General features: G+C 63.5%; 60 protein-coding genes and 1 tRNA gene (2 of these 61 running past the window's edge). 27 read left to right on the top strand and 34 right to left on the bottom strand.

What is annotated here, in order from left to right; translation table 11 throughout:
- The 3 genes in view from KO539_RS14390 to dapF are tightly spaced (at most 11 nt apart) and all read left to right on the top strand, a layout consistent with a single transcriptional unit that may run on beyond the window.
- Positions 1–521 carry the 3' portion of a lysophospholipid acyltransferase family protein gene (locus KO539_RS14390; RefSeq protein ID WP_099401240.1) on the top strand. Its footprint begins 349 nt before the window's first position, so 521 of the gene's 870 nt are visible here — the last part of the coding sequence; its start codon lies beyond the left edge, outside the window; it ends in the stop codon at positions 519–521.
- Positions 518–1393 (top strand): lipid A biosynthesis acyltransferase, encoded by an 876-nt coding sequence (locus KO539_RS14385; RefSeq protein WP_219310327.1) that lies wholly within the window; start codon positions 518–520, stop codon positions 1391–1393. The genes KO539_RS14390 and KO539_RS14385 overlap by 4 nt, the downstream gene beginning before the upstream one ends.
- Positions 1394–1404: 11 nt before the next feature.
- Positions 1405–2268 carry a diaminopimelate epimerase gene (gene dapF / locus KO539_RS14380; protein ID WP_219310326.1) on the top strand — a complete coding sequence of 288 codons (864 nt, stop codon included), beginning with the start codon at positions 1405–1407 and terminating at the stop codon, positions 2266–2268.
- Between the two features lie 11 nt (positions 2269–2279).
- Here the strand turns inward: dapF and KO539_RS14375 are convergent, their stop codons facing one another.
- On the bottom strand, positions 2280–3782 hold the full coding sequence (locus KO539_RS14375; protein ID WP_219310325.1) for an SEL1-like repeat protein: 1503 nt from the start codon (positions 3780–3782) through the stop codon (positions 2280–2282).
- A 415-nt stretch (positions 3783–4197) separates the two neighbouring features.
- Between KO539_RS14375 and KO539_RS14370 the strand changes: the two genes are divergently transcribed.
- From KO539_RS14370 to KO539_RS14335, 8 genes are all read left to right on the top strand, one after another.
- Positions 4198–5217: a porin gene (locus tag KO539_RS14370; protein WP_219310324.1), complete on the top strand. Its 1020-nt coding sequence runs from the start codon at positions 4198–4200 to the stop codon at positions 5215–5217.
- A 179-nt stretch (positions 5218–5396) separates the two neighbouring features.
- On the top strand, positions 5397–6074 hold the full coding sequence (locus KO539_RS14365; RefSeq protein ID WP_219310323.1) for a DUF484 family protein: 678 nt from the start codon (positions 5397–5399) through the stop codon (positions 6072–6074).
- Between the two features lie 7 nt (positions 6075–6081).
- Positions 6082–7029: a tyrosine recombinase XerC gene (locus tag KO539_RS14360; protein WP_219310322.1), complete on the top strand. Its 948-nt coding sequence runs from the start codon at positions 6082–6084 to the stop codon at positions 7027–7029.
- Between the two features lie 135 nt (positions 7030–7164).
- Positions 7165–8271, top strand: a complete 1107-nt coding sequence (locus tag KO539_RS14355) for a GTP-binding protein (protein ID WP_219310313.1) — start codon at positions 7165–7167, stop codon at positions 8269–8271.
- Positions 8272–8752: 481 nt separating this feature from the next.
- A complete protein-coding gene (gene dksA / locus KO539_RS14350) occupies positions 8753–9205 on the top strand; it encodes an RNA polymerase-binding protein DksA (RefSeq protein WP_034753066.1) in 453 nt (150 codons plus the stop codon).
- A 223-nt stretch (positions 9206–9428) separates the two neighbouring features.
- Positions 9429–9965: an ATP-dependent protease subunit HslV gene (gene hslV / locus KO539_RS14345; protein WP_010394217.1), complete on the top strand. Its 537-nt coding sequence runs from the start codon at positions 9429–9431 to the stop codon at positions 9963–9965.
- A gap of 43 nt (positions 9966–10008) precedes the next feature.
- The gene (gene hslU, locus KO539_RS14340) at positions 10009–11364 is read left to right on the top strand and encodes an ATP-dependent protease ATPase subunit HslU (protein ID WP_035828527.1); all 1356 of its coding nucleotides are present in this window, start codon (positions 10009–10011) and stop codon (positions 11362–11364) included.
- A gap of 18 nt (positions 11365–11382) precedes the next feature.
- A complete protein-coding gene (locus KO539_RS14335) occupies positions 11383–11577 on the top strand; it encodes a hypothetical protein (RefSeq protein ID WP_034753063.1) in 195 nt (64 codons plus the stop codon).
- Between the two features lie 68 nt (positions 11578–11645).
- Here the strand turns inward: KO539_RS14335 and KO539_RS14330 are convergent, their stop codons facing one another.
- A complete protein-coding gene (locus tag KO539_RS14330; RefSeq protein WP_219310311.1) occupies positions 11646–12260 on the bottom strand; it encodes an outer membrane protein in 615 nt (204 codons plus the stop codon).
- A 167-nt stretch (positions 12261–12427) separates the two neighbouring features.
- On the opposite strand from KO539_RS14330, the gene KO539_RS14325 reads away from it, so the two are divergent.
- The gene (locus KO539_RS14325; protein WP_035823864.1) at positions 12428–13207 is read left to right on the top strand and encodes a helix-turn-helix transcriptional regulator; all 780 of its coding nucleotides are present in this window, start codon (positions 12428–12430) and stop codon (positions 13205–13207) included.
- On the opposite strand, the gene KO539_RS14320 is transcribed toward KO539_RS14325, so the two are convergent.
- The 17 genes from KO539_RS14320 to gpmA form a co-directional block, all read right to left on the bottom strand.
- Positions 13180–15432 (bottom strand): patatin-like phospholipase family protein, encoded by a 2253-nt coding sequence (locus KO539_RS14320; protein WP_219310310.1) that lies wholly within the window; start codon positions 15430–15432, stop codon positions 13180–13182. The genes KO539_RS14325 and KO539_RS14320 overlap by 28 nt on opposite strands.
- A gap of 58 nt (positions 15433–15490) precedes the next feature.
- Positions 15491–16054 carry a type II secretion system protein N gene (locus tag KO539_RS14315; RefSeq protein WP_219310308.1) on the bottom strand — a complete coding sequence of 188 codons (564 nt, stop codon included), beginning with the start codon at positions 16052–16054 and terminating at the stop codon, positions 15491–15493.
- 15 nt (positions 16055–16069) lie between these two features.
- The gene (gene gspF / locus KO539_RS14310; protein WP_176387629.1) at positions 16070–17290 is read right to left on the bottom strand and encodes a type II secretion system inner membrane protein GspF; all 1221 of its coding nucleotides are present in this window, start codon (positions 17288–17290) and stop codon (positions 16070–16072) included.
- 10 nt (positions 17291–17300) lie between these two features.
- Positions 17301–18722, bottom strand: coding sequence for a type II secretion system ATPase GspE (gspE, locus tag KO539_RS14305; RefSeq protein ID WP_219310307.1), 1422 nt, complete (start codon positions 18720–18722; stop codon positions 17301–17303).
- Positions 18723–18732: 10 nt separating this feature from the next.
- Positions 18733–20976: a type II secretion system secretin GspD gene (gene gspD, locus KO539_RS14300; protein WP_219310305.1), complete on the bottom strand. Its 2244-nt coding sequence runs from the start codon at positions 20974–20976 to the stop codon at positions 18733–18735.
- Positions 20973–21749 carry a type II secretion system protein N gene (locus tag KO539_RS14295; protein ID WP_219310303.1) on the bottom strand — a complete coding sequence of 259 codons (777 nt, stop codon included), beginning with the start codon at positions 21747–21749 and terminating at the stop codon, positions 20973–20975. The genes gspD and KO539_RS14295 overlap by 4 nt, the downstream gene beginning before the upstream one ends.
- Positions 21746–22279, bottom strand: a complete 534-nt coding sequence (gene gspM, locus KO539_RS14290; RefSeq protein WP_219310301.1) for a type II secretion system protein GspM — start codon at positions 22277–22279, stop codon at positions 21746–21748. Before gspM ends, KO539_RS14295 begins: the two co-directional genes overlap by 4 nt.
- Complete coding sequence (gene gspL / locus KO539_RS14285) at positions 22276–23505, bottom strand: type II secretion system protein GspL (RefSeq protein ID WP_225243040.1); 1230 nt, start codon at positions 23503–23505, stop codon at positions 22276–22278. The genes gspM and gspL overlap by 4 nt, the downstream gene beginning before the upstream one ends.
- Positions 23506–23524: 19 nt before the next feature.
- Positions 23525–24499, bottom strand: coding sequence for a type II secretion system minor pseudopilin GspK (gene gspK, locus KO539_RS14280; protein WP_219310299.1), 975 nt, complete (start codon positions 24497–24499; stop codon positions 23525–23527).
- On the bottom strand, positions 24496–25119 hold the full coding sequence (locus tag KO539_RS14275) for a prepilin-type N-terminal cleavage/methylation domain-containing protein (RefSeq protein WP_219310297.1): 624 nt from the start codon (positions 25117–25119) through the stop codon (positions 24496–24498). Before KO539_RS14275 ends, gspK begins: the two co-directional genes overlap by 4 nt.
- A complete protein-coding gene (gene gspI / locus KO539_RS14270) occupies positions 25119–25502 on the bottom strand; it encodes a type II secretion system minor pseudopilin GspI (RefSeq protein WP_035823837.1) in 384 nt (127 codons plus the stop codon). Before gspI ends, KO539_RS14275 begins: the two co-directional genes overlap by 1 nt.
- Complete coding sequence (locus KO539_RS14265; protein ID WP_219310295.1) at positions 25499–25993, bottom strand: GspH/FimT family pseudopilin; 495 nt, start codon at positions 25991–25993, stop codon at positions 25499–25501. Before KO539_RS14265 ends, gspI begins: the two co-directional genes overlap by 4 nt.
- 12 nt (positions 25994–26005) lie before the next feature.
- Positions 26006–26458, bottom strand: coding sequence for a type II secretion system major pseudopilin GspG (gspG, locus tag KO539_RS14260; RefSeq protein WP_035823835.1), 453 nt, complete (start codon positions 26456–26458; stop codon positions 26006–26008).
- 93 nt (positions 26459–26551) lie between these two features.
- The gene (locus KO539_RS14255) at positions 26552–27313 is read right to left on the bottom strand and encodes a molybdopterin-synthase adenylyltransferase MoeB (protein WP_219310293.1); all 762 of its coding nucleotides are present in this window, start codon (positions 27311–27313) and stop codon (positions 26552–26554) included.
- Positions 27314–27321: 8 nt separating this feature from the next.
- A complete protein-coding gene (locus KO539_RS14250; RefSeq protein ID WP_219310291.1) occupies positions 27322–28815 on the bottom strand; it encodes a S41 family peptidase in 1494 nt (497 codons plus the stop codon).
- Between the two features lie 47 nt (positions 28816–28862).
- Positions 28863–30326 carry a murein hydrolase activator EnvC gene (locus KO539_RS14245; protein WP_099401227.1) on the bottom strand — a complete coding sequence of 488 codons (1464 nt, stop codon included), beginning with the start codon at positions 30324–30326 and terminating at the stop codon, positions 28863–28865.
- Between the two features lie 76 nt (positions 30327–30402).
- On the bottom strand, positions 30403–31149 hold the full coding sequence (gene gpmA / locus KO539_RS14240) for a 2,3-diphosphoglycerate-dependent phosphoglycerate mutase (RefSeq protein ID WP_035823826.1): 747 nt from the start codon (positions 31147–31149) through the stop codon (positions 30403–30405).
- Positions 31150–31255: 106 nt separating this feature from the next.
- On the opposite strand from gpmA, the gene KO539_RS14235 reads away from it, so the two are divergent.
- The 5 genes from KO539_RS14235 (at position 31256) to KO539_RS14215 (ending at position 34320) form a co-directional block, all read left to right on the top strand.
- On the top strand, positions 31256–31672 hold the full coding sequence (locus tag KO539_RS14235) for a rhodanese-like domain-containing protein (protein ID WP_219310289.1): 417 nt from the start codon (positions 31256–31258) through the stop codon (positions 31670–31672).
- A 28-nt stretch (positions 31673–31700) separates the two neighbouring features.
- Positions 31701–31967, top strand: a complete 267-nt coding sequence (gene grxC / locus KO539_RS14230) for a glutaredoxin 3 (RefSeq protein ID WP_219310287.1) — start codon at positions 31701–31703, stop codon at positions 31965–31967.
- Between the two features lie 160 nt (positions 31968–32127).
- The gene (gene secB / locus KO539_RS14225; RefSeq protein ID WP_034783580.1) at positions 32128–32601 is read left to right on the top strand and encodes a protein-export chaperone SecB; all 474 of its coding nucleotides are present in this window, start codon (positions 32128–32130) and stop codon (positions 32599–32601) included.
- Positions 32602–32781: 180 nt separating this feature from the next.
- Complete coding sequence (locus KO539_RS14220; RefSeq protein ID WP_219310285.1) at positions 32782–33243, top strand: SH3 domain-containing protein; 462 nt, start codon at positions 32782–32784, stop codon at positions 33241–33243.
- Positions 33244–33279: 36 nt separating this feature from the next.
- On the top strand, positions 33280–34320 hold the full coding sequence (locus KO539_RS14215; RefSeq protein ID WP_219310283.1) for an NAD(P)H-dependent glycerol-3-phosphate dehydrogenase: 1041 nt from the start codon (positions 33280–33282) through the stop codon (positions 34318–34320).
- A gap of 23 nt (positions 34321–34343) precedes the next feature.
- Here the strand turns inward: KO539_RS14215 and KO539_RS14210 are convergent, their stop codons facing one another.
- From KO539_RS14210 to mscL, 4 genes are read right to left on the bottom strand one after another with little or no spacing between them, the layout of a single operon-like run.
- Positions 34344–34688: a hypothetical protein gene (locus KO539_RS14210; RefSeq protein ID WP_235432792.1), complete on the bottom strand. Its 345-nt coding sequence runs from the start codon at positions 34686–34688 to the stop codon at positions 34344–34346.
- A gap of 15 nt (positions 34689–34703) precedes the next feature.
- Complete coding sequence (locus KO539_RS14205) at positions 34704–35396, bottom strand: DUF2461 domain-containing protein (protein ID WP_219310281.1); 693 nt, start codon at positions 35394–35396, stop codon at positions 34704–34706.
- Between the two features lie 21 nt (positions 35397–35417).
- The gene (locus KO539_RS14200; protein ID WP_219310279.1) at positions 35418–36578 is read right to left on the bottom strand and encodes a Do family serine endopeptidase; all 1161 of its coding nucleotides are present in this window, start codon (positions 36576–36578) and stop codon (positions 35418–35420) included.
- A 41-nt stretch (positions 36579–36619) separates the two neighbouring features.
- The gene (gene mscL, locus KO539_RS14195; RefSeq protein WP_099401222.1) at positions 36620–37069 is read right to left on the bottom strand and encodes a large conductance mechanosensitive channel protein MscL; all 450 of its coding nucleotides are present in this window, start codon (positions 37067–37069) and stop codon (positions 36620–36622) included.
- Between the two features lie 412 nt (positions 37070–37481).
- Between mscL and petA the strand changes: the two genes are divergently transcribed.
- From petA to KO539_RS14150, 9 genes are all read left to right on the top strand, one after another.
- Positions 37482–38090 (top strand): ubiquinol-cytochrome c reductase iron-sulfur subunit, encoded by a 609-nt coding sequence (gene petA, locus KO539_RS14190; RefSeq protein ID WP_176390655.1) that lies wholly within the window; start codon positions 37482–37484, stop codon positions 38088–38090.
- Between the two features lie 2 nt (positions 38091–38092).
- The gene (locus KO539_RS14185; protein ID WP_219310277.1) at positions 38093–39505 is read left to right on the top strand and encodes a cytochrome bc complex cytochrome b subunit; all 1413 of its coding nucleotides are present in this window, start codon (positions 38093–38095) and stop codon (positions 39503–39505) included.
- A gap of 36 nt (positions 39506–39541) precedes the next feature.
- Positions 39542–40306, top strand: coding sequence for a cytochrome c1 (locus KO539_RS14180; RefSeq protein WP_035823818.1), 765 nt, complete (start codon positions 39542–39544; stop codon positions 40304–40306).
- 120 nt (positions 40307–40426) lie between these two features.
- Positions 40427–41038: a glutathione S-transferase N-terminal domain-containing protein gene (locus KO539_RS14175; RefSeq protein ID WP_010394154.1), complete on the top strand. Its 612-nt coding sequence runs from the start codon at positions 40427–40429 to the stop codon at positions 41036–41038.
- A gap of 119 nt (positions 41039–41157) precedes the next feature.
- Entirely contained in the window at positions 41158–41670 is a 513-nt protein-coding gene (locus KO539_RS14170; RefSeq protein WP_219310275.1) for a ClpXP protease specificity-enhancing factor, read from the top strand.
- Between the two features lie 26 nt (positions 41671–41696).
- Positions 41697–41772: transfer RNA gene (locus KO539_RS14165), tRNA-Thr, on the top strand.
- Between the two features lie 239 nt (positions 41773–42011).
- Positions 42012–42275 carry an XRE family transcriptional regulator gene (locus KO539_RS14160; protein ID WP_099401220.1) on the top strand — a complete coding sequence of 88 codons (264 nt, stop codon included), beginning with the start codon at positions 42012–42014 and terminating at the stop codon, positions 42273–42275.
- A 2-nt stretch (positions 42276–42277) separates the two neighbouring features.
- Positions 42278–43624 (top strand): type II toxin-antitoxin system HipA family toxin, encoded by a 1347-nt coding sequence (locus tag KO539_RS14155; RefSeq protein ID WP_219310273.1) that lies wholly within the window; start codon positions 42278–42280, stop codon positions 43622–43624.
- Positions 43625–43757: 133 nt separating this feature from the next.
- Positions 43758–43964, top strand: coding sequence for a dodecin (locus tag KO539_RS14150; protein ID WP_070258640.1), 207 nt, complete (start codon positions 43758–43760; stop codon positions 43962–43964).
- Positions 43965–43979: 15 nt separating this feature from the next.
- Here the strand turns inward: KO539_RS14150 and KO539_RS14145 are convergent, their stop codons facing one another.
- Positions 43980–44291, bottom strand: coding sequence for a hypothetical protein (locus tag KO539_RS14145; RefSeq protein WP_099401218.1), 312 nt, complete (start codon positions 44289–44291; stop codon positions 43980–43982).
- Positions 44292–44655: 364 nt separating this feature from the next.
- On the opposite strand from KO539_RS14145, the gene KO539_RS14140 reads away from it, so the two are divergent.
- Positions 44656–45642: an EDSAP-1 family PEP-CTERM protein gene (locus KO539_RS14140; RefSeq protein WP_176390659.1), complete on the top strand. Its 987-nt coding sequence runs from the start codon at positions 44656–44658 to the stop codon at positions 45640–45642.
- A 66-nt stretch (positions 45643–45708) separates the two neighbouring features.
- Here KO539_RS14140 and KO539_RS14135 read toward each other — a convergent pair whose 3' ends face one another.
- The 10 genes in view from KO539_RS14135 to KO539_RS14090 are tightly spaced (at most 52 nt apart) and all read right to left on the bottom strand, a layout consistent with a single transcriptional unit that may run on beyond the window.
- Positions 45709–46791, bottom strand: coding sequence for a LytR C-terminal domain-containing protein (locus KO539_RS14135; protein ID WP_219310271.1), 1083 nt, complete (start codon positions 46789–46791; stop codon positions 45709–45711).
- Between the two features lie 11 nt (positions 46792–46802).
- Positions 46803–47741, bottom strand: a complete 939-nt coding sequence (locus tag KO539_RS14130) for a type II secretion system F family protein (RefSeq protein WP_219310262.1) — start codon at positions 47739–47741, stop codon at positions 46803–46805.
- Between the two features lie 15 nt (positions 47742–47756).
- Complete coding sequence (locus KO539_RS14125; RefSeq protein ID WP_219310261.1) at positions 47757–48734, bottom strand: type II secretion system F family protein; 978 nt, start codon at positions 48732–48734, stop codon at positions 47757–47759.
- Positions 48735–48742: 8 nt separating this feature from the next.
- Positions 48743–50089, bottom strand: coding sequence for a CpaF family protein (locus tag KO539_RS14120; protein WP_219310259.1), 1347 nt, complete (start codon positions 50087–50089; stop codon positions 48743–48745).
- A 50-nt stretch (positions 50090–50139) separates the two neighbouring features.
- The gene (locus tag KO539_RS14115) at positions 50140–51309 is read right to left on the bottom strand and encodes an AAA family ATPase (RefSeq protein WP_035823743.1); all 1170 of its coding nucleotides are present in this window, start codon (positions 51307–51309) and stop codon (positions 50140–50142) included.
- Positions 51310–51361: 52 nt separating this feature from the next.
- Positions 51362–51970 (bottom strand): TadE/TadG family type IV pilus assembly protein, encoded by a 609-nt coding sequence (locus KO539_RS14110; RefSeq protein ID WP_219310258.1) that lies wholly within the window; start codon positions 51968–51970, stop codon positions 51362–51364.
- Positions 51960–52442 (bottom strand): TadE/TadG family type IV pilus assembly protein, encoded by a 483-nt coding sequence (locus tag KO539_RS14105; RefSeq protein WP_219310256.1) that lies wholly within the window; start codon positions 52440–52442, stop codon positions 51960–51962. Before KO539_RS14105 ends, KO539_RS14110 begins: the two co-directional genes overlap by 11 nt.
- Positions 52439–53866, bottom strand: coding sequence for a pilus assembly protein TadG-related protein (locus KO539_RS14100; protein ID WP_219310254.1), 1428 nt, complete (start codon positions 53864–53866; stop codon positions 52439–52441). Before KO539_RS14100 ends, KO539_RS14105 begins: the two co-directional genes overlap by 4 nt.
- A complete protein-coding gene (locus tag KO539_RS14095; protein WP_219310252.1) occupies positions 53856–54158 on the bottom strand; it encodes a hypothetical protein in 303 nt (100 codons plus the stop codon). The genes KO539_RS14100 and KO539_RS14095 overlap by 11 nt, the downstream gene beginning before the upstream one ends.
- Positions 54159–54174: 16 nt before the next feature.
- On the bottom strand, positions 54175–54784 hold the final stretch of the coding sequence (locus KO539_RS14090) for a type II and III secretion system protein family protein (RefSeq protein ID WP_219310250.1). It continues 839 nt past the right edge of the window; only the last 610 of its 1449 coding nucleotides appear in the window; its start codon lies beyond the right edge, outside the window — the gene reads right to left on this strand; its stop codon occupies positions 54175–54177.

Here is a 54784-nt window from a genome sequence, read left to right as displayed (position 1 = left end):
CGCTGCGCACGCCGCTCACCGTGATGTACCGTCCGCCCAAGCGCGCCGCCTTGAAACCGCTGATCGAAGGGGCCCGCGCACGCGAAAACCTGATGCTGGCGCCGGCCAATATGTCGGGCGTGCGCATCTTCGCCAAATGCCTGAAAAAAGGCCAGCCCATCGGCCTGCTGCCCGACCAGGTGCCGCAAGAGGGCGAAGGCGTATGGGCCGATTTCTTCGGCCGTCCCGCCTACACCATGACCCTGCCGGCCAAGCTGGCGCAGATGGGCGGCGCCGAAGTCATCATCACTTACGCGGAACGTCTGCCAGGCGGGCGCGGCTATGTCGTGCATTTCGTGCCCTTCACCGAGTCGCTAGCCAGCACCTCGGCCGAGCAGGCGCGCACGATCAACGCGGCCATGGAACAACTGATCGCGCGCAGCCCGGCGCAATACCTGTGGAGCTACAACCGCTATAAAGTGCCGCGCGGCGCGCCGCCGCCCACGCCCGCCACGCCCGACGCCGCCGGGGAGCAGGCATGAGACTGCTGATCGCCTTCATGTGGCTGCTGCACTGGCTTCCCTTACCCATTCTCGGCCGTTTCGGCGTGGCCGTCGGCAGCCTGCTGTTCATCGCCATGCCCGCGCGGCGCAAGATTGCCCTGACGAATCTGCGCCTGTGCATGCCGGAACTGACGGAAAAACAACGCGTGGCCCTGGCGCGCCAGCATTTCCAGGCGTATTCGCGCAGCGTGTGGGAACGCAGCATCCTGTGGTGGTCGTCGGAAGCGCGCCTGAACCGCCTGATCAGGAAGGTGCCCGCCTTCCCGGGCCAGCAGATCGCAGCCAAGCCGACCATCCTGTTGTGCCCGCATTTCGTCTGCCTCGACGTGGCCGGCGCCGCCACGGCCATGGAAATTTCCGCGTCATCGATGTATGTGCAGCAAAAGAACGCGGCCTTCGACCAGGCCTTGCGCAACGGCCGTTCGCGCTTCAAGCCGCCCAAGCTGTTTACGCGCCAGGACGGCATCAAGACGATTCTGCGCGCACTGCGCGACGGCTTGCCATATTTCATGCTGCCGGACATGGATTTCGGCGAAAAGGATGCGGAATTCGTGCCCTTCTTCGGCGTGCCCGCAGCCACCCTGACGGCCACGGCGCGCCTGGCGCTGGCCGCCAGGGCGCAAGTCATTCCCGTCATCGCCACCTTCCTGCCCAATTACCAGGGCTGGCAAGTGACGTATTACCCGGCGTGGGATGACTATCCGGGCGACGACATCACGGCCGCCACGCGCCGCATGAACGAATTCATCGAGGAGCGCGTGCGCGAAGCGCCGGCCGAGTATTTCTGGACGCATAAACGCTTCAAGACGCGTCCGGAAGGCGAAGCATCGTTCTATAACCACCACAAGTGATACGGCAGACCATGAAACTCCAATTTACCAAGATGCATGGCGCCGGCAATGACTTCATCGTCATCGACGCCATCCATCAAGAGATCGACTTCACGCCGGCCCAGTGGCAGCGCCTGGCCGACCGCCGTTTCGGCATCGGCGCCGACCAGATCCTCGTGGTGGAAAAGCCGCGCCTGCCCGGCTGCGACTTCCGCTACCGCATCTATAACAACGATGGCGGCGAAGTCGAGCAATGCGGCAACGGCGCGCGCGCCTTCGTCAAGTTCGTCAGCGAAAAGGGGCTATCGACCAAGGACAGCATCCGCGTGGAAACCATGGCCGGCATCATCGCGCCGCGCCTGGAACTCGACGGCAGCATCACGGTCGACATGGGCGCGCCCGTGCTGGAGCCACAGCTGGTGCCCTTCGATGCCAACGGCATCGATGGTGTAGCGCAAGGCAACGACACTGTCTGGCCGCTGGACCTGGCCTTGCCGGGCCAACCCTCTCCCGTGCTGGTGTCCGTCGTCTCGATGGGCAACCCGCATGCCGTGCAAGTGGTCGACGATGTCGATGCGCAAGACCTGGAAGTGACGGGCCCGCGCATCGAGCACCATCCGCGCTTTCCCCGCAGGGTCAACGCCGGCTACATGCAGGTCGTCAACCGCCAGCACGTGAAACTGCGCGTGTTTGAACGGGGCGCGGGCGAAACCCTGGCGTGCGGCACGGGCGCCTGCGCCGCCGCCGTGGCCGGCATCCTGCGCGGCTTGCTCGATTCCCCCGTGCGCATCAGCGCGCGCGGCGGCGAACTGTCGATCGCCTGGCAAGGCCCCGGCCAGCCCGTCCTGATGACGGGTCCGGCCGTGACCGTGTTCGAAGGCACGATCGAACTGTAATCAACGCTGCATCATGCCGCCAGGAACTGCTGTTCCTGCGCGACATCAAGTTCCGCCAGGTAGCACTTCAGGCGGTACAGGCGCTGCCGGTAATTGCCTTCCGGCCCCGCCACGCCGCAATCGACGCGCTCGAACAAACGCACCGCCTGATCGAGCAGCTGGCGCTCCTGCGCCGTGCGGATCAGCACCAGGCGCCGCTTGCCGCGCCCATGTGTGGCGCTGATATCGATCAACAGGCAATGCCCCTGGTCGGCCGCATGGATATCGAGCAGCAGCGCCTCGGCACGCGACAGATGAAAGCAGCGCGCCAATGCCAGACGTGCCGCCAGCAGGGGGTGGCTCTGGCCCAGTTGCCGCAAGTGCCCATCGGCGTGCATGGCGGCGCACTGGCCCCAGTCGCCGGGCTCGCCTCGCGGCGCGATCTTCGCCAGCGCCGCCTCCGCTTCACGGCTGCCTTGCGCCTGCGCCTGCAGCAGCCAGTACGCGGCCCGCACATCGTTGTTGACGCCGTCGCGGCGATTGCGCCAGGCATGCATGCCGCACTCGAGCTGGGCCGGGCCATGGCCCAGGTCGGCGGCACGCTCCAGGCAGGAATGGGCTTCGACCACATTGCGCTGGGAAAATTCCGGTTTTGTGTAGATGCGCGACAGCACGAACCAGGCTTCGGCCAGTCCCTGCTCGCCAGCCTGCGTCAGCCAGCGCACTGCCCGCTTGAAATTGGCCGCGCCGTTACGCGTGGCCAGCCGCTGGCCATGCGCATCCATGCGCGCATAGCCGAGCCCCAGCTCCAGCTGCGCCGTGCGGTCGCCGCCATGCGCGGCCAGCTCGCAACACTGCCAGCCCTCGGCATCGCCGCCAGACGCCAAGGCCTGGGCGCAACGCGACAGCAACAGCACCTGCTGCGCGTCGAGGGTGATCGTGCGCGCCCCGGCCGCCGCCTGGCGCTGCAGCAATTCGCGCGCCAGCGGCAAGCCTTGCGACAGGAAGCCCGCATGGTTGCCCTGGCTCCATGCCTGCTCCAGCCAGGCATGCAGCGGCGCGTCGCCATCGATGGCTTTCTCGCCAGCCAGGCCGGTGTCCGACCCGCAGGCTGCGGACGATCCCTCTTGCATGGATAATAACCATTGCGCATCAGGCAAGCCGGCGCACACGGCGGCGTCCAGCGCCACGCGCGCCTTGGCGCGCAAGGCCTCACAGTGGCTGGCGGCATTGCCCAGCACCAGCTGCGCCAGCACCAGCCCCGCCTGCACCAGGCCCGCGTCGAATGCCTGCGCGTAATACGGGATCAGCACCTTGGCTGACGGTTGCGCCACTTCGAACGGCACATGCGTGCCGATCAGCAAGCACGCTTCCGCGCTATCCTCCTGGGCCGCCCGCGCCAGCCAGTGCAAGGCGGTCGGCAGGCTTTGCGGCACTCCCTGCCCAAACAGATACACGCGTCCCAACGCCAGCTGACAAGCCACATCGCCCGCGCGCGCTCCCTTGATCAATCCTAATGTTTCGCGATTTGCCATCGATTCTCGATATTGAGTCAATGATTCTAATAATGGTGAGCCGTCTCCAGGCCCATCAATGCAGGCCTTCCCTTAGTGTAACGTCCTTGTGTCATAAATCCGCCAAAGCGGCCTCAAGAACTTGATTCACCGCAACAATGTCCAAGCCATGACATGCCAATATCACAATGCGCAGCTAGCGTGACGATGGGGAAACGCTTGCCATCGGCGCAGGATCGGCAAAAACCGCGCGTTACAAAAATACAACAGGGGCATGCAGTTATGCCGCTTTTCACCAATCTTTTCACGCATATTTGACCAATCCCGCACGTCTTGCGCGCCGACGAATTAAGGTTCATTCATCGAAACGCGACAGTTAGCGTGTTTCAATCTGCTCGGATCTCGGACGGAACTCACTTTTAATAGGGAATAAGACATGAAAAAATCACTCGTTGCCCTCGCACTCTTCGGCGCCTTTGCCGCAACCGCACAAGCGCAGTCGTCCGTCCAAATCTACGGCACGATCGATGCTGGCCTGGGCAAAACGACCGGTTCGAGCACTGTCGTGACGAAACGCGACAACAACAAACTGGGCTTCAAGGGTTCGGAAGATCTGGGCAATGGCTTGAAAGCCATTTTCCAACTGGAAATTCGTTATGAGTCGGACACCGGCACGCTGGAAAGCAACGCCCGTCCGCTGTTCCAAGGTCAAAGCCGCGTCGGCCTGCAAGGCGATTTCGGTATGGTGCGTCTGGGCCGTGGCCTGACCGCCTTCCAGGAAGCGAGCACCGCGTTTGAACCATGGTCCGGCATGCCGACGACCGCCGGTTTCCAGACCGACATCACGGTGGCCGCCTACAGCAGCGATCCGCTGAGCGCGCCACTCAACTCGCGTAACCGCTTCTCGAACGCCGTGTTCTACAACTCGCCAGTATTCAGCGGCTTCCAGATCAATGCCACCGTCGCCGCCAAGGAAGCCAATGGCAACGCCGCCGTCAATGCCACTGCAGCCAACCGCGCCGTACCGCTCAATGCCGTGCCAGAAGTGAACCCGTACTCGGTTTCGGCCACGTACAACAGCACACAATTCGCCGCCATGGCCGCCTACGAGCGCAATGCACTGGAAGCCAAGCTGTGGTCGGTTGCCGCATCGTTCAATCCAGTAACGGAACTGAAACTGATGGCGTCGTACCAGCATCAGGATGACAGCAACTTCAAGATCACCAACACCGACACCAAAGCATGGCTGGTCGGCGCCAACTACGACGTTGGCCCAGGCAAGATCCGCGCTGGCTACGGTCAGAAAACGCCAGACGGCGTGACCAAAACCAAGCAGGCATCGCTGGGCTACGACTACAACCTGTCGAAGCGCACCTACCTGTACGCGGACATCTCGAACCGCAAGGCAGATGTTTCGCGGACCTACATCGGTCTGGGCTTGCATCACAACTTCTAATGGCCGGCCAGTCACCCTCCACGGGTGATTGCTGAACCAGGAGTACAAGGCGGCATGGGCAACCATGCCGCTTTTTTCATGGGCGCGCGGAAAATGCATCGCTACCGTCCCCTTTGCGCCTATGCCGGCGCACTCTCGGTTAGAATGAAGTGTTCAACTTTCACTGACAGATATTCTCAATGACCGCCACACTCGATTCCAGCACCGTCGCCCAGTACCTGAGCGAGCATCCGAATTTCTTCGAAGAGCATACCGCCCTGCTCGGCGAGGTCAAGCTGAGCAGCCCGCTGACGGGACGCACCATCTCGCTGCAGGAGCGGCAAATGGAAGTGATGCGCGACAAGTACAAGGCGCTGGAACTGCGCATGTCCAAGCTGAGCCGTGTGGCCGAGGAAAATGGCGACATCGCCAGCAAATTCCACGGCTGGAACCAGGCCATGCTGCAAGTACGCAACGATGCGGACATGCCGCGCGTGCTGGTCGACGCCCTGCTAAGCAATTTCGACGTGCCTTACGTCAGCCTGCGCCTGTGGCAAGTGCTGCCGGAACACGCCGAAGGCTGGTTCACGGAAGATGTCACGGCCGACGTGCGCATGTTCGCCAACAGCCTGCAAACCCCGTACTGCGGCAGCAACCGCGATTTCGAAGCCGTGCACTGGTTGCAAGCCGATAAAATCGAGTCGACCGTCATGATCGCCCTGCGCGCCCCGAACACCACCGGCACCTTCGGCCTGCTGGTGCTCGGTTCGCCCGACAGCGAACGCTTTACCTCGAGCATGGGCACGGATTTCCTCGTGCATATCGGCGCCACGGCCAGCGCCGCCCTGGCCGCGCTGCGCGCCGGCTCGCCTGCCTGAATACGCCATGAATGAGGCGCGCGGCAAGGCCGAGTGGCTCGACGCCTACCTGGCGCAGCTGGCCACGCAGCGCAAGCTGTCGCCGCATACGCTCGACGCCTACGGGCGCGACCTGCGCGCCTTGCTGGAACTGAGCGGCAATACGCCCTGGACGGCGCTGGCGCACAACGAAGTGCGCCGCTACACAGCCAAGCTGCACGCCGGCGGCCTCGACCCGCGCTCGATCGCCCGCAAGCTGTCGTCGTGGCGCGGCTTTTTCAACTGGCTCAGTGGCGAGACCACGCTCGACGCCAATCCCGTCGACGGCATCCGCGCCCCGAAGCGGGCAAAAACGCTACCAAAAGCCCTGTCGGTGGACGACGCCGTGCGCCTCGTGGCGCCTGCGCAACACCAGCAAGGCGCGGCCGAACCGGAACAGCTCTGCAACCGCGCCATGTTCGAACTGCTGTACTCGAGCGGCTTGCGCGTGTCCGAACTGACCAGCCTGGACACCCATTACTGCAAGGCCGACGGCGGCCAGCCCGCCTCGCTGGGCTGGCTCGACATGGCCAGCTTCGAAGTCATCGTCACGGGCAAGGGCAGCAAGATGCGCAAGGTACCTGTCGGCAAGGCGGCGCTCGTGGCATTGACTGCCTGGCTGGGTGTGCGCCCGCCGGCGGCCGATGGCAGCGCTGCCCTGTTTTTAAGCACGCGCGGCACGCGCATCTCGCCCCGCGTGCTGCAGCTGCGCCTGAAGGCGCACGCGCTGGCCACGGACATTCCCGCCAACGTGCACCCGCACGTGCTGCGCCACTCGTTCGCCTCGCACGTGCTGCAATCGTCGGGCGACTTGCGCGCCGTGCAGGAAATGCTGGGTCACTCCAGCATCACCTCGACCCAGGTCTACACGGCCCTCGACTTCCAGCATCTGGCGCACGTGTACGACCAGGCGCACCCGCGCGCCAAGCTCAAGTAGGCAGCCGCGCCCGCTGGCCAGCCTGATCCATATCAAGCGGATCGGCGCGCATTTGCAAGCTTTTGCAAAATTCCGGCATAATCGTCCGCATTCTTCCGCTTGCGCGGCGGCACCACCGATTACAAGGCATCTCTCATGGCACTGATTCCAACCACCATCCTCACCGGTTTCCTGGGCGCAGGCAAAACCACCTTGCTCAACCGCATACTGCAGGAAGACCATGGCATGCGCATCGCCGTGATCGAAAACGAGTTTGGCCAGGAAAACATCGACAATGAAATCCTGGTGCAGGATAGCAACGAACACATCATCGAGATGAACAACGGCTGCATCTGCTGCACCGTGCGCGGCGACCTGATCGTGGGCCTCACGGAACTGGCGCGCAAGCGCGACGCCGGCCTGCTGGCCTTCGACCGCGTCGTCATCGAAACGACGGGCCTGGCCAATCCCGGTCCCGTGGCGCAAACCTTCTTTGTCGACGAGGAAGTGGGCAGCCACTACATGCTCGACGCCATCATCACGGTGGTCGATGCCCGTCATGCCATGAAGCAACTGGACGAATATGAGGAAGCCCAGCGGCAAGTGGGTTTTGCCGACAAGCTGCTGCTGTCGAAAACCGACCTCGTCAGTGAAGAGGACGTGGCCACGCTGACGCGCCGTTTGAAGCGCATCAATCCCCGCGCCCCGATCGCCAAGGTCGATTTCGGCCGCGCCCCGCTGGCCGAAGTGCTCGACATCCGCGGTTTCAACCTGAATGAAAAACTGGAACTGGACCCGGATTTCCTGGCCACGGAAACGGCGCATGTCCACGATCATGACCATGCACATGAACACGCTCACGCAGAGGAGCACGGCCACGAGCACAAGCATGACCACGCACATGAGCACACTGCGGCCTGCGCCACCGATTGCGGCCATGCCGACCACCACCATGCGCAGCACAGCGACGATATCGCCGCCTTTGTTTTCAAAAGTACGCAACCGTTCGACAGCGCCAAGCTCGACGAGTTCCTCGGCGGCCTGGTGCAAGTGTATGGCCCGCGCATGCTGCGCTACAAGGGCGTGCTGCTGATGCAGGGCGCCGAGCGCAAGGTGGTGTTTCAAGGCGTGCACCAGCTGATGGGCAGCGACCTGGGCGCCAAATGGGGCGAAAACGAAGTGCGTGGCAGCAAAATGGTGTTTATTGGCAAGAATCTACCAAAAGACATTTTTATTCGCGGACTCGAACAATGTTTGGTATAAACTAGCCGGGTTTTGCAAAGTACCCGTTGCAAAGCAGAAACAAAAGGGAAAGTTAAGCACGCTTTCCCGCTGTCCGACACCCATCTTGCTGGTAGAAACCAACAAGTAGCCGTTTCTGATCGGCTAGTCAACAAATCGGGATGGCAATATAAAGCAAAGCGTGCCAAAATCAGCGACGAAAACGGCCCATGTCGTTCGCCTGTCATGAAATGCTGGCAAACTGCCGCTGGCCGCATGCCAGGCATGCAACCGATCCACCCAACACGCCTGTTGACGCGCGCATAGCGCGACTGGCATAGAGCGGTAAAAAGTTATCAACATGGCACCTTAGCCGGCCGGTAGTCCTGGCTTACGCCGGCAAGCCAAGGTCGCACGCAGTACAGCGGGACAGCAATGCCAAGCGGAACCTGTACAGTTGCTCGGTATCGCCGCATCAACTGATCAATTTGAAAACTCTGTCGTATCGAAGGTAAGCGAAGTTATGACCAAAACTAATAAATCGACCCCGGCCGCCAACCAAGACATCCCTCTCATCAGCGAAGACCAAATTCGCGCCATGAGCGAAGATGACTACATGAATCCGGCACAACTGGCATTCTTCAAGGCGCGCCTGCAGCAGCTTGAAAAAGACCTGCTGAAAAACGCCGGCGAAACCACGGAACACTTGCGTGAAACCGTGCTCGTACCGGACCCTGCCGACCGCGCCACCATCGAGGAAGAGCATGCGCTGGAACTGCGCACGCGCGACCGCGAGCGCAAATTGCTGAAGAAAGTGCAGCAATCGATCGCCAGCATCGACGCCGGCGACTATGGCTGGTGTGAAGAAACGGGCGAGCCTATCGGCATCCCCCGCCTGATCGCCCGTCCGACCGCCACCCTGTCGCTGGAAGCCCAGCAACGGCGCGAACTGAAGCAAAAGCTGTACGGCGACTGATCACCCGCCCCTTGCGCGGCCGCCCCGGCGGCTGCGCGATGGCGCATAAAAAAGCACACAACCTTTGGTTGCGTGCTTTTTTTTCGTCCCGCGCCGACTACACTGAAGCAGGCACTGCAGCGGCAAGTGCCGCTTGCAATTGCCTTTTCCATCCCCACTTTTGTAGCATGGGCGCGCAATCGCATGGCCTTGCACGCATCGGCACGAATCTTTTGAGGTCACTATGGAACAATTTCACGGCACCACCATCCTCTGCGTCCGGCGCGGCAAGCAAGTCGCCTTGGGCGGCGATGGCCAGGTAACGCTCGGCAACATCGTCATGAAGGGCACGGCCCGCAAAGTGCGTAAGTTGTATCAGGGCAAGGTCCTGGTCGGCTTTGCCGGCGGCACCGCCGACGCTTTTACCTTGCTCGACCGCTTCGAAGGCAAGCTGGAAAAACACCAGGGCAATCTGCTGCGCGCCTCCGTCGAACTGGCCAAGGACTGGCGCACCGACCGCGTGCTGCGCCGCCTGGAAGCGATGCTGCTGGTGGCCGACAGCGAGTCAACCCTGGTCATCACGGGCAATGGCGACGTGCTGGAACCGGAAGACGGCATCGGCGCCATCGGCTCGGGCGGCACCTACGCCCAGTCGGCCGCCAAGGCGCTGCAGGAAAACACGGACTTGTCGCCGGCCGAGGTGGTCAAGAAGTCGCTGACCATCGCCGCGGAACTCTGTATTTATACCAATATGTCGCACATCATCGAGACCTTGGACTAAGTCCAAGCGCACCCGAGCAAAGAATGGAAAGCCAACTATGATCATGAACATGACCCCGTCGGAAATCGTCACCGAACTCGACAAGCACGTGGTGGGCCAGGCCAAGGCCAAGCGCGCCGTCGCCATCGCCCTGCGCAACCGCTGGCGCCGCCAGCAGGTGGCCGAGCCCCTGCGCCATGAAATCACGCCCAAGAACATCCTCATGATCGGCCCCACGGGCGTCGGCAAGACGGAAATCGCGCGCCGCCTGGCCAAGCTGGCCGAGGCGCCGTTCATCAAGATCGAAGCGACCAAGTTCACCGAAGTCGGTTATGTGGGGCGCGACGTCGACACCATCATCCGCGACCTGATCGACATCGGCATCAAGCAGACGCGCGCGCTGGAAATGAAGAAGGTGCGCGCACGCGCCGAAGATGCGGCCGAAGACCGCGTCATCGACATCCTCGTGCCGCCAGCGCGCGACTTCGGCTTCACGCCGAATACGGCCGCGGCCGTGGATACGGGCGGCAGCGGCGACAGCACGCGCCAGACCTTCCGCAAGCGCTTGCGCCAGGGCGAGCTCGATGACAAGGAAATCGAGATCGAGCTGGCCGAAGCGGGCCCGCAGATGGAAATCATGGCGCCGCCGGGCATGGAAGAAATGACGGAGCAGATCAAGTCCATGTTTTCGGGCGTGGGCGGGCAGCGCAAGAAGGCGCGCAAGGTCAAGATCCGCGAAGCCTTGAAACTGCTGGTCGAGGAAGAAGCGGCCAAGCTGCTCAACGAAGATGAACTGAAGCAGAAGGCCATCCAGAACGTCGAGCAGAACGGCATCGTCTTCCTCGACGAAATCGACAAGATCGCCTCGCGTTCGGAGTCCGGCGGCGCCGACGTCTCGCGCGCGGGCGTGCAGCGTGACCTGCTGCCGCTGGTCGAGGGCACGACCGTCAACACGAAATATGGCATGATACGCACGGACCACATCCTGTTCATCGCCTCGGGCGCCTTCCACCTGTCGAAACCGTCGGACCTGATCCCGGAACTGCAGGGGCGCTTCCCCATCCGCGTGGAACTGGAATCGCTGTCGATCTCGGACTTCGAGCGCATTTTGACAAGCACCGACGCCTGCCTGACGATGCAGTACGAAGCCTTGCTGGCGACGGAGAACCTGAAACTGCAATTCGCGCCGGAAGGCATCACGCGCCTGGCCGAAATCGCCTATTCGGTGAACGAGCGCACGGAAAACATCGGCGCGCGCCGGCTGCACACGGTGATGGAAAAACTGCTGGAAGAAGTGTCGTTTACGGCCAGCGAAGGCAGCAGCACCACGGAAAACCTGCTGGTGATCGATGCCGCCTACGTCAACGAACGCCTGGAAGCGCTGTCGGTCAACGAGGACCTGTCGCGCTACGTGCTGTAGGAAGGAAGGGGGAAACCGATGGCAAACAAGGCCTTGGCGACGCGGCAGAAAATGCAGTTCCGCGTCGAGCCCTCGCAAAAACCGCGCAATCCGGTCGCCACTGCCGCCCTGCAGCGCGCCGCCGGGGCGCACGTGAAAACCGTGTCAGGCCAGCGCCAGCAGGAAAAACGCCTGCTGGCGAAACTGCTGTTGAAAGTGGAAACAGACAAATAGGCCGCCCGCGGACACCCCATTTTGGGGGCGTCCGCCATCAGGCCACTCTCTGCCGCGGCAGCATCCCCTTAGAAACGGTAGGACGCGCCCAGCGAAAACATGTCGACCTTGGTCGTTTGCTTGCTGTTGTACTTGACGGGCACGCGGTCCCAGTCGAGGTGCAGCGACCAGTTCTGGTTCAGCGCATACGCCGCGCCGATGCCGTAGGTCAGGCCGATCTTGCTCTTCTTCTCCGAACCGCCGCCCAGATAATCGACCTTGCCCTGCGTATAGGCCGCGCCGGCGCGCCCGCTCAGTGTAAACGCGTCAAACTGGTAACCGAGCACGCCCTGCATGCCGAGGCCCGTGAACTTGCCACGGCCCGCACGCTTGCCGGCTGCCGTGTCGAAGCCGGACTTGACCTCGCCACCCATGTACCCCACCAGCTCAATCGAAGGCAGGGCCACGCCGCCCTGAAACGGCAGCGCGTCGAAACTGTAACCCAGGTAGGCCTTGCCATTGCGCTTGCTGCTCTTGTCGCAATCGCTTTGCCCGGCGATGCAATCGAGGCCGGTGCTGGCGCGAAAGCCATAGCTGGCGCCCGCATAGAACGGACCCGGTGTCGGTTCGGCGGCGGCGGCATGCAGGGGGGCGATGGCGGCCAGCGCCAGCAGCGCTGCTGAAAAATGAAATTTGGAGAACATGGATAACCTCTACAAGTGGATGGATTGCCTGGTTGTAGCGCGCTGCGCGAGCCACAAGCGGGAGTGTCATCGCTTTTGTAAAAAAGTACTATCATCTTGTGCAAAGTGCCATTTACGGCTACATTCGGTACCGTCATCCGCTACCAAACTTGCATAAAGGAACTATCGTGAGTTCACCTGAACTGGTTTTGCGCGTGCTGCGCACCCAACTGCGCGCCGCCGGCATCACGTACAAGGTATTGGCCGAACGCATCGGCATGAGCGAATCGAGCGTCAAGCGCATGTTTGGCCAGCACGACATGTCGCTGTCGCGCCTGGCCCTGATCTGCAAGGCCTCGGGCATCGCCATGGAGGATGTGCTGCGCGGCGCGGCCGACATCACGCCGCATGCCGACACGCTCACCTTGGTGCAGGAAAGGTCGCTGGTGGCGCATCCGCGCCTGCTGCTGGTGGCGATTTGCTGCCTCGGCCACTGGAGCCTGGAGCAGGTGGTGGAAACGTATGCGCTGACGCAGGCCGAATGCATCGGCTGCCTGGCCGAGCTGGATCGGCTGGGCTTGATTGAACTCAAGCCGCTGAACCGCTACAGCCTGCGCGTCTCGAACGCCTTCCACTGGCTGGCCGACGGCCCGGTGCAGCAGTACTTCCGCGAACACGTGGTGGCCGATTATTTCAGCGGGCATTTTGACGGCGCCGGCGAAACCCTGATGTGCATCCCGGCGCGCCTGTCGCTGTCGAGCGCGCAGGAACTGGTGCAAAAGATCCGCCAGCTGGCCGAGGAACTGGCGCGCCTGCACCAGAACGACCGGCGCCTGGCACCCGCCGAGCGCGACGGCTTTACCCTCCTGCTGGGCTTTCGCTCATGGGAATTTGCCGCCTTCACGGCCCTGCGCCGCAGCACGGCCGCCCCCGCGGCACCCTACCAGACCGGTCCCAGGAACAGATAGAGCGTGCTCTCGCCTCCCTTGGTCGCGCCCGCCGCCACATACACGGGACCGAAGCGCGTGTCGACGGACACAAAGGCGCTGCTCGCCTGAGTGAATTTGCTGCTTTTCCAGCGCTCGCTCTGATCGAAGCCGCCGCCCATCTCCAGCGAAAAGCCGGCCCGCACCACGCCGCCCAAGGTGCTGGGCAGGGAACCGATGCGGCGCGCCATCACGAAGCGCGCGAAGGCGATACTGCGTCCTCTCACCGATTCAAATTCCGTGCCGGACAAGCGCAGGAAACCACCGAGATTGAGCGGCGCTTCGTCACGCTGCGAGCGCGCCCATTCGCCATACACGTGACCGGCCCAGTTGCCGCGGCCAAAGGCCTTCAGGCCCGTGATGGACGATTGGCCCAGGGCCGCCTCGCCCACTCCCGTGGTCGTATCGCGCGCCCAGATGGCCTCAAGCAGGGTGCCGCGCGTGGGAAAGCCCGGCGAATCGAGCGTATCGGCGCGGAACCGCACGAACTGCGTGGTGCCCAGCGCGCGCGACTCCGGCTGCGTAGGGTCGGCCGGAATCGCCAGCCTGCCCTTGACTTCCGTACGAGCGACGCCGAACTGCAGATCGCCCCAGGTACCGAACTGGCGTCCCAGCACCAGTGCCGCCGTCTGGCCGTTGTACGCCAGGCGGGCGCTGCGCCGGCCCTTGTCGAACAAATCCATCGCCGACGACGTGTATTGCAACTGCGGCGCGACATACCACGGGTTGCCGGCCCCCAGCGGCTGCCAGAACTGCAGGCCGTAGCCGCGTTCATTGCCGATCTGCGCCGTGCTGCGCAACTCGCCGCCCCAGCTGTTCAGGTTCGAGCGCGCATGCAGCAGCTTCAGGGCGAAATTATTGCTGTCCCTGAAATCGCTGGCCAGTTCCAGGCCCACGCGCAGGCGGTTGCTGGCCCATGGCGCTTCGACCGCCTTGATGGTGACGGCGCGCTGGTCGCCTGAATCGACCACGTCCGTCTCCACGCGCGCCACGTCGCCGCGGCCATACAGCCTGGCCGCCGCCTTGAGCACATCTTCCTGGCTGACAGACTGTCCTTCCACCAGGCCCGATTGCGCCTGCAGGATGCGCGGATTGATATCGCCTTCGCTCTCCACGGCCAGGCGCGTGAGCGGCAGGGCCACGTCCAGCAGGGCCGGCGCCGCCAGGCGCAGCTGCTCGCGCGCCGCATACTGTTCCGGCGGCAGGGCCAGCGGCGCCAGACGGGCGGCCAAGGCTTGCGCCGCCTGCTCGCCGGCACGCATGGCGCGCGCATAGTTTTCAAAGTCGAGGAAACTGACGCCCGTCAGGTCGGGCGCCACGAGGATATCCTGCGGATGCAATTCCTTGAGCGAGCGCTGCACGTTCTGCTCCGTGAGGATTTGCAGCATCTGCTGCGCCACGCCGATGGCGCTGCCCAGGTCTTTTTCCGGCGCCAGCGGCGTGCCCACGTTGACGGCGATGATGATGTCGGCGCCCATGGCGCGCGCCATGTCGACGGGCAGGTTGCGCACCAAGCCCCCATCGACCACCAGCCGGTTGTTCACGCGCACGGGCGCAAACACGCCCGGCACGGCCAGCGAGGCGCGCATCGACAGGAACAAAGGCGTGTCGACCAGTTCCACCAGCTCGCCATTGACCAAGTCCGACGCCACAGAACGGAAAGGCAGCGGCAGCTGGCTGGCGGGACGGTCGCGCATGCCGGCCGGCAGCAGCCGGTTCAAGGCCATTTCCAGCGCCGCATTGCTGGCCGCCGACGGCGGCGTGGAAATGCCGTTGCGGCTGGTGCCAAACTCGATGCGCGACGGCAGCAGCAAATCTTCCTCGCGGCGGCGGAACGCCAGTTCGTCACGCGGCGGCCGGTCGGCCACCACACGCGCCCAGTTGGTCTCGCGTGCCATCTTTTCCAGGTCCGCCACGGAAGCGCCGGCCGCATACGCGCCGCCCACCACGCCACCCATGCTGGTGCCGACCACCATGTCGATCGGCACGTGCAGCTCCTTCAGTACTTTCAATACGCCGATATGCGCGAGGCCCCGCGCGCCGCCGCCCGACAGCACCAGGGCGATGCGCGGACGCGCCGGCGCGGGAACGGCGACGGTGGAAACAGGGGAAGACGTAGCGGCGGGGACGTCGGCGGCGGCGCCGGCTTGCGGCAAGGCGCACAGCGCCGCCACGCAGCCCGCCAGGACGGCACGGATCGAAAACATGAAGACTCCTGTGGCGATGGCGGCATGGCGCCATCGGCAAAATACGATAAAAACAGCGTTAGTTTGACGGCGGCGGCACGCTGCCGCTCACTTGCGGCGCCGGCATCATGGTCGCCGGCCGCTGCTGCTCCATCGGCAGCGGCGGCGGCACCAAATTCGATGCCGGCGCAGGAGCAGCGGCCGGCGTCGGGGTGGCGGACACTGGCCCCGGCAAGGTCAGCGCCTTGTCGTCGGCCACCAGGTCGATGCGCTTGCTCACGCCGCCATCGCGCAGCAGCACGTGGCGCGCATGCACTTCCAGCACCGTCACGCCGGGCACCACCTCGGCGCCTTCCGGCAAGGCCACGGAGGGCTTGCCATCGGTCGAGATGATGGCCACGCTGCCGCGCCCATTGCCGGCTGCTACCACACCCTTGAGCTGGTAGTTGCTGGCCGTGGCCACGCTGACCTGGCCGCCGAACAGCGAGGCGCCCGCCTCCACGCTGGCATCCTGCACCACCGGATTGGGGGGCGGATTGATGGGGCGCTGCGGCGCCTTGAACAGCTGCATGGCCCAATAGGCCAGCGAGACGGACAGCGCCACGACGGCGAGCAAACTTGTAATTTGAGGCAAACGCTTCATGGCTTCCTTGGATTCTTATCTTACGAGCTGATTGATTTCGATAATCGGCATCAGCACGGCCAGCACGATCAGCAGCACCACCACGCCCATCGCCAGGATCAGGGCCGGCTCCAGCAGGCCCGCGATGGTGAGCGTGCGGCGTTCCAGGTCCTGTTCCTGCGCGCTGGCGGCGCGTTCCAGCATGGCCGGCAACTCGCCCGTGATTTCGCCGGCGCGTATCATGTGAATCAGCATGGGCGGAAAATGCTTTTGCGCCGACAGCGCGCGCGCCAGGCTCACGCCCTCGCGCACGGCACCGCTGGCGTCAGCCACCAGTTCCTGCATCGCCACATTGGTGAGCGTATCGCGGCTGGTGTCGAGCGCGCGCAGGATCGGCACGCCGGACCCCGTGGTAATGGCCAGGGTGCTGGCGAAACGCGCCGTGTTCAAGCTGCGCTCGAACTTGCCGTACAAAGGCGCCGTCAGTAGCCAGGTATGCCAGCGCCGTTTCAGGGCCGGCTGCTGCAGCGCGCGGCGCCAGGCGAACCAGGCGCCGACCAGGATCACGGCCACGATGAGACCATAGTTGCGCACGAAGTCCGACAGCGCCAGCATGATCACCGTCAGCATGGGCAGCTTCTGCTTGGTATTGGCAAATACGGAAACGATCTGCGGCACCACGTAGGTCAGCAGGAAGATCACGATGGAAAACGCCACCACCGTGACGATGGCCGGATACGTAAACGCCAGCTTGACCTTCTGCACCAGCGCATTGCGCCGCTCGATGTAGTCGGCCAGGCGCGAGAGCACGCGCGACAGATGGCCGATCTGCTCGCCCGACGCCACCAGCGCCCGGTAAATCTCCGCGAAATCGCGCGGATGGCGGGCCAGCACGTCGGAAAACGCGGCGCCGCCGATCACTTCGGAGCGGATCGAGGCGATCAAATCGCGCAGATACGGCCGCTCGGCCTGTTCCAGCAAGGCGGAAAAGGCCTGCTCCAGCGGCAAACCTGCTTCCAGCAAACTGGCCAGCTGGCGCGTAAACAGGGCCAGCTCGGTGCTGGACAGGCGCTCGCCGAAGCCGCGCCGCTTGGTGACGCCGGCGGCATCGACCTGCGCGGCGATCGGCTCGACGGCCAGCGGCACCAGGCCTTGCACGCGCAGCTCGGCGCGCGCGGAACGGGGACTGTCGGCATTGAGCACGCCCTTGCGGGTGGCGCCCTGGGCGTCGACGGCTTCATAACGGAATGCGGGCATGGTGGCGGGCCTAGTCTTTGGTCACGCGCAGCAATTCAGCCTGCGTGGTGGTGCCGTCGCGCAGCCAGCGTTCGCCGTCGTCGCGCATGCTCGTCATGCCGTCCTGCAGGGCCACCGCGCGCACTTCCGCTTCCGACGCGCGGTTGTGGATCTGCGCGCGGATCTGCTCCGTCGTGCGCAGCAGTTCATATACGCCGACACGCCCCTGGTAGCCCGTCTGGCCGCAATGCTCGCAGCCGACCGCCTGCCAGTATTGCCCGTCGAAGGTCTTGCAGGAACCGCACAATTTGCGCACCAGGCGCTGCGCCAGCACGCCGAGCAGGGACGACGACAGCAGGAAGGGTTCGATGCCCATGTCGAGCAAACGCGTGACGGCCGCCGAAGCGTCGTTGGTGTGCAGGGTCGCCAGCACCAAGTGGCCCGTCAAGGAGGCTTGCACGGCGATCTGCGCCGTTTCCAGGTCGCGGATCTCGCCGATCATGATCACGTCCGGATCCTGCCGCAAAATCGCGCGCAAGGCCTTGGCAAAGGTCATGTCGATGCGCGGGTTCACTTGCGTCTGGCCGACGCCGGCCAGGTCGTACTCGATCGGGTCTTCCACCGTCAGGATGTTCGTGGTGGTGGCGTTGAGCATCGACAGCGCCGCATACAAGGTCGTCGTCTTGCCCGAGCCGGTGGGACCCGTGACGAGCACGATGCCGTGCGGCTGCGTGATCAAGCCGTCGAACTGCCCCAGCATGGGGGCGCTCATGCCCAGGTGCTGCAGGTCGAGGCGGCCCGCTTCCTTGTCCAGCAAACGCAATACGGCCCGTTCGCCGTGCCCCGTGGGCAGGGTCGAGACGCGCACGTCGACGGGTTTGCCGCCCACGCGCAGGGTGATGCGGCCATCCTGCGGCAAGCGCTTTTCGGCAATGTCGAGCTGCGCCATGATCTTGATGCGCGAAATCAGCGAACCGTGAATGGCCTTGCGGGGGCGCACCACGTCGCGCAGGCTGCCGTCGATGCGGAAGCGCACGACGGAGGTCTGCTCGAACGGCTCGATGTGAATGTCGGACGCGCCTTCGCGCAGCGCCTGCGTCAGCAAGGCGTTGATCATGCGGATGACGGGCGCGTCGTCGGACGATTCGAGCAAATCCTCGATGGCCGGCACGTCCTGCAGCAGCTTGGTCAGATCGAGGTCGGCGTCGAATTCATCGGCCATCTGCGAGGCGTCGCCGCCGCCGCCCGCGTAGGCGCCGGCAATGGCCGCATCGAGTTCGCCGCGCGGCAGCACCGTCAGCTGGATCTGGCCGAAACGGCGCGACACTTCGGCGATCGCCGCCGGCGCCGTCGATGCGGCCACCAGCACCTCGACGGGGGCGCCATCGACGGCGCCGGGCCGGGCCAGCAAGCCGAAATCGCGCGCGTAAGCGTAGGGAAGCAGATTGCTCATGACTGCCCCATCACTTCTGTGGCTGTTGCTGCGGCTGCTGCTGGTATTGCTGCAGCAGCGACTGCGGCGGCGTGGCCGCGTTGGCCGGCGCGCCTGGCGGCGGTGTCGGCGCCGGCGGCACGGGACGCGTCACCATGTTGCCGCCCACCGGCTGGCCATCCTGCAGGGCCGGCAGCACGGGCGTGCCCAGGTCTTTCAGCATCAGGTTACCCGTGGCCGGCACGGCGGCCGTCTCGGCCGAACGCATGTAGTCGTAGCGGTCGGCCGCCAGGCTGCCGCTCTGCTCCTTGTTGCGCACGATGACGGGGCGCAGGAAGATCATCAGATTGGTTTTCTTGCGCTCGCGCGTCTGGTACTTGAACAGGTTGCCGATCAGGGGAATGTCGCCCAGGCCGCGCACTTTTTCCGCGTTGTCGCCCGTGCTGTCCTCGATCAGGCCACCGAGCACGATGATCTGGCCATCGTCGGCCAGCACATTGTTCTCGATCACGCGGTTGTTGATGGTGATGCCGCTGACGGCCGTCGACGTGGATTTGTCCACGCTCGACGTCTCGTGATAGATGCCCAGCTTGATCGTGCCGCCTTCGGAAATCTGCGGACGCACCTTCAGGGTCAGGCCCACTTCCTTGCGGTCGATGGTCTGGAACGGATTCGTGTTGGTGCCGGCTGTGCTGGTGTACTGGCCCGTCAGGATAGGCACGTTCTGGCCCACCTTGATGGTGGCCAGCTCATTGTCCAGGGTGATCAGGTTCGGCGTCGACAGGATGTTCGCGTTGCCGTCCGATTCCAGCGCATGCGCCACGGCGCCCAGGCCCAGCGCGCCGTTAATCTGCTTGAAGATGCCCAGGGTCAGGCCGCCCGTTGGCAGCACCTTGCCGCCGCCCAGCGCCAGCTTGGCGATATTGTTGTCGGTGCCGCCGGCGAACGACTGCAGCGCGCCCACGCGGTAGCTGCTGCTGCTGTCGCCGGAAAGCCCCAGCCACTGCACGCCGAACTCGGACGCCTTGGCCGACGTCACTTCGACGATCAGCGCCTCGATGTAGACCTGGGCGCGGCGCACGTCGAGCTGGTCGATCACGGCGCGCAGGTTGCGGTAGACGGCTTCGTTGCAGGTCAGGATCAGGGTATTCGTCGATGCGTCGGCCTGGATGAAGCCGGCCGCGCCGCCCGACGACAGCTGCTGCGGCCCGTTGCTCAGCGAAGCGCCGCCCGTGGTGCCGCTTTGCGTATTGCCACCCAGGCCAGTGTTCATGCCGCTGTTGTTCTGGCTGATCTGGTTGTTCGTGGCGAGGTTGCTGGTATTGCCCTGCTGCGCCGAGGCGGCCGTGCCGTCCGATGTCACCACCGAGCGCAGGGTCTGCGCCAGCTTGGTGGCGTCCGCGTTTTTCAGGTACACCACGTGCACATTGCCCAGCTGCGTGGTCGGCTGGTCCAGCTTCGAGATCAGCGACTTGGCCAGATTGGCGCGCGCCGCCGACGGCGCGCGCAGCACCAGCGAATTGGTGCGCGGGTCGGCCAGCACGGACACCTTGCCCGCGTCGGCCCCTGCGGCGCCGGCCGCATTACCGCCTTCCATCAGTTTATTCACCATCGAGGCCAGGTCGGACGCGATGGCATAGCGCACGGGGATCACGTCCAGGTCCGTCGACGCGGGCACGTCGAGCGCGGCGATGATCTTCGCCAGGCGCTTGAGGTTATCCGCGTAATCGGTGATCACCAGCGAGTTGTTGCCCGGGTTGGCGTTGATCGTGTTGTTCGGCGAGATCAAGGGGCGCAGCACGGCCAGCAGGTTGGCCGACGATTCGTAGTTCAGGTAAAACACCTGCGTGGCGATCTGGTCGCCCTTCACCTGGCTGGCGCCGTTGCCCACCTGGGTTGGCACGGATTGCAACTTGGCGTCCGCTTCCGGCACCACTTTCGCATAGCCGTCGCCGGAGACCACCGCATAGCCCTGCAGGCGCAAGGCCGAGGCCAGCAGCGCGAAGGCCTGCGTCTTGCTGATCGACTTTTCCGACACCAGCGTGATCGTGCCCTTGACGCGCGGGTCGATGACGAAATTGATGTTGGTGTAATGGCCCACCGCCTTGATCACCGACTCGATGTCGGCGCCGACGAAATTGAGCGCAGCTTCATCGCCGGGCGCGGCCCAGACGGGTGCCGGCATGCCGGCCACGGAACAGCACAGCAAGGCGGCGGCCGACAGGCGGCGCAGCGAGAAGGAGGAGGTAATGGGGCTCACGGATGGTTTTTTCATTGTCTGAACTCTAAGGCGATGATGTTTTTTTCGCTATTGCTACGGCGCTGTCCCAGCAAATTCAACAAACTCGCCAAGGTCTCTTCATATCCTGCTGCGGCCTGGGCCTGGCCGGAAAACTGCATGCGCCCCTGATTCAGGCTGCCGCTGCCGTCGAGCAGCAGCGGTCCCTTGATGGAGCGCAGTGCCAACGTCGCCTGCTGCCCCTGCCAATCGAAATCGAGCTCATAACTGCCCAGCGGACGCAAGGACGACAGGCGCGACGCCATGTCCGTCATCTGCAAGGTCGTGCGCCCGACGGCGGAAAACTGCTGTTGTTCCAGTGCCAGCTGCAAGGTGCTCCACGACAGGCGCATGCTGCCCGTCGGCGCCACGGTATTTAACGGTGCACCGAGGCCACCCAGGCCATCGGCCGGCAGCAGCAGGGCCGCCGGGCTGACTTGCCAGTGCGACCACGAGCCGCGCAAATTGACGGCCTGCGACAGCGCCTGCGCATTCTGCAATTCCACATCCACCGATCCCCACAGCACCGACGGCGAAATGCGCCAGCTGAAGCGCCCCGGCAGCAGCGGCGTCACGGCGCCATTCGCGCTGGCCGCCCCGCCGATAAAGGCCGAGCCGCGCCACAGGGTACCTTGCGCGTCGCCCAAGGTCAAACGACCACCCGTCTGCTTTTCCACGATACCGGCAACCCAGCCGGCCGGGAAAAACACCAGCAGGGTGACGCAGACGCTGACGATGATGGCCAGCAGCCAGCCAAGCAGGCGCATCATCGCGCCGCGCCCGGGCTCTGGTGCAGGCTCAAACTGGCGTCGACCAAGCCCGCCTTGCCCTGCGCCGTGATCTTCGCTTCCTGCACCGCCACGCGGCCTTCGCGGCGCAAGCCATCGAGCCACAGCATGACGCTGGCGAACGGCACGCCGTTCAATTGCACGCGCGCATATTCTCCCGTCAGCGACAGCGATTGCGGCGCCAGGCCGCGCGCTTTCAGCGAGGCGTCGAGGCTGTCACGGCTCATCGGCGCCACCTGCACCGGCGCCTGACGCGCCAGGTCGCCCGCTTCACGCGCCAGCGCCTGCAGCTGGGCCGCGTTCTGGCGCAGCTCGGGCAAGCTCTTTTGCAAGGCGATGCGGCCCGTCCAGGCCGGCTCGAAAAATACGGCGTAAACGAGGGCCAGTCCCGCCACCACGCCGCCCATGGTCAGGAGTTTGCGCTCCTGCTGCGTGCGTTCGGCCCAGAAGGCCTGCACGGCCTGCTGCTGCCCCGCCCACGCGGCACGCGCCTTGTTGACTGCTGCACTCATGCTTTTGCTCCCGTGACCGGCGTGATCTTCCACACGCCCGGCGCCGTTTCATTCAAGGCCAGCTTGCGCGCGGCCAGGCCATCGCGCACCTGCGCCTGGGCGCTGGCGTCGACCATGTCCGGCTTCAGTCTGACGATCAGGCTGCGCTCGCGGTATTCCAGCGAGGCCACCACGCCGCGCCCCGCCAGGCCGCCCAGCGCCTCGCCAAGGGCCGCGCTCATACTCGTAAAATCATCCATGCTGGCCTGGCCGCCCTGCAGGCGGGCGGCGGCGATATTGCGCCGCATCTGCTCCGCTTCCAGGCCATACACGGGCGCTTCGTTCGGATACGCGGCCTTGAAGGTTTGCTGCATCGAGGTGCGCACGGTGGCGGCCTCGCGCTTCAGGCGCATCCATTCGATATTCATGCCAGCCAGGTTGACGACCACGGCCAGCAGCGCCAGGCGCAGCGGCCAGCGCCAGCGGCGCCATTCGGTGGCCGATCCGGTCGCCGTGCCCAGGGCGGCGGCCAGATCCAGCCCCGCGCCCTTGGCGCCGGCGATCCAGTGCGCCCAGTGGTCCGGTTCCACCGTCACGCCAGCCATGCCGGCAGCCAGCTGTTGATATTGCGCCAGCTCGGCCTGCGTCACATACACCGTCAGCGGCACGTCGCCGGCAAACGCGCGCGTCGTCAGCAGCGCCTGCTGCGGCTGGGGTGGCAAGACCAGGCCGAGGCCCTCTTGCGGCGCCTGGCGCAAGGCCAGTTCCAGGCCGTCGCCGCTTGCCTGCAAGGATGCCGTCACGCTGCCCGGCTGCAAAGGCAGGCACAGCTGCGACGGCAGCAGCGCCACCTTGCGCGCGCCCTGCGCCAGCAAAGCCTTGACGAGTACCTCGGCCCAGGCGCGCTGCGCCACGGCCACCGTGCGCATGCCGGCAGCGTCGGGCGCGCCGGCAGCCAGCAGGCAATCCTGCGCGTCGCCCAAAATGTGTTCTTCCACCAGGCCCGGCAAGGCTGCGCGCAAACGGGCGCCGGCCAGCGGCGGCATTTTCAGGCGCAGCAGGGTCACGTCAGCCGCGGCCAGCAACAGCACCACCTGCTTCGCGCCGGCGATCAGCTGGCCCAGGCTGCCCAGCGGCGCGCTGCCCTGCTGCAACAGGGCGCCGCCGTCGCCGGCCAGCACGAAGGAGCAGGCAGGCGCGCTGTCGGTAGACGCCTTGGCCGGGTGACGGATATACAATATTGTCAAAGTGACTCGCTTTCAGCTGTTAATTTTCCCGCAGCCAGACCAGGCTGGTGGTGCGTTGCGGATCCGTTTTTCGATTGACGAGCGCCACGGCATCCAGGGCGGCACGGTCCAGCCGCACGCGGATGACGGTAAGGAAGTAGCGGCTCTTCACATCGAGTTCCACGCCTTCAATCAATGCAGCATTAATATTATTCTGGAAATTTGCTTTATCGACAAACTTTTTGCGCGGATTGCTCAAAGTCAGGGCGCTGGCCTCGGACAACGACATCATCGTCACGGCCGCCAGCACCTCGGCCGGCGCCGTATTCACGTTCACGGGCGTTATTTCCGGCAATACGATGATGAAATCGCGCAGTTTTTCAATGATTTGCGGCGTATAGCCGGGCACGGCCAGCAAATCCTCGATCTGCGTGAACGCCACCTGCTCGCTGCCACCGTCCGATGCGGGCGTGGCGGCGGGCGTCTTGCCATCGCTGCCGCTGTCCACAGTGCGCGGTTTCGGCTTCGCGCGCAGTACGGCATCGGCCGTCGCTTGCGCCAGGGAACTATCGAGCTGCAAGTTGGACAGCAAACGCTGATAGGCCAGCACCTGTTTCGCATTGATGCCGCCCGTGGCTTCAAGCAGGTTGGTAATATTGAAGCGCGCCTGCGCATCGAGTGCACGGCCCGAGACGGTGGCGTCGAATTTTTCCGTGTCGACCTTTTCGCGGTCCACATAATCGTCGAGCCGCGCTTCCTCGATGGGCGTGGCCCAGACGCCGTCAAGCGCCGTCAACATGGGATTGTCCTGGCGCAGCCAGAAGCGGGCGAAGTCGACCATGCCGCGCATGGCCCACTGCGTCTGCAGGCGCAGGCGCTGGTTTTCCATCGAACGCACTTGCACCTGCTGCTGCCAGAACAGGCTGGCGACGACGGTAATCGCCAGCGCCGTCAGCAGCAGGGCCGTGATGACGGCCACGCCGCGCTGGCGCGCCGGGAGTGAAAAGCGCGTCATCCCGGCCCCAATAAAAAGACTTTCGACAGGCCCGCGTCCTGGCCAGGCATCTGCAGGGTCACTTCCAGGCCCGGCACTTGCGTGGAAATGGCGGCGCCCGCCGTCAGCACGTTCCAGGCGCCATTGTTCCAGCCACGCATGACCATGCTGTCGACGCCATTCATCAAGACGACGTCGGCGCTGGAGGTATCGGTATCGTCGCGCGCCGCCTGCCACAGGGTGTCGAGCACGGCCAGGTCGCGCGTGCCGTTCGACTCGCGCCGCGTCAGCACGCCGCCGCGCAGGCGGTAAGTGACCACTTGCAACTGCTGCGGCTCCTGTTCCGAGGCGGCCAGGCGCACCAGGGTCAGGCGGTCAGTCTCCGCCGACAGGTTGATGCGGCCATTCAGCAGGGTATTGTTCTGGCCGGCGCCGGCCAGGTGGTCGCAATCGCTTTGCATCTGGGCAAACGCCAACTGCATGCCGCGCGCCTGTTCCAGCTGGCTGGTCAGCACTTCGCGCGAGCGCATGATGCTGTCGAGGCCGCGCCAGCCCAGCACCGCGACCATGGCCAGGATGCCGATCGCCACGAGCAGCTCGATCAGAGTGAAACCGCCGGCAGGGACAATGCGGCGCGCCATCAGTCGTTAAAGGAAAGTAACACCAGGCGCACGATGCGCCGGGCCGGATATTGCGCGTCATACACGTTCACGCGCACTTGCCGGATGCGCGGATTCGGCGTGGCCACCACTTCTTCTTCACAGATCAGTTTCAAGTCGCCCTGCGGGCAGTCGACCGTGCGCTTGCCCGTCTGCGGGAACGTTTTCGCCAGGCGCAATCGCACCAAATGGTTTTCCGCCGACCAGGTGGCCATCATGGCGCTGCGCAAGCCATCGCTGTTTTGCGTCAGGCTGCCGACGGCGCGCAGGGAGGCGCCCAAGGCCGTGCCGACGATGACGAGGGCGACCAGGACTTCCAGCAAAGTGAAGCCGCGCTGGCGGCGGTGACGTGAAAGCGGCATCATTGCTCGACCGTGAAGTGGCCGATGCCGTCGGCGCGGATGGCCACGCTGCGCTCGCCGCTGGCCAGGGTCAGCAAGAAAGGCTTGTCGACCGGTTCGCGGCCGAAGATGATGCGCAGCGGCTGGGCCACGCTGTTCGAAGGCTGCACGCTGAGCAGCATGGGCGTGTTGGCAAACGCGCGCTCGCGCAGCAAATCGTCCTGCGTCACAGGTTGCCACAGCTTTTCATTGAGGACCAGGAAACGGTATTGATTTTCGTCAGCCTCGAACGCCACTTGCCGGCTGCGCACGATGGCTTCATCGCGCGCCAGTTGCAGCAGCAGCGCGATGCGCTCGGCTTCCTTTTGCAAGGCTTGCTGGCCATTCGGCATCGCATTCAGCGACACCAGGCCCAGGGTCACGCCGATGATGACCATCACCACCAGCAATTCGATCAGCGTGAAGCCGCTGGCGCGTGGCCGGGGCGGTGCGCGACCGGTGGTCATGGCAGGCATGCAATGGAAAACTTACAGTTCCCAGGAACCGATATCGGCGTCGTCGCCGCTACCGCCAGGCTGGCCGTCGGCGCCCAGCGAAATGATGTCGACTTCGCCTTTCACGCCCGGCGACAGGAACTGGTACGGGTTGCCCCATGGATCCTTCGGCATTTTTTCCAGGTAGCCGCCCGCTTTCCAGCCATTCGCGGCCGGACCCGTGGTCGGTTTTTCGATCAGCGCCTGCAAGCCCTGCTCGGTGGTCGGGTAGCGCTGGTTATCCAGGCGATACAGTTTCAAGGCTTGCATCACGGTAGCGATGTCGACTTTCGCCGCCGCCACTTTCGACTCGCCCGTGCGGGCGATCAGCTTGGGCACCACCAGCGACGCGAGGATACCCATGATCACCACCACGACCATGATTTCGATCAAAGTGAAGCCGCGCGCGCGGCGCTGGCGTATCGGATGGTTTGCTGCGTTTTGCATAAGAAAGAGAGAAGAAGGTGAGTAATGAGTGCAGAGTATAAAGCGGAAATATGACAAAGCCTGTCATATAGGGAAAAATTTCTGCGAGGCCTGTCAGGCCGGCAAGACCACTTCGCCGCAAACGGCGCAGCCGGGGTCGCGCGCGACGCGCATGCTGCTCCATTCCATGTGCAAACCGTCAAGCAGCAGCAGCCGTCCGGCCAAGGATACACCCACGCCCATGATGAGTTTCAGCGCCTCGGCCGCCTGCATGGCGCCCACCACGCCCACCAGCGGCGCGAACACGCCCATGGTCGAGCACGCTTCGTCCGTGAACTGCTGCTCCTGCGGAAACAGGCAGGAATAGCATGGCTGCGTGCCCGTGCGCGGGTCGAACACGCTCACTTGCCCGTCGAAACGGATCACGGCGCCCGACACCAGCGGCACCCTGGCCGCCACGCAGGCGCGGTTGACGGCGTGGCGCGTGGCAAAGTTGTCGGTGCAGTCGAGCACCACCGTGCTGGACAAGACCAGTTCGGCCAGGCGCGCGCCGTCGAGGCGCTCCTGCAAGGCGACGATGTCGATCTCGGGATTGATGCCGGTCAAGGTCTCGCGCGCCGACAGCACTTTCGGCTGGCCCACGCGGGCCGTCGTGTGGGCGATCTGGCGCTGCAGATTGGTCAGGTCGACCGTATCGTCATCGACGAGGGTCAGCTTGCCGACGCCGCTGGCGGCCAAATACATGGCGGCCGGCGAGCCCAGCCCGCCCGCGCCGATCACCAGCACATGCGCGTCGAGCAAGGCTTGCTGGCCTTCGATGCCGATCTGATCCAGCAGGATGTGGCGCGAGTAGCGCAGCAATTGATGGTCGTTCATGGCGGCGACTACGGTTTTTGTACAGGAATCTTTTTGTCATCGGCCTTGATGTCGGAAGCGATTTCCGGCTTGGCGCCGATCTTGTCAACCTTGGCGTCCGCCTTGGCCAGCTGTACCGGCAAGCCCTGGAAGTGGTTCAAGGCTTGTTGCAGCTGGAAATCATCCTTGGCGCCGTATTCGAGCGGCTTGCGCTTTTTCGCCGTGGCGATCAGGCGCTGCTCTTCTTCCAGCTGATCCAGCATGCCTTCCATGGTCGGCTTGGCCGCTTCCGGCTTGCCATCGTTGCTGCTCAAGTGTTTTTCCAGGTCCGCCTCGCGGATGCGCAGGCTGTTCCAGCCATCGCCTTCGGCCGTTTCATCGACCAGCAAGTCCGGCACGATGCCGCGCGCCTGGATGGCCCGGCCTTTCGGCGTGTAGTAGCGGGCCGTCGTCAGCTTGACGGCCGTGTCGGCCGTGATCTGGCGCAAGGTTTGCACGGAACCCTTGCCGAACGTTTGCGTGCCGATGACGGTGGCGCGCTGGTAATCCTGCAAGGCGCCGGCGACGATTTCCGAGGCGGACGCGGAGCCGGCATTGACCAGCACCACCAGCGGCACGGTTTTCAGCGCGGCCGGCAGCTTGGCCAGCGGATCGGCCTTGGCGCCCGGCGGCGCATAGAATTCGCGGCGGCCATAAAACACCTGTTTCGACTCGGGCAACTGGCCCTTGGTGGAGACGATCACGGAGTTACCCGGAAGGAATGCTGTCGCCACGCCGATGGCGCCCGGCACGACGCCGCCGGGATCGTTGCGCAAGTCCAGCACCAGGCCCTTGAGCTTGGGGTCTTGCGCATACAGCGCGTTGATCTTTTTGACCATGTCATCGACGGTCGGTTCCTGGAACTGGGCGATGCGCAGCCAGGCATAGCCAGGCGCGACCATCTTGGCCTTCACGCTTTGCACGCGGATTTCCTCGCGCACGATGGGGAACACCAGCGGCTTGCTTTCGCCCTTGCGCGACATCGTCAGCACCAGCTTGGTGCCAGGCTGGCCGCGCATTTTCTTGATGACTTCTTCCAGCTGCAAGCCCTTCAGCGGGATATTGTCGAGACGGGTGATCAGGTCGCCCGCCAGAATGCCGGCCTTGGCGGCGGGGCTGTCCTCGATGGGCGAGACGACTTTCACGTAGCCGTCTTCCATGCTCACTTCGATGCCGATGCCGACAAACTTGCCCTGCACGCTTTCGCGCATTTCCTTGAAGGCATTCTTATCCAGATACACGGAGTGCGGATCGAGCGACGCGACCATGCCGGAAATGGCTTCCGTTAAAAGTTTCTTGTCTTCCACCTTCTCGACATAATCGGACTTGATCAGGCCGAAAACGTCGGACAACTGGCGCAGCTCGTCGAGCGGCAGCGGGGCATTCGTGATTTTTTGCGCCACGGCCGGGAACTGCAGCGACATGCCGATACCGGCCAGGACGCCCAGACCGATCAGGCCGATACTTTTGACTTTGATACCCATGTATTCTTCGCAATCTACAAATTCGCTGCCGCAGCAATGGTGGGAACTTAAAACTTCACCCAGGTGGCGGGGTCGAAGGCGCGGCCCTGATGACGCAATTCAAAGTATAGCCCTGATTCCTCGTTGCCGCCGCTGTTGCCCGCGCTGGCAATGGCGTCGCCGCCCTTGACGGCGTCGCCCACCCTTTTCAGCAGGGATTGGTTATTGCCATAAATGCTCATGTACTGGCCGCCATGGTCGACGATGATCAAATTGCCGAAACCGCGCAGCCAGTCGGAAAACACGACGCGGCCGCCGGCGATGGCGTGGATCTCGCTGCCTTCGCCCGTGCGGATGAACACGCCCTTCCAGCTGGGGCCGTCACCGCGCTTGCTGCCGAAACGGGCGGCAATCTTGCCGGCCACGGGGGCGCGCAGCTGCCCTTTCAGGCTGGCAAAGGCGCCGGCTGGCGCGGCCGGGCCCAGGCTCGGGCGTTCCGGCTCCGGTTCGGGCTTGGGTTCCGGTTTAGGCGCCACCTTGGCCACTTGCGGCGGCTCGTCGTCGTCGATCGGTTCCAGTTTCACAGGCGGCGGTGGCGGCGTTTGCGGCTTGATCTTGCCCGATTTGTTTTGTTGCTCTTTTGCAAGGCGTTCGCGTTCGGCCTGGGCCTGGGCGGCCTTGGCGCGCGCGGCCAGCAGGCGTTCGCGTTTTTCCGCCGCAATCTTGGCGTCGGCGGCCGCTTTGGCGGCGGCACGCTGTTCGGCCAGCAATTGCTGGCGTTTCTTTTCAGCCGCGGCGGCGGCGGCCTGCTCTTCGATCAGTTTCGCCAGCTTGTCGACCAGGTTACCCATGCGCTGTTCGTCGCGCTCGACATTGCCCACTTCCTTGCGCTGCGCCACCAGGCGTTGCGACAAGCTCGTCAGCAAGGCGGCGCGGCGCGCCTTCTCCTGCACCAGCAGGGCTTTCTGGTCGCGCTCTTCCTGCGCGATTTCTTCCAGCTCATCCTTGGCGTTCTGCACGTCCGCCTGGTTTTTCTCCACGGCCAGCAAGTTGGCGCGCAAGGCTTCCAGCAGGCGCGCCTGCGCCTGCGATACATACGCCATCAATTGCAGGTCGCGGTTGATGCGGTTCGGGTTATCGCCCGACAAGAGCAGCTTGATGCGGTCTTCGTTGCCGGCGACATATTGTTCACGCAGCAACTTTGACAGCTGTGCCTTTTGTTTTTCGACGGTGGCCGTCAATTGCTGGTGCTCTTGCCCCAGCGCATTGAGTTTCACACCCGTCTCGCTTTGTTCCTGCGCCAGGTCGCGCAAGGCGCGGTTGGCGTTGGAAATGGCTTCTTCCGACTCAGCCAGGGTATCGGCCGCGTCATCCTTGGCGCTTTCCGTACGGCTGATGTCGCGCTTGAGCGCCGTCAGCTTTTGTTGCAATCCAGCACGTTGTGCTTCCGCGGCCGCCTTCTGCTTGCTGCGTTCGGTGGGCTTGGCGCCCTGCGCGGCACCGCTGGAAAGCAGCAGCGCCAGGCACAGCATGGCACCGGCGCGCCACGCCGGCAGGGGTCGATCAGCAGAGGGGGCGATGGCTGTGCCGCGGAAGAAAGACGACAAGTTACTTGGCCTTCCCTTGGTTCGCCACGGCTGCTTGCGCTGCCGCAATCGCTGCCGGGTCGCCCAGGTAGTAGTGACGGATCGGTTTCAGGTCGGCGTCCAGTTCATACACGAGCGGCTGGCCGTTCGGGATGTTCAGGCCGACGATGTCGCTGTCGCTGATGCCGTCTAACATCTTGATCAGCGCGCGCAGGCTGTTGCCGTGGGCCGAAATGATGATCTTTTTGCCAGCACGGATGGCCGGGGCGATTTCTTCATCCCAGGCCGGCATCACGCGCGCCACGGTGTCTTTCAGGCATTCGGTCAGCGGAATCGACGCTTGCGGCAAGCCGGCGTAGCGCGGATCGTTGAACGAGGCGCGGTCGTCGTTCGCTTCCAGCGGCGGCGGCGGCGTATCGTAGCTGCGGCGCCATACCAATACTTGCTCGTCGCCATACTTGGCGGCTGTCTCGCCCTTGTCCAGGCCTTGCAGGGCGCCGTAGTGGCGCTCGTTCAAGCGCCAGTCGTTCTTGATCGGCAAATACATCATGTCCATCTCGTCGAGCGCCAGCCACAGGGTGCGGATGGCGCGCTTCAGGACGGAAGTGTAGGCCACGTCGAACGTAAAACCTTCCTGCTTGAGGATCTGGCCGGCGGCCCTGGCTTCGTTGACGCCCTTTTCCGTCAGATCGACGTCGGTCCAGCCGGTGAAGCGGTTATCGAGGTTCCAGGTGGACTCGCCGTGACGCATGAAAACGATTTTGTACATAGTTCTATCTTCTCAAGGGGTTCAAATCAAAAAAGCAAAACGTAAAAAGACCTCGTCCAGCTTCTATTTTATAATGCGCGGATTGACTTAAACCATTGGACCCTACGTGAAATTCATTATCGACCACATTTTTCTGTTTGCCATCGTCATTATTTCCGGCGGCGCCCTCCTCTGGCCACTGTTGTCGATGCGCGGCAAGCGCGCGACCGTGCTGGAAGTCACGCAACTGATCAACCGCGGCAAGACCATCATCGTCGACGTGCGCAGCACGGAAGAATTCGCCACGGGCCACTTGCCTGACGCAAAAAATATTCCGCTGCCGGAACTGGCAAAACGCGTGGGCGAGCTGGAAAAATTCAAAACGCGCCCCATTGTAGTGGTTTGCCAGAAAGGTTCGCGTTCGGCAACCGCCGTTGGCCTGCTGGGCAAAGCCGGTTTCGCTGAGGCAACGAGCCTGGAAGGCGGCCTCGACGAATGGAAAAAGCAAGGTTTGCCATTGAAAACCTTGTCGCTGGCGAAATAAGCTGGCATTAACTGAAGGAATAATCATCATGACCGTACCCGTAATTGTGTATAGCACCGCCGTGTGCCCGTATTGCGTGCGCGCCGAGCGCCTGCTGGAATCGAAGGGCGTGACCGTGCAAAAGATCCGCGTCGACCTCGACCCGGAAGAGCGCATCAAGATGATGGAACGCACGGGCCGCCGCACGGTGCCGCAGATCTATGTGGGCGATACCCACGTGGGCGGATTCGACGATTTGTATGCGCTCGATCAAGCCGGCAAGCTGGACCCCTTGTTAAATGGCACGGCAGCCTGATATAAAGCGGGTTCGAGAAATTGCTTGGTTTTTTGTCGTATGGTTTTGATACAATTGCCCTCGCACCTGATCTGGCCGTGCCTATCCGGCGCGGTTTGAATACCGCAAGTACCATATTTGAACGGTGTGCCGTTCTTGTCCTTTACAACGAAAGCGTTCCATGTCCGACGAAAATCTGCAACCAGTCTTCCAAATCCAACGCGTCTACCTGAAAGACATGTCGCTGGAACAACCAAATTCCCCAGCTATTTTCCTGGAACAAGAAGCACCAGCCATCGAAGTGGCACTGGACGTGGGCGCTGCGCCTCTGGCCGACGGCATCTTCGAAGCCACCGTGACCATCACCGTCACCGCCAAAGTCGGCGAAAAAGTCGCTTTCCTGGTTGAAGGCAAGCAAGCCGGTATCTTCGAAGCACGCAACATTCCTGCCGATCAACTCGATCCGCTGCTGGGAATCGGCTGCCCGAACATCATCTACCCTTACCTGCGCGCCAACATCGCCGACGTGATCACCCGTGCCGGCTTCCCGCCAGTGCATTTGGCCGAGATCAACTTCGAAGTGTTCTACCAACAACGTCTGCAAGCTATTGCTGACGCCGCTGCAGCAGCACCAGCAGCCAGCGAAACGCACTAAGAACATCTCACCAAACCTGCTGCGCGGCGCGCCTTGCGGCCTGCGATGCTCGCTGTGCTCTAGCACAGCTGCGCTTCTCGGCCACAATGCACTGCCGCTCGCGACGGTTTTGTGAGTGTTCTATACTGCAGGTAAGAAACGGCGGCCTGGCCGCCGTGTTTCGTTAAGGTTCAAAATATCATGTTGAAAAGTGCGCTCTTGAGCAAGTTCCGCTGGATGGCCGGCGCCGTGCTGCTGCTGGCGACCGCCGCCAGCCACGCCGTCGATTTCAAAACGGTGGGCGCCGCTCCCGTGATCCTGTACGACGCGCCATCCTCCAAGGGCGGCAAGCTGTACGTGGCGCCACGCGGCATGCCGCTGGAAGTCGTGCTCAGCTACGGCGAATGGGTCAAGGTACGCGACGCCAGCGGCGAAATGGCCTGGACGGAAGCCAAGGGCCTGTCGGCCAAGCGCAACGTCGTGGCGCGCGCCGCGAACCTCAAGGTTCGCGCCAGCCCCGACGACACCGCCTCCGCCATCCTCCTCGTCGACAAGGGCGTGCTGCTGGAAATGAGCGAGCAGCCGAGCTCAGGCTGGGTCAAGGTGCGCCACAAGGATGGCCAGAGCGGCTACGTCAAGACCAGCGAAGTGTGGGGCCTGTAAGCACCGCGTCCGTTCCCCCTGCCCCGTTGAGGTTGCATGCAAGTTTCTCCTGAAGTCACTCCCGATCATATTCCCGCCGCCCGCAAGATCACCATCCTGGGCGCCGGCGCCTGGGGCACGGCCGTGGCCATGGCCCTGGCCGGCCGCCACGATGTGCTGCTGTGGGGCCGCAACGGCGACGCCATGGCCGCCATGGCCGCCAGCGGTGAAAACAGTTATCTGCCCGGTTTCCCATTGCCGCCGCAACTGCGCATCAGTGCCGATTTCGACGCCGCCGTCGCGCACGCCGCTGGCGAACACGGCCTCCTGATCGCCGCCTGCCCCGTGGCGGGCTTGCGGCCCATGCTGCACCAGTTGAAAGACAAGGCCATCGGCAACCTCGTGTGGCTGTGTAAAGGCTTTGAAGGCGGCACGGGTTTGCTGCCGCACCAGATCGTGCAGGAAGTGCTGGGCGACACTATCCCCGGCGGCGCCCTGTCCGGCCCCTCGTTCGCGCAGGAAGTGGCGCGCGGCTTGCCGTGCGCGCTGACCATCGCTTCGCACAATGCCGCCTTGCGCGGCGCCGTCGTCTCGGCCTTGCATGGCGGCACCATCCGCGTATATGCGAGCGAGGACCTGGTGGGAGTGGAAGTGGGCGGCGCCGTCAAGAACGTGCTGGCGATCGCCACCGGCGTGGCCGACGGCCTGGGCCTGGGCTTGAATGCGCGCGCCGCGCTGATCACGCGTGGCCTGGCGGAAATCACGCGCCTGGGCACGGCCCTGGGTGGCCAGACGGAAACGTTCATGGGCTTGACGGGCATGGGCGATCTGATTCTGACATGCACGGGCGACCTGTCGCGCAACCGCCGGGTCGGTCTGGGTTTGGCGCAAGGCAAGGCGCTGGAGACCATCGTGGCCGAACTCGGTCACGTGGCCGAAGGTGTGCCCTGCGCCAAGGCCGTGCGCGAACTGGCGCGCCGCATGGGCGTCGACATGCCGATCACCAACGCGGTGGCCGGCGTGCTGTTCGATGGGGACTTGCCGCACGTGATGGTGCAGCAGCTGCTGTCGCGCGATCCGCGCGCCGAGGCGGCCTAAGGCGACCTGATGCGCCAGGAAAACTAGCGCCCCGCCTTGTGCATGAGTATGGTGAGCAACAATAAACTGTCTTCGCGCGCTTCCAGGGCGTGTGCCTGGCCGCCGAGCAAATACAGCATCTGCCCCGGTCCCAGCACCTGCACGCCGCCATGCGCCTCCACCGCCACCTGCCCTTGCAGGCACAGCAATGTGATCTCGCCGAGTACATGATGCTCGGGCATGGTCTTGCCTTTGGGCATGCACATGCGGATCAGTTCCAGCTCATCCGTCTTGGCCAGCGCGATGGCGGAAAACTGCGACAGGTCGTCGCCGTCCCTGCGCAGCACCTCGATCACCTGTCCTGAACTTGCGTGCTCCAGTGCCATCATGTGCTCCTTCAGCAGTTACTCGGTGACTTCCTCCGGCTCTTTCGCGCCGCGCATCCACTCGACCAGCGGCCACGCATCCTTCAAGCCTTCCGCCAGGGTCGGCAGCAGTTGCTCGGGGGCGTTGACGGGCAGCGGCACTTCGGTCCAGACAAAAAAGCTTTTCAGCTTGATGAATTCGATATGTTCGGCGTCCGCATCGAAACCCTTCGGCGGGCGCTGCAGCTTGCCCTCGTTCTGGATGGTGCCGAAGCGGGCCTTCAAACGCTTATTTTTCAGCACTTTGGAAAAACCTGGCGCATCGTTGACCATGTGTTCGCGCAACGCCTTCAGGCGGCCCGGTGGCGGCATGTATTCGCCGGCGCCGAACAGCAAATTGCCCTGGCCGTCGATCTGCAGGTAATACGTGGGACCGCCCGCCTTGCTGGGGCGGCGCATGTCGTTCGGCGCGATGGCGGCCGAAAAACGCGTCTTGTACGGACTTTTATCGTGCGCGAAACGCACGTCGCGGTTGATGCGGAACAAAGCCTTCTTTGGATTGCAGTATTTCACGGCCAGGTCGAACTTGCCGAGTTCAGCAATGAGTGACGTCACCAAAGCGAGAAATTCCTCGCGCAGGATGTCGTAGCGGGGCTTGTTCATCACAAACCAGGGACGGTTGTTGTTGTCGCTCAGTTCACGTAAAAATTGGGTCAAATCACGCACATGCATGTGTCAAATTCCGATCAGCAACTATTTGGAAAGCTCTTTCGGGATGGGGCGCTTGCCCACCATCACGTCGAGTGCCGCTTCGCGATTCTTGCGCAGCACCGTCATTTTAGCTTTTTCGCCGGGCGGCAGTTGGGCGATCAGATTGAGCATTTCCGTCGTGTCGCCGACGGGCTTGCCTTGCACCGTCAGCAGGATGTCGCCGGGCACGATGCCCGCCTTGTCGGCCGGGCCGTTGCGCACCACGCCGGCGATGATGGCGCCGCTCGTGCGCTGCAAGTTGAAGCTTTGCGCCAGTTCCGGCGTGATGTCCTGCGTTTCCACGCCGATCCAGCCGCGCACCACGTGGCCATCCTTGATGATGGATTCCATCACCGTCTTGGCCGTCGAGACGGGAATGGCGAAGCCGATGCCGACGGAGCCGCCGCTTTGCGAGTAAATCGCCGTATTGATGCCGATCAGATTGCCGCGCGTGTCGACCAGGGCGCCGCCCGAGTTGCCGAAGTTAATCGCCGCATCCGTCTGGATGAAGTTTTCAAAGCTGTTGATGTGCAGGTTGTTGCGGCCCAGGGCGGAGATGATGCCCATGGTCACCGTCTGGCCCACGCCGAACGGGTTGCCGATGGCCAGCACCACGTCGCCCACGCGCGCCAGTTCCGACTGGCCCAGCACGATGACGGGCAGCTTGTCGAGGTCGATCTTGATGACGGCCAGGTCCGTTTCCGGATCCAGGCCCACCACCTTGGCGGGCGCCTTGCGGCCATCGGTCAGCACCACTTCGATTTCGTCAGCGCCTTCGACCACGTGGTTGTTGGTCAGCACATAGCCTTCATGGCTGACGATGACACCGGAGCCGAGGCTGTTTTTCAAGTCGTCGTCATCCCCGTCGTCCGGGTCGCGGTCGCCGAAGAAACGTTTGAAGAAGGGATCGCGCGCCAGCGGATGGGCGCCGCGTTTGGGCACTTGCAGGGTGAGGATGTTGACGACGGCGGGCATGGCGCGCGCCGCCGCGTCGCGGTAGGAGCCGGGCGCCAGGCTGCTGGACGCCGTTTCCACCACGGGCACCGGTTTCGCGGGAGAACCCAGCTGCTGTACCCGGCTGGCCGGGCGCAGCGCGCCATACACAAAATACAGCGCCAACGCGATCGTCACGGTTTGCGCAAACAATAACCAGAATCGTCGCATACAGTTCTCTGCCCAAGTCAGCCGGCCGGTGCCGGAACGGCTTATTTTGCCAGATCGCCGCCGTTGCGTGCGTTCTGCTGCAGGGAGTCGCGGATTTCACGCAGCAGCACGATGTCTTCCGGCGTGACTGGCGCTGGCGCCGGCGCGACCGGTTCGCTGCGGCGGGCCTTGTTCATCAGGCGTACCATCTGGAAGATGATGAAAGCCAGAATGACGAAGTTGAGCAAAATGGTCAAAAAATTACCGTAGGCCAGCACGGCGCCCGCTTTTTTCGCTTCCACCAGGGTCAGGGTGGTGGCCTGGCCATTCAGGGGCAGGTAGTAATTGGCGAAATCGAGGCCGCCGAAAATGCGGCCGATGGGCGGCATGATCACGTCTTGCACCAGGGAATCGACAATCTTGCCGAAGGCGCCACCGATAATGACACCGACCGCCAGATCGACGACGTTACCCTTCATTGCAAATTCTTTAAATTCTTGCATCATTGCCATGAATTTCTCCTTCGGATAGATATAAAAACATGCCGATCATACTATTGATTCCTGGTGACACCAACTTGTGGTTGTTGGCGAGACCAATTCCGGCACAGGCGTGCGCATCTAGTTCGAAAGAACTAGCCACCTCCTGCAAAAGTATATAAATTATGGTACAAGCAACGTTTTTGTTTTATTCGTTGTTTGCTTCACTTATAATTTGCGGTTGCCAGAAGTGGCTTTTTCACTTCCGGATAATCAACAAGAAACTGGCACGGGCTGCGCCATAGTCCGAAGTTCCGCAGGGATGTTGCCACTTTACCGTACAAAGATGCGGGTTGCGGCAATCAGTGGGATAGAGCTTCGGCGACGGGTTTTTCGCGGCTGCCACTCATAATAAAGATTCGCATTTTGACTGATTGGGGTTTGCATGAGTAACGAAAAGCAGGTCGATTCAGGCCGTCGCGGCTTGCTCGTCGCCACGTGCGCGGCGGGCAGTGTAGTTGGATTGGCAACCGCGGGAGCCTTGGTAAGCACCTTCCAGCCGTCGGAGCGCGCGAAAGCGGCTGGCGCGCCGGTCGAAGTAGACATCACCACCTTGCAACCCGGCGAAATGCGCACCGTCGAATGGCGCGGCAAGCCGGTCTGGATCCTCAAGCGCACGCCGGAAATGATCGCGTCGCTCAAGCAAACCGATGGCAAGGTCGCCGATGCCAATTCGCAGCGCAATCCCGCCGAATTCACGCCGGAATACTGCATGAACGAGGCACGCTCGATCAAGCCTGAAATTCTCGTCGCCGTCGGCATCTGCACCCACCTGGGCTGCTCCCCTTCCTCGAAATTTACCCCCGGCCCGCAACCGTCGCTGCCCGATGACTGGCAAGGCGGCTTCCTGTGCCCTTGCCACGGCTCCACCTTCGACATGGCAGGCCGCGTGTTCAAGAACAAGCCGGCGCCGGACAACCTGCAAGTGCCGCGTCATATGTATCTGAGCGACACCAAATTGCTGATAGGTAAAGACGAGAAAGGCGAGGCTTGATCATGGCTGCTTTCAAAGAGACGAAATTCCCGGCAGACGCTCCCGTCGCCGAAAAAGCGCTGGGCTGGGTCGATGACCGCTTTCCCCTGACCAAGCTGTGGAACGACCAATGGGGCAAGTACTACGCCCCGAAAAACTTCAATTTCTGGTACATCTTCGGCTCGCTGGCCATGCTGGTGCTGGTCTTGCAGATCGTCACTGGCATCTTCCTGACCATGCACTACAAACCGGATGCGGCCCTGGCCTTCAATTCCGTCGAGTACATCATGCGCGAAGTACCGTGGGGCTGGCTGGTGCGCTACATGCACTCGACGGGCGCCTCGGCCTTCTTCATCATCGTCTACCTGCACATGACGCGCGCCCTGCTGTACGGCTCGTACCGCAAGCCACGTGAGCTGATCTGGCTGTTCGGTTTCGCCATCTTCCTGTGCCTGATGGCCGAAGCGTTCTTCGGCTACCTGCTGCCATGGGGCCAGATGTCGTACTGGGGCGCCCAAGTGATCGTCAATCTGTTTGGCGCCATCCCGCTGATCGGCCCTGACCTGTCGCTGTGGATCCGCGGCGACTACGTTGTTTCCGACGCCACCCTGAACCGCTTCTTCGCCTTCCACGTGATCGCTATCCCGCTGGTACTGCTGGGCCTGGTTGCAGCGCACTTGATCGCCCTGCATGAAGTCGGCTCGAGCAATCCGGACGGCATCGAAGTGAAAGAAAACCTGGGCGCCGATGGCCACCCGGTCGATTCGATTCCGTCGCATCCGTACTACACCGTGCATGACCTGTTCGGCGTATCGATCTTCCTCGTCATTTTCAGCGCCGTCGTCTTCTTCGCGCCGGAAATGGGCGGATATTTCCTGGAATACAACAACTTCCTGCCGGGCGACTCGCTGAAGACCCCGCTGCACATCGCGCCAACCTGGTACTTCACGCCGTTCTACTCGGTGCTGCGCGCCACCACGGCCGACTTCATGTACGTGCTGATGGGTGTCGTGGCCGCCTACGTGGTGTTCATCTGGCTCAAGTCGCGCCTGTCGACGACGGTCAAATCCATCATCGCCGGCATCGCCATCGTCGCCATCATCGGCATGCTGCCGCAGGTGCTGGACGCGAAATTCTGGGGCGTGGTGTTCTTCGGCGGTTCCGTCGTGATCCTGGCGTTCCTGCCATGGCTCGACCATTCGCCCGTGAAATCGATCCGCTACCGTCCGACCTGGCACAAATATGTGTACGCCATCTTCGGCCTGTCGTTCCTGATCCTCGGCTACCTCGGGACCCAGGCGCCTACGGATGCGAAAACCATCGTGTCGCAAGTGTGCACCCTGATTTACTTCAGCTTCTTCCTGCTGATGCCATGGTGGAGTGCAATGGGCAAGTTCAAGACCGTGCCGTCGCGTGTGACGTTTCACCCGCACTAAGCCGCTCTCACGCCACGCTCAAAGGACATACATCATATGAAGATTGCAAAAAAACTGCTCGCCATCCTGGCCTTCGTGCCTGCCATGGCTCTCGCCAGCGAAGGCGGCTTTCCGCTGGACAAGGCTCCTGACCGCCAGACCAACATGGCGGCGCTGCAACATGGCGCCAAATTGTTCGTCAATTATTGCCTGAATTGCCACGCCGCCGTGTCGATGCGCTACAACCGCCTGAAAGACCTGGGCTTGACGGAAGACCAGATCAAGCAGAATCTGTTGTTCTCCGGCGATAAAGTCGGCGACCTGATGACGACAAGCCTGGCACCGCAGGACGCCAAGGCCTTCTTTGGCGTCGTACCGCCGGATTTGTCGGTAATTTCGCGCGCGAAATCATCTTCCGCTGGCACAGGCGGCGACTACCTGTATACTTACCTGCGTACGTTCTATAAAGACGACACTCGTCCGACCGGCTGGAACAACATGGTCGTGCCGAATGTTGCCATGCCGCATGTATTATGGGAATTGCAAGGTGTCCAGTCTGCCAAGTTCGTGGAAGAGAATGATCCGCACGACGCTGGCAAGAAGATCCACAAATTTGCCGGCTTCGAGCAGGTCAAGCCAGGTACGTTGAACAAGATCGAGTATGACAATGCGGTAGCCGACCTGGTCGGCTACATGGAGTGGATGGCCGAACCGGCACAGCAGACACGCAAACGCCTGGGCGTGTGGGTGCTGCTGTTCCTGTCGGTCTTTGCTCTGCTGGCATGGCGCCTTAACGCGTCGTTCTGGAAGGAAGTCAAATAAGTGAGGCGCCGGCCATAGGCCGGTTTATGCCTGTTTCTGCGTTGTCCGCATGAGTGGACAAGCGACCTGGGGTGAGCCGTTCGCGGCTTCACCCCCTTTGTTTCTAAGGAACTATAAAAAATGATGGTTCTCTATTCGGGTACAACCTGCCCATTTTCGCAACGCTGCCGCCTGGTCCTGTTTGAAAAAGGCATGGACTTCGAAGTGCGCGACGTCGACCTGTTCAACAAACCGGAAGACATTTCGACCATGAACCCGTATGGCCAGGTGCCTATCCTGGTCGAGCGCGAACTGATCCTGTATGAATCGAACATCATCAACGAGTACATCGATGAGCGCTTCCCGCATCCGCAACTGATGCCGGCCGATCCGCTGATGCGTGCCCGCGCGCGCCTGATGCTGTTCAATTTCGAGAAAGAACTGTTCGTGCACGTGCACGTGCTGGAAAGCGAACGCGCCAAGAGCAACGACAAGGCCCACGACAAGGCACGCGCGGAAATCCGCGACCGCCTGACGACCCTGGCGCCACTGTTCCTGAAAAACAAGTACATGCTGGGCGACGAATTCTCGATGCTCGACGTGGCTGTCGCGCCGCTGCTGTGGCGCCTGGACCACTACGGCATCGAACTGTCGAAGACGGCCGCACCGCTGATGAAATACGCCGAACGCATCTTCTCGCGTCCGGCCTATATCGAAGCACTCACTCCTTCGGAAAAAGTGATGCGTCGTTAAAAGATCTTCCCGGCAGGCAGCGCTTGCCGGGATATCTTGCGTCAGCAGCCAGTCTTTTGAATTACCGGTGCGCCCGCCTCATGCTTGACGGGGGGCGCTCCCGCCTCACAGTGCCTACCATGTCTGAAATCTCAACCAAACCTTATATGCTGCGCGCCATCTACGAGTGGTGCACCGACAGCGGCTACACGCCTTATCTCGCGGTCAAAGTCGATTCGCGCACCACGGTACCGATGGAATACGTGAAAAAGGGCGAAATCGTGCTCAACATCAGCTTCGGCGCCACCAGCGGCCTGAAGATGGACAACGACGCCATCCGCTTCCACGCCCGCTTTGGCGGCGTCTCGCGCGAAATCTACGTGCCGGTCGACAACGTGATGGCCATCTACGCCAACGAAAACGGCCAGGGCATGGCTTTCGAGCCCGTGCTGGGCAACGATGATCCCGACGCGCAACCGACGGACAGCCCTGCCTCCGCCGACGTCCCGCCGCCAGCGATCGCCCCGGCCGCCAGCGCCCCGACCCTGTCGTCCGTGCCGACCAGTTCCCCCGAACAACGCGACAACGCCACGCCAGGCGACGACGAGCCACCAAAAAAAGGCGGCCGCCCGACCCTGACACGCATTAAATAGCGTATAATTCGCAACGCGCAGTTTTTGCCGACTTAGCTCATTTGGTAGAGCAGTTGATTTGTAATCATCAGGTGGCCAGTTCGAAACCGGCAGTCGGCACCAAGAATATTCAGTAAATCAAAGGGTTATAGATATCTTATCTATAACCCTTTGCCGTTTCTGGGACATTTGCTGCAATCCCCCCTCCGCTAAAGCTATGTCCATGGCTGATGCTTATCATTCATATACTTCCGCATGAAATATCCGGTATGCAGATAAATTCGATTTATCCGATATTCAGATATATTGACTTTATCCGAATATCAGATAAAATTTGTTTATCTGAATAGCGGATATTTGAAATGTCTTTCGCACCCACCTCCCTACTTCTGCTCACCGCGTCACAGCTCGGCCAACTGCTCGTATCGACTCGCAAGCGGCACAAGCTCACCCAGGCGGCCATCGCAACTCATGTCGGCTTGAGCCAGAATCGCATCTCCTACCTCGAAAGCCATGCCGACGAAATCAGCGTCAAGCAGCTGCTGAGCTGGTGTTCGGCCCTCGAGCTGGAGTTGTACTTGGGCGAGCGCGATACATCCACGGCCAGCAGCTCGGCGGAGTGGTAGCCATGGGTCGCCGCTCACATAGCCAAACACTGCACCTCTGGGCCAATGGCGACTACGTCGGCCGCTGGACGATCAACGCCAATGGGGACTCCGAACTGGCGTACGACGTCGGCTGGCGCCAATCCAGGCTTGGTCGCCCCATCTCGCTGTCGTTGCCGTTCAATATGCACGGTGAGCCGCTGAAGGGCGCCAATGTCTCGAACTACTTCGAGGGCTTGCTGCCGGACAGCGACATCATTCGTAAGCGTGTTGCGACCCGCTTCAAGACAGGCTCGCTCGACTCTTTCGACCTGCTCGCGGCCGTTGGCCGGGACTGCGTAGGCGCCTTGCAACTGCTGCCGGAAGGTGCCACACCGGAAAAACTTGTTCATGTTGACGGCATCACCGTCAGCGAGGAAGACATCGAGCGCCACCTGCTTGAAGTGGTGAGCCTGGAGCGGCATGGCGCCGTCGATGACGCCGACGACGACTTCCGCATTTCGCTCGCCGGGGCGCAGGAGAAGGACGCATTCCTCTGGTGGGATGGAAAATGGATGAAGCCGCGCGGCGCCACGCCGACGACACACATCTTCAAGCTTCCAATCGGGATGGTGGGCGGGAAGCGGGCCGACTTCACCACGTCGGTCGATAACGAATGGTTGTGCCTGCGCCTGTTCAAGGAATTCGGACTGCCCACGGCCAATGCCGAGATTGCGACGTTTGGCGCGCAACGCGTGCTCGTCGTCGAGCGCTTCGACCGCACGCGCTCGGCCAACGGTAAGCAGCTGTTCCGGCTTGTTCAAGAAGACTTTTGCCAGGCCACTGGAACATCGCCGCTGCTGAAATATGAAAATGACGGCGGCCCGGGGCTCAAACAGATGTTCACCCTGCTGCAGCAATCGCGGGATAGCGCCGCGGATATGCACACGCTCATGGCATCCCAACTGCTGTTCTGGATGCTGCGTGCGCCGGATGGCCACGCCAAAAACTTCAGTATCCAGCTCCTCGCTGGTGCGGGACGATTCAAGCTGACGCCCATCTATGATGTGATGTCCGCCTACCCGGTTATCGGCCCAGGGCCGAATCAGTGGAGCGAACGTAAACTCAAGTTGGCAATGGCGCTGCTCGGTAACAACCGGCACTACCTGGCGCATGGCATCGAGCGGCGCCACTTCAACAGCACAGCCAAAGAGGTCGGCTACGGTGTGAGCGCGGAGCCGCTGCTGCAGGACTTCATTGCACGCACGCCTGCGGTCGTAGACAAGGTCCGCAGCGAACTGCCTGTGGGGTTTTCGGAAAAGGTGGCCGACAAAATTCTGGGCGGCCTGCTTGCTTCAGCGGCCGTCCTTCAACGGATGCCGCCAGCCTGAAGGGAAGGACTTTCGGCTGGCGCGACGCATTGCTGCACCGCGCAATGACGTCCGGCACATTTAGGCGCAAGATGCGCATGTGCTTGCGCAAAGCAGGCTCCCGATGTCTGGCTTGCCTACCTGGGGAAATATCATGTCCGCACATACTTACAAGCTGATCGAACTGGTTGGCACGTCGACCGAGAGCAGCGATCAGGCGATACGCGATGCCGTTGCCAAGGCGGCGCTGACGGTCAAGCACATGGACTGGTATGAAGTGACCGAGTCGCGCGGCCATATCGTCGATGGCAAGGTGGCGCACTTCCAGGTCACGCTCAAGGTCGGCTTCCGGCTCGAATAGCGTACTGCGGCGCATTCACCGCCGCCCGACCGCTCCCCGGCTTTCCAGCCACTCGCGGCCGCCGCTGTTCAGCGCGGTCTCGATGACCTTTTCCGGCAAGCTGTAGACGGTCGCCCAGCTGGCGCGGCCGTCCTGCGTGTTGGCGGGAAAGCTGTGTGTTTCAATCGGCCAGTGGTATTTGCGTTTCAGCGCCTTGACGATGGCGGCCAGCGAGACGCGGCCTTGCAGCGGTTCGGCGCCGGACTGGTCGCGGTTCGACAGCAGCACGGCCAGAACCTGGCCGCGGCCCGTGCGTGCGCCGGGGAAGGTGGGGGTTTTGTTTGCCATGGCCTATTTTACCGGGCAATGATCGGCGAGAGGCGCTGTGCCGCACCTTTGATCTGGCGCAAGCGCCGCGGCGGCATTGCGGCCACGACGATTACCAACTAGAAACTGGCGGAAGGCGAGGAAGTGGCGCGCAATGCCGGCGGCCACATCGGTTATCACCAGGGCACCTGAGGCGGCTGGCGTCGGCCTTTCTTACACTTTGTCCTTTCCAGTTCAGTCCGCTTTACGCAAGTGTTTGATTCAATATGCTTTTTTTGTGTGGCACGCAAGCTGCTTATCCCTGTCTACGAGATGAATCCAGGCAAGTCATTCTGGATTCTTTATCCCCCGGATTTTCCGAGACTGACCACGATAAGAGGCTGCGATGAACGTCAATCACACACGAAGCAAGACGCTGGGCTGGCTGGGCGCACTGGCGGCGGCAAGCCTGCTGGCCAGCGGTCAGGCGCAGGCTGGCGCGTACGGCCTGGCCGTCAATGAGTTGAACAATTTCCGCATCACCACCAGTGCCGGCACCTTGTCGCTGGCCGGCGCCAACCGCAATGCCAGCGACAGCGCCTTCTTCGAAGGTGGCGTGGCCGTCAATCCGCGCGCCGTCAATACGGGCCCGGCCGCCAACGCCGACGTGCTGCAAGTGTGTTCGGGCGGTGGCTGCGGCGGTTTACCGCAGAATCATTACGCACCCAGCCCCAGTTCCACCCTGGAATTCGCCCGCGGCGATGCACACGCCTTCGGCAATATGCTCAATGGCGGCTCCACCGTGCGCGCCGTTGCGGAAGCACAACGCAACACGGTCGGTGCCGCCACGTCCACGGCTGGCGACACGCTCACCGGCTCCGTCAACCTGACCCTGTCGAGCGCTGGCTTCATCACCTTCAGCTTCATGGGTCGGCGCGACCTGCGCACCAGCGTGACGACCATGGGCGACAAGTCGAGCGTGTCGATCATGGATATCTTCAATATCTCGTGCAATAATTCCAGTCCCGTGGGCTGCCTGTCGAACGCGAATGCCGACGGCGTGATCTTCCAGTTCGCGCCCGATGGCGATGCCAACAATGGCAGCGACGTCAACGGCAACCATACGGTCGGCAGCCTCGACCCGTTCAGCCTGAACATGACGGCCGGCACCAACGACCCGGCCACCGGGCGCGCCTTCACGAATGGCTTTGCGATGTTTTCCCTGACTTCGAATTTCGCCCTGCCGGCCGGCAGCTACACCTTGAACTTTTCCAAGTCCACGCGCACCGACATCGTCGTCATCGATCCCTTGCAAGTACCGGAACCGGGCACCCTGTTCCTGCTGGGCGCGGGACTGGCCGCCCTGGCTTTTACGCGCCGCCAGCCGAAATAAGCAGCCGCATGAAAAACACGCGGCGCCCGCAAAGGCGCCGCGTTTTTTATGCCGACAAAAACCCTGTTAACCGAGCCGCGCCAGCGCCTGGCGCGCCAGTTGCAGCTGCTGCAGATAATAGCGGTGCAGCATGGCTGGATCGCTCAGGTCGCGCCCCAATACCAGGCGCAGCTCGCTGGCGGGACAATCGGCGGCCTGGGTCTGCACCTGGGTTTGTATCTGCAACCCCAGTTGGCGGGCCAGCTGGCGCGCCGCCTGCTCCTGCGCGGGCCGGTATTCGACGCGCGTGCGCGCCACCTGGAAGCTGGTTTCATTGGCCAGGCGCACAACCTGCACGGGACCACCGGTCAGACTGCGCGCCAGCGCGGCTGCCAGGCCGGGCACGCCATTGCCGTTCACAATTTCCAGGCGCGGACGGGGCACGGCAGCAGCCGGCATGGACCGCTCCGCCATGGCAGTGGCAGCGGGCACGCCGCGCGCGGCGGCCGGCACGCGCTGCAGGCGCGCCATGCCGTCGGTTTGCGTGATGTCGATGCGCGCCATGGCGGGCGCATCCTGCAGCGGCGCGGCCACGGGCGCTTCCTTCTGCGGCGCCTCCTTGCGCAAGACGGCCAGGTCGCGCCGCAGGTCGTGTTCCTGCAGACTCTGCGCCTGACGCCGCATGACGGCCGCGCGCGCGTGCTGTCCCAGCCGTTCCAGCACTTGCGCCAGGTGCTGCCAGGCCAGCGCATTGAGCGGATCGAGCAGGCACGCCTGTTCCAGCGCCATCAGCGCTTGCGCATCGCGCCCGCTCAGGGAATAGGCGTGACCGAGATTGCTGAACAAATACGCCTGCCGCGGCTGCGGCGGACTGGCCTCCCGCGTCAAGGCCAGCCAATGGGCGATCGCCGCATCGTGTTCGCCGCGCTGCGCATGCAGCACGGCCAGGCCGTTGCGCGCATTCACGTGGCGCGGCGCGGCGCGCAAGGCTTGCTCATACGCCGCTTGCGCGGCAGGCAGGTCGCCCGCGTCAAAATACTGGCGCCCCGCCGCATAGGCGGCATCGGCGTCAGGCCACTGCGGCAGCGGTGCGCGGGCCAGCTGCGTGGTGCAGGCGGCCAGGCCCAGACAGGCACAGGCGGCGGCCAGGCGGGAAATCATCAAGCGCATGGTGACTCCTTTCAGCGGCTGGCCATGGCCGGCACGAGCACGCGATAGACTTCGATCACGGCCGGCCCCATGAGCACCAGCATGAGGGTGGGAAAGACGCAAAAGATCAGCGGGAACAGCAGTTTCAGGGCGATCTTGGCTGCCGCCTCCTCGGCCAGCAGGCTGCGCTTGCCGCGCAGGTTTTCCGAATGCACGCGCAGCGAATCGCCCATGCTGGTGCCGAAGCGTTCCGATTGAATCAGCATGGCAACCAGGGTGTCGACATCTTCCACGCCGCTGCGCAAGGCCAGGTTGCGCAGCGCCTTTTCCTTGGAAAAGCCGGCACGCATTTCCATCAGCACCAGTTGCAATTCCTGCGCCAGCACCACGCTCTTGATGTGGATTTCGCCCGACACTTTGACGAGCGCGCGCTCCAGACTCAGGCCCGCTTCCACGCACACAGTCAGCAAGTCGAGCGCATCGGGGATGTTTTCAAAGATGTCGCGCTGGCGCCGCTTGGCCGTGCTGGCCAGCACCAGGTTGGGCAGGTAGTAGCCGACGGTGGCGCTGACGCACAGCAGCAGCAATAGCACGCTGCGCAGCTGCACCGCCATGGCGCTGGCCGCGTACAGGCCCAGCACGGTGGGAAACAGCAGGGCCAGCACGGTTTTCGCCGCAAAATACAGGGCCGGCACGCTGGCCTGGCGCCAGCCCGCGTTCATGAAGCGCGTGCGCAGCGGCGAGCGCTCCCAGCCCTCTTCCGGCAGCGACAGCTTGCTGAACGGCTGCGCCACGCGCGCCACCCTCTCCACCCAGCCAGAGTCGGCCACCGCCTCGCTGGCGGCCGGCGCCATGGAACCGAACAAGCGCTGGCGCAAGGTGCCGGGAAAGAAGATCACCCATGCCAGCAGGGCCAGCGCCACCACCACGGCAAAGACGATCAACAGGAACAGCAGTTGCGGGCCAGTCATGGCGTTTTCTCCACGTTAGATACGGATGCGGATTACATGGCGCATCCACACGACACCCAATGCCACCATGCCGGCCGCGTACCACAGCAATTTGATGCCGCTGGGATCGGTCCACAGCAGGCGGATGTATTGCGGGTTGACCAGCGCCATGACGCCGATCATCACCACCGGCATCAAGCCCAGCACCCAGGCAGACATGCGCCCCTCGGCCGACAGCACGCGCACCTGCCCCAGCAGTTTTAGCCGGGCGCGGATGATGCGCGCGATGCTGACCAGCACCTCGGCCAGATTGCCGCCCGATTCACGCTGCACCAGCACGGCGATGACGAGGTAGCGCAAGTCCGTCAGTGGAATGCGCGCGGCCAGGTTTTGCAGCGCTTCGTTCATCGGCACGCCGTAATTGATTTCTTCATGCGCCATCTTGAATTCGCCGCTGATCGGCTCATTGAGTTCATCGCCCACCATCTGCAGCACATTCGAAAACGAGTGCCCGGCGCGCAGCGCGCGGGCCAGGAAATCGGCCGCTTCCGGCAATTGCGCCTCGATCTTTTTCAGCCGCGCCGCACGCGCGCGCAGCACGACCATGCACGGCCCGCCGCCGGCCACGCCCAGCAGCAGCAAGGCGCCCGGCAGCGGCATGGGCCAGATGGCCAGCCACAGCAGCGCCAGCAGCAGCAAGGCGCCCGCGCCGCCCAGGAACTGCGCCACCGACCAGGACAAGCCCGATTGCAGCAGCAGGTGGTCGAGCTTTGCCGCCTGCGGCATGCGCCGCAACAAACGTTCGAGGCCGGGTGCACGCGCATAGCGGCGCTGCTTGAGGATGGACACCCGCTCGCCGCCCGCCTCGCCGCGCGCCGCCATCAGCCGCAAGCGCCGGTTGATGCGCCGCGCCGCGCTGCCGTGCGTGCCCGACCACCACAGCCAGACCCCCTCCACCATCAGGATGCAGGCGGCGAACAGCAGCACGGCAAAGCCGTAGAAGACCAGGTCCATGCTGCCTCCTATTCGTAGATGCGGTCGGGGTCGAAGACGCTGTCTGGCACGGGCGCGCCAAACATGCGCAGGCGTTCCGTGAAGCGGGGCCGCACGCCCGTGGCGCAAAAGTGACCGAGTACCTTGCCGTCGGCATCGACGCCCGTCTGCTCGAAGCGGAAAATTTCATGCATGGCGATGATGTCGCCTTCCATGCCCGTCACCTCCTGCAGGCTGACCAGCTTGCGCGCGCCGTCCGTCAGGCGCGACACCTGCATCACCACCGTCACGGCCGAACAGATCTGCTGGCGCGTGGCGCGCGGCGTCAGGTTCACGCTGGCCATGCCGACCATGTTTTCCAGCCGCGCCAGCGCGTCGCGCGCCGTGTTCGAGTGGATCGTCGCCAGCGATCCTTCATGGCCCGTGTTCATCGCCTGCAGCATGTCGAGCGCCTCGGCGCCGCGCACCTCGCCCAGGATGATGCGATCGGGCCGCATGCGCAGCGCATTGCGCACCAGCGCGCGCTGGCTTACTTCACCCTTGCCCTCGATATTCGGCGGACGCGTTTCCAGGCGCACCACGTGCGGCTGGCGCAGCGCCAGTTCGGCCGCATCCTCGATCGTGACGATGCGCTCGCTGCCGGGGATGAAGCCGGACAGCACGTTGAGCAGGGTCGTCTTGCCGCTGCCCGTGCCGCCCGAGATCAGGATGTTGACCTTGGCCTGCCCCAGCGCCTGCAGCACCTGCACCATGGGCGGCGTCAGGCTTTTGTAATCAAGCAGGTTGGCGATCGTCAAAGGCTGCACGGCAAAGCGCCGGATCGACAGGATCGGGCCATCGACGGCCAGCGGCGGAATGATGGCATTCACGCGCGAGCCATCGGGCAGGCGCGCGTCGACCATCGGGCTCGATTCGTCGACGCGCCGGCCCACGCGCGAGACGATCTTTTCGATGATCTTCATCAGGTGCGCATTGTCATGGAAGGTCACGTCCGTCAGCTGCAGCCGACCGCCCCGCTCCACGTACACCTTGTCGCAGGTATTGACGAGGATATCGGACACGCTGGCATCGGCCAGCAAGGGTTCGAGCGGGCCAAAGCCCAGCATCTCGTGCTGGATGTCGAGCACCAGGCTATGCCGCTCGTGCTGGTTCAGGACGATGCGCTCTTCCTCGATCACGCGCTGCACCAGCAGCGCCAGCTCGTGCTTGAACTGCTCGGCCGTCAGGCGTTTCAAGCGTTCCAGGTCGATACGGTCAAGTATCGTCTGGTGCATGGTCTTTTTCAGTTCCTGGTAGGCGTGCAGCGCCAGCGCGCCTTGTCCATGCGTGGCGGGGCGCACCGTTTCATTCGCCGCCAGGCGTTCGCGTAAAGTCATCTTGGCTCCCATGATGGCTCCCGGCGGGAGCCTTGACATCGATTGCGGTCCTAGGACTCGCTGCGGCTGAACAAACGGTCGAACAGGCCGCGGCTTTCCGTCACGCGGCGCGCCGTCACCAGTTCCACCAGCTCGGCCAGGCTGCGCGCCACGGCGCTGGTGCGCGACAGCTGCAGCAGCGGGATGCCCTGGTTGACGGAATCGGTGGCGGCGATGTAATCGTTGGGCACCGTGTGCACCACTTCGGCGCCCAGCGCCTGCTCCAGGTCCGCCAGACGCAATCGCCCGCCCTTTTCATAGCGGTTGACGATCAGGCGCAGGCGCTCGCCCGGATAGCCGAGCGAGCGGAAAATGTCGAGCAGGCGGCGCCCGTCGCGGATGTCGGGCAAGGCCAGCTGCAGCACCGGATAGATGGCGTCGGCGTTGTCGAGCGCGCGCAGCGACAGCGCATCGATCTGGCGTCCCACGTCGAGCACGATGTAGTCGTAGTGCTGGCGCGCCACGGCCAGGATGCGGTCCATGTGCTCGGGCTGCATGTCGACCTTGTGCGCGGGGTCGTCGGCCGCCGCCAGCACGCCGAAGTTCGGCGTCACATGCACCAGGCACGAAGCAAGAAAGGCGCCATCCATGCGCGCGATCTGCGCGCAGATGTCGGACAAGGTCATGGCCGGCTTCTGGTCCGACACATATAAAGTGGCGTCGCCGAACTGGCCGTGCAAGTCGATCAGCAGCACCTTGCAGCCGGCCAGGCTGGCCAGCGCATACGAAAAATTCGTCGACAAAAACGTCGCGCCGCTGCCGCCCTTGCACGAGATGAAGGCGAGCACTTTACCGTCGCGCATCTGCGTCACGCCGGCCTGGATATCGACCCGGTCCATCGCCTCGTGGAAGGCCTTGTGCACCAGCGGCAGCTGCAGCACTTCGCGCATGCCGGCGCGCATGGCGCGGATCAGCACATCCTGCTGCTGGCCGCGCGTGAGCAGCATCAGTACGGCCAGCGGATACTGGCGCGCCAGGCGCTCGAGCAGGTCGGCTTCGTCGGCATCGATGCCGCTGGCGTCGACGATCACCAGTTCCGGCGCTTCGGGCAGCATGCGCTCGACGGCGTCGCGCAGGCCGCTGCGCCGCTCCAGCAGCCGCAGCACGGGCATGCGGGCCGCGCCTTGCGCCGCGATTTCATCATGCAAGCTGGCGTCACGGGTAATCATCAAGGCTTTCATCACGCCTCCTTCATTCAATGCACTACATTCGGCTGCGCCGGCGGCTTGGCGCTCATGGACAAAAGCCGGGATTGTCCGGATAGCCCAGCGACTCGGCCACCGCCATGGTGGTCCCGCTGGGCAAACGTATGGCGCCTGCACCGGAGGGAAACATCATCCCCAGCAGCGGCAGCACGGGCCGGTAGGGCACACGCTCGCAGCGCGCGCCGTCGCCGGGCTGGCACAGGCGCGCGCGCACGAAGCGGATGCAGCTGGCGCCATGCGGATCGTCCAGGCAATTGATGCGGTTGCGCTGCGGGCACCCCGGCAGCACCGTCACCGGCACGGCCGCCAGCGCGACGCCGCCCGCGCTTTCCGACAAATAATCGATGCGCACATGCGCGTCGCCGATGCCGTCACCCAGCGGCAGCGTGCCCGGCGTGGCGCGCAGCACGGCTTGCGTGCGCACGGCCTGCAAGGCGCCGGCATTGCTGAAATCAGTGACGGCGGCGGCGCGCGCCGCGCGCCGGGTAATCTCATGCACCATGTTCCACACGTACACGGCGCGCGCCATTTCCAGCATGGCGAACAGGAACAGGAAGAACAGCAGCGCCAGCATGGCGAATTCGACGGCGAAGACGCCGCGCTGACGCTGCCGGCGAAGGTGCGGGTCAATGCACATAGCGCAAGGTCGCGTTGGCGCGCAAGGGAATCGGCGCCAGTTGCGGCAGCCACTTGCGGGTCAGCGCAGGCAGGAAATCCACCGGCATGTCGGCGGTGACCTTGATGCGCACCTGCAGCGGCGCCGTGGCGTAGCTGCCGCAGGCATAGGAATCGTCGGCGTACACGCAATCCACATTGACCCATGCGGGATTGATGCCCGGCCAGCTTTCCGCCATCGCCTCGGCCACCATCTCCCGCGCCAGCGCGGCGCCCAGGCTCGCCGTGTCGAACTTGCCCATCTGCGGCAACGGCATGGTCGCCATGTAGCGCGCCGCATCGTGCGCGCTTTTTTGCAGCGCCGTGTACACCAGCAGCGCGCGGCCGAACAGCAGCACGAAGGGCAGCAGCGCCATGAAAAACAGCAGGATCAGCGCCAGCTCGATGGCGGCGACGCCGCCCTGGCGGCGCGCGGCGCGGCAGGGCGGCTTCATCGCAGCAGCTCCGCGGGACCGGCCAGCGTGCCCTCTTCCACCAGGCCGGCAAATTCGGCGCTCAATACGCCATTGCTGGCCGGCGCCGTCATGAAGAAGCGGCCGATGCCGCGCATCTGCGCCAGCACGTCGCCGCCGGCCGGCACGGGGCAGGCCAGCAGGGGGATGTGCAGCAGGCGGCGCTGCGCCACGCCCGTGTTGCCGGTCGGCGCCGTCTGGAAGCCCAGCGTCTGGTAGGGCGGCGTGGCAGGGTAGCCGGACTTGGCGGCTGGCGCGGCCGGGCTGGCCGGATACAGCTTGGGCCAGTCGCTGGTGGCAAACGGCAGATAACCGCCGGCCGGCTTCGGGTTGCTGTACCTGGCCGCCCTGGAAAACGACCACAGCGGCCCGTAACTGCCGACGGCGGGCGGCGTCGCGTTCGATTCCGGATCGGCCACGGACAGCAGCGGATTGCCCGTGCTCAGGGCGCTCGGCGCATCGGGCGCGTTGGTCATCCACCAGCTCACGGCCGTATTTGGATAGGCGCGGATATTCGTGTCGGGCGGCGCCGTGACGGCATGGCAACCGCTGCCCGCATGCTGGTTGAAGCGCGCATTGAAGGCCGTCCACAGCGCGGCGGGAAACGGCCGGTGCACGTGCACCTGGGCGCTGCCGATGCGCGGATACTGCACCGTGCCGCTGCAGACAAACGGCAGCACGCTCGCTTCGCCGACCTGCTGCGACACTCCCACCACGCCCGGCTGGCCCAGGGGATTGAGCACGAAATGTTCGGCCGTGGCGCCATGCGGATTGAGTTTCAACAGGTTATACGCCACGCCGCGGCGAAAGCCATATTCCAGCAACTCGATCGCCGGCAGCAGCGCCGCATTCGTGCGCGGACTGGCCGCGCTGGCCGACAGCGCGCAGACGGCCAGCGGCATCAGGTGCAAGCTGGTGCGCCCGGCCACGGCGCGCGCGCCCGTGTCCAGGGTGCGCAGCGCCGGCGACCAAGCGCCGAGAAACGCGGTCGCCACCCGCCCCAGCGAGGGGGTATTGGCCTGCGTATCGACGCGCACGAACAGCGCCGTGGCGGCGTCGGGCACGGCGCCCGCCGCATGCCACCCGCTGGCGGGCGCGTCGGGGGTACTGGCGAAGCGGATGCTGGCGTCCGACAGGATGGCGCCCTGCATGCGGCGCCGCCATGCGCTGCGGTCGGCCGCACTGCCCTTGGCTTTTTCCACGGCAGCGAGCAAGCCCTCGGGCGTGCCCACCAGTTCCGCGGCGGCCGCCATCGCCGCATTGTCGGCCAGGTTCTGCAGTTCCGTCTTGCGGCCGATGACTTGCCCCACATCAAGCGCCAGGCCGATAAAGCCCAGCACCACGATGAGCAGGATGGAAAAGGCGATCAGCATCGCCCCGCGCTGGCGCTGGCGTCTATTTGCCACTGCCGCCTCCCAGCATGAATTGCACCGGCTGCGGCGCCTGGGCATTCGGTTCGGCAAACGACGCGCGGTAGCGCTGCATGACGGCGTGCGCGCTGGGTCCGTCAAGGCCATCGGCCGGCGTGCGATTGCCGGCGCTGGCCGGATCGCGCACCTGCTGCGCCATGGACAGGCGCACGGCGTCGCCGAAACGCCGGTCCAGCTGCGGCGTGCTGCCGTGCGCGCAGGCGGCCAGCTGCAAGGCCAGGGCCAGGGCGGCCAAGTGCCGCAGCGATGTCAGGAACGCGTTCGACATGGCGTATCTCCCCATCTCATTTCAACTCGAAACCGTTGGCCGCGCGCGGTGGTGGTACCGACGGCGGCACGGACGGCGGCGCCAGCGTGCCTTCCATCTTGCCGCCCAACATCAAGTCCATGCGCGAAGGCGGCGCCAGCTGCGCCGTCGGCAGCACGGCGTCGGCCGGCAAGGGTTTCACCAGATGCGCGGTAATGACGAACAGCAATTCCGTGCGGTCATTCTGGAAATCCGTGCTGCGAAACAGCGCGCCGAGGATAGGCAGTTCGCTGAGCCAGGGCACGCCCGTGATGTTGCTCACCTGGTTGTTCTTGATGAGGCCGCCGATCGCGTAGCTCTGGCCGTCGTACAGCTGCACCGTGGTCGAGGCGCGCCGCGTGGTGATGACGGGCAAAATAGAACGTCCGCTGACGCCGGCGGCGGAAATGCCCACGCCCTCGCGCGACAGTTCCGACACTTCCGGCGCCACCTTCAAATTGATGCGCCCGCCCGACAGCACGGTCGGCGTAAAACGCAGGCCGACGCCGTATTCGCGCTCTTCCAGGGTGATCTTGTTGTTGTCCTGGCCGACGGGAATGAAGATCTTGCCGCCCGCCAGAAAACTGCCCTCCTGCCCGCTGATCGCC

Source organism: Janthinobacterium sp. NKUCC06_STL, from assembly GCF_019345455.1.
Taxonomy (GTDB): Bacteria; Pseudomonadota; Gammaproteobacteria; order Burkholderiales; family Burkholderiaceae_D; genus Janthinobacterium; species Janthinobacterium rivuli.
This window is presented reverse-complemented; position numbering and strand designations above follow the sequence as displayed.

What these genes read in the sequence shown, in the direction of transcription:
- KO539_RS14385 (WP_219310327.1), top strand. Translation starts at nt 518, where the DNA reads ATGAGACTGCTGATCGCCTTCATGTGGCTGCTGCACTGGCTTCCCTTA.
- dapF (WP_219310326.1), top strand. Translation starts at nt 1,405, where the DNA reads ATGAAACTCCAATTTACCAAGATGCATGGCGCCGGCAATGACTTCATC.
- KO539_RS14375 (WP_219310325.1), bottom strand. Translation starts at nt 3,782, where the DNA reads ATGGCAAATCGCGAAACATTAGGATTGATCAAGGGAGCGCGCGCGGGC.
- KO539_RS14370 (WP_219310324.1), top strand. Translation starts at nt 4,198, where the DNA reads ATGAAAAAATCACTCGTTGCCCTCGCACTCTTCGGCGCCTTTGCCGCA.
- KO539_RS14365 (WP_219310323.1), top strand. Translation starts at nt 5,397, where the DNA reads ATGACCGCCACACTCGATTCCAGCACCGTCGCCCAGTACCTGAGCGAG.
- KO539_RS14360 (WP_219310322.1), top strand. Translation starts at nt 6,082, where the DNA reads ATGAATGAGGCGCGCGGCAAGGCCGAGTGGCTCGACGCCTACCTGGCG.
- KO539_RS14355 (WP_219310313.1), top strand. Translation starts at nt 7,165, where the DNA reads ATGGCACTGATTCCAACCACCATCCTCACCGGTTTCCTGGGCGCAGGC.
- dksA (WP_034753066.1), top strand. Translation starts at nt 8,753, where the DNA reads ATGACCAAAACTAATAAATCGACCCCGGCCGCCAACCAAGACATCCCT.
- hslV (WP_010394217.1), top strand. Translation starts at nt 9,429, where the DNA reads ATGGAACAATTTCACGGCACCACCATCCTCTGCGTCCGGCGCGGCAAG.
- hslU (WP_035828527.1), top strand. Translation starts at nt 10,009, where the DNA reads ATGAACATGACCCCGTCGGAAATCGTCACCGAACTCGACAAGCACGTG.
- KO539_RS14335 (WP_034753063.1), top strand. Translation starts at nt 11,383, where the DNA reads ATGGCAAACAAGGCCTTGGCGACGCGGCAGAAAATGCAGTTCCGCGTC.
- KO539_RS14330 (WP_219310311.1), bottom strand. Translation starts at nt 12,260, where the DNA reads ATGTTCTCCAAATTTCATTTTTCAGCAGCGCTGCTGGCGCTGGCCGCC.
- KO539_RS14320 (WP_219310310.1), bottom strand. Translation starts at nt 15,432, where the DNA reads ATGTTTTCGATCCGTGCCGTCCTGGCGGGCTGCGTGGCGGCGCTGTGC.
- KO539_RS14315 (WP_219310308.1), bottom strand. Translation starts at nt 16,054, where the DNA reads ATGAAGCGTTTGCCTCAAATTACAAGTTTGCTCGCCGTCGTGGCGCTG.
- gspF (WP_176387629.1), bottom strand. Translation starts at nt 17,290, where the DNA reads ATGCCCGCATTCCGTTATGAAGCCGTCGACGCCCAGGGCGCCACCCGC.
- gspE (WP_219310307.1), bottom strand. Translation starts at nt 18,722, where the DNA reads ATGAGCAATCTGCTTCCCTACGCTTACGCGCGCGATTTCGGCTTGCTG.
- gspD (WP_219310305.1), bottom strand. Translation starts at nt 20,976, where the DNA reads ATGAAAAAACCATCCGTGAGCCCCATTACCTCCTCCTTCTCGCTGCGC.
- KO539_RS14295 (WP_219310303.1), bottom strand. Translation starts at nt 21,749, where the DNA reads ATGATGCGCCTGCTTGGCTGGCTGCTGGCCATCATCGTCAGCGTCTGC.
- gspM (WP_219310301.1), bottom strand. Translation starts at nt 22,279, where the DNA reads ATGAGTGCAGCAGTCAACAAGGCGCGTGCCGCGTGGGCGGGGCAGCAG.
- gspK (WP_219310299.1), bottom strand. Translation starts at nt 24,499, where the DNA reads ATGACGCGCTTTTCACTCCCGGCGCGCCAGCGCGGCGTGGCCGTCATC.
- KO539_RS14275 (WP_219310297.1), bottom strand. Translation starts at nt 25,119, where the DNA reads ATGGCGCGCCGCATTGTCCCTGCCGGCGGTTTCACTCTGATCGAGCTG.
- gspI (WP_035823837.1), bottom strand. Translation starts at nt 25,502, where the DNA reads ATGATGCCGCTTTCACGTCACCGCCGCCAGCGCGGCTTCACTTTGCTG.
- KO539_RS14265 (WP_219310295.1), bottom strand. Translation starts at nt 25,993, where the DNA reads ATGCCTGCCATGACCACCGGTCGCGCACCGCCCCGGCCACGCGCCAGC.
- gspG (WP_035823835.1), bottom strand. Translation starts at nt 26,458, where the DNA reads ATGCAAAACGCAGCAAACCATCCGATACGCCAGCGCCGCGCGCGCGGC.
- KO539_RS14255 (WP_219310293.1), bottom strand. Translation starts at nt 27,313, where the DNA reads ATGAACGACCATCAATTGCTGCGCTACTCGCGCCACATCCTGCTGGAT.
- KO539_RS14250 (WP_219310291.1), bottom strand. Translation starts at nt 28,815, where the DNA reads ATGGGTATCAAAGTCAAAAGTATCGGCCTGATCGGTCTGGGCGTCCTG.
- KO539_RS14245 (WP_099401227.1), bottom strand. Translation starts at nt 30,326, where the DNA reads ATGCTGTGCCTGGCGCTGCTGCTTTCCAGCGGTGCCGCGCAGGGCGCC.
- gpmA (WP_035823826.1), bottom strand. Translation starts at nt 31,149, where the DNA reads ATGTACAAAATCGTTTTCATGCGTCACGGCGAGTCCACCTGGAACCTC.
- grxC (WP_219310287.1), top strand. Translation starts at nt 31,701, where the DNA reads ATGACCGTACCCGTAATTGTGTATAGCACCGCCGTGTGCCCGTATTGC.
- secB (WP_034783580.1), top strand. Translation starts at nt 32,128, where the DNA reads ATGTCCGACGAAAATCTGCAACCAGTCTTCCAAATCCAACGCGTCTAC.
- KO539_RS14220 (WP_219310285.1), top strand. Translation starts at nt 32,782, where the DNA reads ATGTTGAAAAGTGCGCTCTTGAGCAAGTTCCGCTGGATGGCCGGCGCC.
- KO539_RS14215 (WP_219310283.1), top strand. Translation starts at nt 33,280, where the DNA reads ATGCAAGTTTCTCCTGAAGTCACTCCCGATCATATTCCCGCCGCCCGC.
- KO539_RS14210 (WP_235432792.1), bottom strand. Translation starts at nt 34,688, where the DNA reads ATGATGGCACTGGAGCACGCAAGTTCAGGACAGGTGATCGAGGTGCTG.
- KO539_RS14205 (WP_219310281.1), bottom strand. Translation starts at nt 35,396, where the DNA reads ATGCATGTGCGTGATTTGACCCAATTTTTACGTGAACTGAGCGACAAC.
- KO539_RS14200 (WP_219310279.1), bottom strand. Translation starts at nt 36,578, where the DNA reads ATGCGACGATTCTGGTTATTGTTTGCGCAAACCGTGACGATCGCGTTG.
- mscL (WP_099401222.1), bottom strand. Translation starts at nt 37,069, where the DNA reads ATGGCAATGATGCAAGAATTTAAAGAATTTGCAATGAAGGGTAACGTC.
- petA (WP_176390655.1), top strand. Translation starts at nt 37,482, where the DNA reads ATGAGTAACGAAAAGCAGGTCGATTCAGGCCGTCGCGGCTTGCTCGTC.
- KO539_RS14185 (WP_219310277.1), top strand. Translation starts at nt 38,093, where the DNA reads ATGGCTGCTTTCAAAGAGACGAAATTCCCGGCAGACGCTCCCGTCGCC.
- KO539_RS14180 (WP_035823818.1), top strand. Translation starts at nt 39,542, where the DNA reads ATGAAGATTGCAAAAAAACTGCTCGCCATCCTGGCCTTCGTGCCTGCC.
- KO539_RS14175 (WP_010394154.1), top strand. Translation starts at nt 40,427, where the DNA reads ATGATGGTTCTCTATTCGGGTACAACCTGCCCATTTTCGCAACGCTGC.
- KO539_RS14170 (WP_219310275.1), top strand. Translation starts at nt 41,158, where the DNA reads ATGTCTGAAATCTCAACCAAACCTTATATGCTGCGCGCCATCTACGAG.
- KO539_RS14160 (WP_099401220.1), top strand. Translation starts at nt 42,012, where the DNA reads ATGTCTTTCGCACCCACCTCCCTACTTCTGCTCACCGCGTCACAGCTC.
- KO539_RS14155 (WP_219310273.1), top strand. Translation starts at nt 42,278, where the DNA reads ATGGGTCGCCGCTCACATAGCCAAACACTGCACCTCTGGGCCAATGGC.
- KO539_RS14150 (WP_070258640.1), top strand. Translation starts at nt 43,758, where the DNA reads ATGTCCGCACATACTTACAAGCTGATCGAACTGGTTGGCACGTCGACC.
- KO539_RS14145 (WP_099401218.1), bottom strand. Translation starts at nt 44,291, where the DNA reads ATGGCAAACAAAACCCCCACCTTCCCCGGCGCACGCACGGGCCGCGGC.
- KO539_RS14140 (WP_176390659.1), top strand. Translation starts at nt 44,656, where the DNA reads ATGAACGTCAATCACACACGAAGCAAGACGCTGGGCTGGCTGGGCGCA.
- KO539_RS14135 (WP_219310271.1), bottom strand. Translation starts at nt 46,791, where the DNA reads ATGCGCTTGATGATTTCCCGCCTGGCCGCCGCCTGTGCCTGTCTGGGC.
- KO539_RS14130 (WP_219310262.1), bottom strand. Translation starts at nt 47,741, where the DNA reads ATGACTGGCCCGCAACTGCTGTTCCTGTTGATCGTCTTTGCCGTGGTG.
- KO539_RS14125 (WP_219310261.1), bottom strand. Translation starts at nt 48,734, where the DNA reads ATGGACCTGGTCTTCTACGGCTTTGCCGTGCTGCTGTTCGCCGCCTGC.
- KO539_RS14120 (WP_219310259.1), bottom strand. Translation starts at nt 50,089, where the DNA reads ATGACTTTACGCGAACGCCTGGCGGCGAATGAAACGGTGCGCCCCGCC.
- KO539_RS14115 (WP_035823743.1), bottom strand. Translation starts at nt 51,309, where the DNA reads ATGAAAGCCTTGATGATTACCCGTGACGCCAGCTTGCATGATGAAATC.
- KO539_RS14110 (WP_219310258.1), bottom strand. Translation starts at nt 51,970, where the DNA reads ATGTGCATTGACCCGCACCTTCGCCGGCAGCGTCAGCGCGGCGTCTTC.
- KO539_RS14105 (WP_219310256.1), bottom strand. Translation starts at nt 52,442, where the DNA reads ATGAAGCCGCCCTGCCGCGCCGCGCGCCGCCAGGGCGGCGTCGCCGCC.
- KO539_RS14095 (WP_219310252.1), bottom strand. Translation starts at nt 54,158, where the DNA reads ATGTCGAACGCGTTCCTGACATCGCTGCGGCACTTGGCCGCCCTGGCC.